The 41,907-nt window shown below is 71.0% G+C and carries 37 protein-coding genes; 13 read left to right on the forward strand and 24 right to left on the reverse strand.

Annotated elements, in window-relative coordinates; genetic code table 11:
• Positions 1-128 precede the first annotated feature (128 nt).
• Positions 129-497, reverse strand: a complete 369-nt coding sequence (locus ABZ656_RS28050) for a GntR family transcriptional regulator (RefSeq protein WP_180362576.1) — start codon at positions 495-497, stop codon at positions 129-131.
• Between the two features lie 71 nt (positions 498-568).
• Between ABZ656_RS28050 and ABZ656_RS28055 the strand changes: the two genes are divergently transcribed.
• Together ABZ656_RS28055 and ABZ656_RS28060 are read left to right on the forward strand one after the other, a co-directional pair.
• Positions 569-1,498 carry a GNAT family N-acetyltransferase gene (locus tag ABZ656_RS28055; RefSeq protein ID WP_101406012.1) on the forward strand — a complete coding sequence of 310 codons (930 nt, stop codon included), beginning with the start codon at positions 569-571 and terminating at the stop codon, positions 1,496-1,498.
• The gene (locus tag ABZ656_RS28060) at positions 1,479-1,979 is read left to right on the forward strand and encodes a DUF402 domain-containing protein (RefSeq protein ID WP_360271227.1); all 501 of its coding nucleotides are present in this window, start codon (positions 1,479-1,481) and stop codon (positions 1,977-1,979) included. The genes ABZ656_RS28055 and ABZ656_RS28060 overlap by 20 nt, the downstream gene beginning before the upstream one ends.
• 226 nt (positions 1,980-2,205) lie before the next feature.
• Here ABZ656_RS28060 and ABZ656_RS28065 read toward each other — a convergent pair whose 3' ends face one another.
• Positions 2,206-2,904 (reverse strand): class I SAM-dependent methyltransferase, encoded by a 699-nt coding sequence (locus tag ABZ656_RS28065; protein ID WP_360271229.1) that lies wholly within the window; start codon positions 2,902-2,904, stop codon positions 2,206-2,208.
• Between the two features lie 137 nt (positions 2,905-3,041).
• Between ABZ656_RS28065 and ABZ656_RS28070 the strand changes: the two genes are divergently transcribed.
• Positions 3,042-3,176 (forward strand): hypothetical protein, encoded by a 135-nt coding sequence (locus ABZ656_RS28070; protein WP_282190303.1) that lies wholly within the window; start codon positions 3,042-3,044, stop codon positions 3,174-3,176.
• Between the two features lie 52 nt (positions 3,177-3,228).
• Here ABZ656_RS28070 and ABZ656_RS28075 read toward each other — a convergent pair whose 3' ends face one another.
• Positions 3,229-3,690 carry a GNAT family N-acetyltransferase gene (locus ABZ656_RS28075; protein ID WP_360271231.1) on the reverse strand — a complete coding sequence of 154 codons (462 nt, stop codon included), beginning with the start codon at positions 3,688-3,690 and terminating at the stop codon, positions 3,229-3,231.
• 170 nt (positions 3,691-3,860) lie between these two features.
• On the opposite strand from ABZ656_RS28075, the gene ABZ656_RS28080 reads away from it, so the two are divergent.
• Positions 3,861-4,904 (forward strand): lytic polysaccharide monooxygenase, encoded by a 1,044-nt coding sequence (locus tag ABZ656_RS28080; RefSeq protein ID WP_101406009.1) that lies wholly within the window; start codon positions 3,861-3,863, stop codon positions 4,902-4,904.
• Positions 4,905-4,965: 61 nt separating this feature from the next.
• Here the strand turns inward: ABZ656_RS28080 and ABZ656_RS28085 are convergent, their stop codons facing one another.
• The gene (locus ABZ656_RS28085; RefSeq protein ID WP_101406008.1) at positions 4,966-5,823 is read right to left on the reverse strand and encodes an alpha/beta fold hydrolase; all 858 of its coding nucleotides are present in this window, start codon (positions 5,821-5,823) and stop codon (positions 4,966-4,968) included.
• Positions 5,824-5,993: 170 nt separating this feature from the next.
• A complete protein-coding gene (locus tag ABZ656_RS28090) occupies positions 5,994-6,440 on the reverse strand; it encodes a MarR family winged helix-turn-helix transcriptional regulator (protein WP_360271234.1) in 447 nt (148 codons plus the stop codon).
• Between the two features lie 97 nt (positions 6,441-6,537).
• On the opposite strand from ABZ656_RS28090, the gene ABZ656_RS28095 reads away from it, so the two are divergent.
• The gene (locus tag ABZ656_RS28095; RefSeq protein WP_101406006.1) at positions 6,538-6,912 is read left to right on the forward strand and encodes a cupin domain-containing protein; all 375 of its coding nucleotides are present in this window, start codon (positions 6,538-6,540) and stop codon (positions 6,910-6,912) included.
• Positions 6,913-6,927: 15 nt separating this feature from the next.
• Here the strand turns inward: ABZ656_RS28095 and ABZ656_RS28100 are convergent, their stop codons facing one another.
• From ABZ656_RS28100 to ABZ656_RS28150, 11 genes are all read right to left on the reverse strand, one after another.
• Entirely contained in the window at positions 6,928-7,902 is a 975-nt protein-coding gene (locus ABZ656_RS28100; RefSeq protein WP_101406005.1) for a hypothetical protein, read from the reverse strand.
• Positions 7,899-11,483, reverse strand: coding sequence for a DNA polymerase III subunit alpha (dnaE, locus tag ABZ656_RS28105; protein ID WP_360271237.1), 3,585 nt, complete (start codon positions 11,481-11,483; stop codon positions 7,899-7,901). The genes ABZ656_RS28100 and dnaE overlap by 4 nt, the downstream gene beginning before the upstream one ends.
• 191 nt (positions 11,484-11,674) lie before the next feature.
• Complete coding sequence (locus tag ABZ656_RS28110; protein WP_101406004.1) at positions 11,675-12,757, reverse strand: alpha-lytic protease prodomain-containing protein; 1,083 nt, start codon at positions 12,755-12,757, stop codon at positions 11,675-11,677.
• Between the two features lie 245 nt (positions 12,758-13,002).
• Positions 13,003-13,893, reverse strand: coding sequence for a slipin family protein (locus tag ABZ656_RS28115; protein WP_101406003.1), 891 nt, complete (start codon positions 13,891-13,893; stop codon positions 13,003-13,005).
• Between the two features lie 187 nt (positions 13,894-14,080).
• On the reverse strand, positions 14,081-14,980 hold the full coding sequence (locus ABZ656_RS28120; protein ID WP_101406002.1) for an alpha-lytic protease prodomain-containing protein: 900 nt from the start codon (positions 14,978-14,980) through the stop codon (positions 14,081-14,083).
• Between the two features lie 303 nt (positions 14,981-15,283).
• Positions 15,284-16,066 (reverse strand): DUF1684 domain-containing protein, encoded by a 783-nt coding sequence (locus tag ABZ656_RS28125; RefSeq protein ID WP_360271239.1) that lies wholly within the window; start codon positions 16,064-16,066, stop codon positions 15,284-15,286.
• Between the two features lie 52 nt (positions 16,067-16,118).
• Positions 16,119-17,417 (reverse strand): NtaA/DmoA family FMN-dependent monooxygenase, encoded by a 1,299-nt coding sequence (locus tag ABZ656_RS28130; RefSeq protein WP_360271241.1) that lies wholly within the window; start codon positions 17,415-17,417, stop codon positions 16,119-16,121.
• Complete coding sequence (locus ABZ656_RS28135) at positions 17,414-18,532, reverse strand: LLM class flavin-dependent oxidoreductase (protein ID WP_101405999.1); 1,119 nt, start codon at positions 18,530-18,532, stop codon at positions 17,414-17,416. The genes ABZ656_RS28130 and ABZ656_RS28135 overlap by 4 nt, the downstream gene beginning before the upstream one ends.
• 51 nt (positions 18,533-18,583) lie before the next feature.
• Entirely contained in the window at positions 18,584-19,345 is a 762-nt protein-coding gene (locus ABZ656_RS28140; protein ID WP_101405998.1) for an amino acid ABC transporter ATP-binding protein, read from the reverse strand.
• Between the two features lie 43 nt (positions 19,346-19,388).
• Entirely contained in the window at positions 19,389-21,161 is a 1,773-nt protein-coding gene (locus tag ABZ656_RS28145) for an FAD/NAD(P)-binding protein (protein ID WP_360271243.1), read from the reverse strand.
• Entirely contained in the window at positions 21,158-22,015 is an 858-nt protein-coding gene (locus tag ABZ656_RS28150; RefSeq protein ID WP_101408242.1) for an amino acid ABC transporter permease, read from the reverse strand. Before ABZ656_RS28150 ends, ABZ656_RS28145 begins: the two co-directional genes overlap by 4 nt.
• Before the next feature lie 453 nt (positions 22,016-22,468).
• Here ABZ656_RS28150 and ABZ656_RS28155 point away from each other — a divergent pair, with 453 nt between their 5' ends.
• On the forward strand, positions 22,469-23,425 hold the full coding sequence (locus ABZ656_RS28155) for an ABC transporter substrate-binding protein (RefSeq protein ID WP_101405996.1): 957 nt from the start codon (positions 22,469-22,471) through the stop codon (positions 23,423-23,425).
• A 475-nt stretch (positions 23,426-23,900) separates the two neighbouring features.
• On the opposite strand, the gene ABZ656_RS28160 is transcribed toward ABZ656_RS28155, so the two are convergent.
• Positions 23,901-25,136, reverse strand: a complete 1,236-nt coding sequence (locus ABZ656_RS28160; RefSeq protein WP_360271246.1) for a DUF5685 family protein — start codon at positions 25,134-25,136, stop codon at positions 23,901-23,903.
• 290 nt (positions 25,137-25,426) lie between these two features.
• Between ABZ656_RS28160 and ABZ656_RS28165 the strand changes: the two genes are divergently transcribed.
• Entirely contained in the window at positions 25,427-25,867 is a 441-nt protein-coding gene (locus tag ABZ656_RS28165; RefSeq protein ID WP_101405995.1) for a cell division protein SepF, read from the forward strand.
• Between the two features lie 39 nt (positions 25,868-25,906).
• On the opposite strand, the gene ABZ656_RS28170 is transcribed toward ABZ656_RS28165, so the two are convergent.
• Together ABZ656_RS28170 and ABZ656_RS28175 are read right to left on the reverse strand one after the other, a co-directional pair.
• Entirely contained in the window at positions 25,907-27,097 is a 1,191-nt protein-coding gene (locus ABZ656_RS28170; protein ID WP_101405994.1) for an acyl-CoA dehydrogenase family protein, read from the reverse strand.
• A 193-nt stretch (positions 27,098-27,290) separates the two neighbouring features.
• The gene (locus tag ABZ656_RS28175; protein WP_101405993.1) at positions 27,291-28,898 is read right to left on the reverse strand and encodes an MFS transporter; all 1,608 of its coding nucleotides are present in this window, start codon (positions 28,896-28,898) and stop codon (positions 27,291-27,293) included.
• Positions 28,899-29,157: 259 nt separating this feature from the next.
• On the opposite strand from ABZ656_RS28175, the gene ABZ656_RS28180 reads away from it, so the two are divergent.
• Positions 29,158-30,327 carry a glycosyltransferase family 39 protein gene (locus ABZ656_RS28180; protein ID WP_360271249.1) on the forward strand — a complete coding sequence of 390 codons (1,170 nt, stop codon included), beginning with the start codon at positions 29,158-29,160 and terminating at the stop codon, positions 30,325-30,327.
• Positions 30,328-30,566: 239 nt separating this feature from the next.
• Positions 30,567-31,607: a phosphatase PAP2 family protein gene (locus ABZ656_RS28185; protein WP_101405991.1), complete on the forward strand. Its 1,041-nt coding sequence runs from the start codon at positions 30,567-30,569 to the stop codon at positions 31,605-31,607.
• Between the two features lie 144 nt (positions 31,608-31,751).
• Here the strand turns inward: ABZ656_RS28185 and ABZ656_RS28190 are convergent, their stop codons facing one another.
• A complete protein-coding gene (locus tag ABZ656_RS28190) occupies positions 31,752-31,967 on the reverse strand; it encodes an I78 family peptidase inhibitor (RefSeq protein WP_099940606.1) in 216 nt (71 codons plus the stop codon).
• A 415-nt stretch (positions 31,968-32,382) separates the two neighbouring features.
• Between ABZ656_RS28190 and ctaD the strand changes: the two genes are divergently transcribed.
• Positions 32,383-34,077: a cytochrome c oxidase subunit I gene (ctaD, locus tag ABZ656_RS28195; protein WP_101405990.1), complete on the forward strand. Its 1,695-nt coding sequence runs from the start codon at positions 32,383-32,385 to the stop codon at positions 34,075-34,077.
• Here ctaD and ABZ656_RS28200 read toward each other — a convergent pair.
• The 4 genes from ABZ656_RS28200 to ABZ656_RS28215 all read right to left on the reverse strand — a co-directional run bounded on the left by ABZ656_RS28200 (position 33,959) and on the right by ABZ656_RS28215 (position 37,860).
• Positions 33,959-34,996, reverse strand: a complete 1,038-nt coding sequence (locus ABZ656_RS28200; RefSeq protein WP_129592317.1) for a YafY family protein — start codon at positions 34,994-34,996, stop codon at positions 33,959-33,961. The genes ctaD and ABZ656_RS28200 overlap by 119 nt on opposite strands.
• Positions 34,997-35,063: 67 nt before the next feature.
• Positions 35,064-35,405, reverse strand: a complete 342-nt coding sequence (locus tag ABZ656_RS28205) for a hypothetical protein (protein WP_360271252.1) — start codon at positions 35,403-35,405, stop codon at positions 35,064-35,066.
• Between the two features lie 601 nt (positions 35,406-36,006).
• Positions 36,007-37,269: an ABC transporter substrate-binding protein gene (locus tag ABZ656_RS28210; protein WP_360271259.1), complete on the reverse strand. Its 1,263-nt coding sequence runs from the start codon at positions 37,267-37,269 to the stop codon at positions 36,007-36,009.
• A 48-nt stretch (positions 37,270-37,317) separates the two neighbouring features.
• Positions 37,318-37,860 (reverse strand): hypothetical protein, encoded by a 543-nt coding sequence (locus ABZ656_RS28215; RefSeq protein ID WP_101405988.1) that lies wholly within the window; start codon positions 37,858-37,860, stop codon positions 37,318-37,320.
• A 131-nt stretch (positions 37,861-37,991) separates the two neighbouring features.
• Here ABZ656_RS28215 and ABZ656_RS28220 point away from each other — a divergent pair, with 131 nt between their 5' ends.
• From ABZ656_RS28220 to ABZ656_RS28230, 3 genes are read left to right on the forward strand one after another with little or no spacing between them, the layout of a single operon-like run.
• Positions 37,992-38,486, forward strand: coding sequence for a hypothetical protein (locus ABZ656_RS28220; RefSeq protein ID WP_101405987.1), 495 nt, complete (start codon positions 37,992-37,994; stop codon positions 38,484-38,486).
• A complete protein-coding gene (locus ABZ656_RS28225) occupies positions 38,486-41,164 on the forward strand; it encodes an ATP-binding cassette domain-containing protein (RefSeq protein WP_360271254.1) in 2,679 nt (892 codons plus the stop codon). Before ABZ656_RS28220 ends, ABZ656_RS28225 begins: the two co-directional genes overlap by 1 nt.
• Positions 41,161-41,817: an ATP-binding cassette domain-containing protein gene (locus tag ABZ656_RS28230; protein WP_360271256.1), complete on the forward strand. Its 657-nt coding sequence runs from the start codon at positions 41,161-41,163 to the stop codon at positions 41,815-41,817. Before ABZ656_RS28225 ends, ABZ656_RS28230 begins: the two co-directional genes overlap by 4 nt.
• Positions 41,818-41,907 lie beyond the last annotated feature (90 nt).

Consider the following 41,907-nt stretch of genomic DNA (forward strand, 5'->3'; position numbering starts at 1 on the left):
CGGCGTCCGGTGCGTGCTCTCGGCGTGCCGGCCGGAAGTCCTCGTACTGGACGTACTTGGGCTTTCGGCCGGTGCGGCGAGAGTGCGTGCCGGGCATCGCGACGGGGCGAACGTTGCCTGTTGCGGCACTAGCTCCCGTAAGCCGCCCGCAGGGCATCCCCTACGGCGTCCAGCGCGGCGGACTCCGAGAGGCCGAGGCGGTGGACGCGCTCGGCGTACGCCTGTGCGGCCGACGCCGCTTCACGCTCCGCCGCCGAGCCCGCGGCGGCGACGAACGTCCCGTTGCGGCCGCGCGTCTCGATCACCCCGTCCGACTCCAGTGCCCGGTAGGCCTTGGCGACCGTGTTGGCGGCGAGGCCGAGCTCCTCGGCCAGCCCCCGCACGGTGGGCAGCTTGTAGCCGACCGGCAGCGCACCGGACCGCGCCTGCTCGGAGACCTGGGCACGCACCTGTTCGTAGGGCGCGGCCCCCTCATCGATGTGGATCTTCAGCGTCACGGAGCGATTGTCCCGTACGGGAAGGAAAATGAGAGGCACTCGAACACACCTCGCGCGTAGCGTCCGACTCCATGACTGTGATCATCAGCGACGTCCGCCCGGACGACCGGCGGCACACCGAGGGTTTCGCCCACGTCCGCAACCGCGCCCTCCCCTTCGTGCTGTACACACCTGACTCCATCGCGTACGACGTCACGCACGCGCACCCCGACGCCCACTACCGTCCGCTGCTCGCGCAGCAGGACGGCGAACCGGTCGGCACGGCCCAGGTCGGCATCGCGCACGACAGCGCGGAGCCGAATCAGGGCTACCTCAACGTGTACGTCGACCCCGGCCGCACCCGCCGGGGCGCGGGCTCGCTCCTGGTGCGCACCGCCGAGGAGCACCTGGCGGCCCTGGGCGCGACCAAGCTCTTCGCCTGGGTCCTGGACGAGCCGGGCAACCGCGCGTTCGCCGAGAAGCACGGCTACCACGCGAGCCGCTCAGCCCACTTCCTCCGCCTCGACCTGGCGGGCGGCACCCTGCCGCCGCTCCAGGACCCGCCGCCGGGCGTCGAGCTGCGCAAGGGCTCGGACTTCGCCGACGACCCGCGCCCCCTGTTCGCCCTGGACGCGGAGACGATGGCGGACGAACCCAGCGACATCCCCCATGAGTTCACGGACTACCAGGCATGGCTCCAGGAGACCTGGCACCACCCCCTGTTCAGTGCCGAGCTGACCACGGTCGCGCTCGTCGACGGCCGCCCGGCGGCGTTCAGCGCGGCCCGCACGGACGGCGGCACCCGCTACGGCACCGTGATGACGGGCACCGCCGCCGCGTTCCGCGGTCGCGGCCTCGCCAAGCTCGCCAAGAACGACTCGCTGCACCGCGCCCGCGCCGCCGGATACGCGGAGGCGTTCACGGGCAACGACGCCGGCAACGAACCGATGATCGCGATCAACAAGTGGTTCGGCTACGAGATCTGCGGGACGGAGGTGCGGTATGTCCGTGAACTCGCTTGACGCACCCCGCACCGTGGAGATCGTCCTCGTCAAGTCCGGCCGTACGAAGATCCGTTACCCCGCCGAGCTGCTCGCCGACGACGGCACCCGCGTCACCGTGCGCGCGCCGTGGGCGGGCGAGGGCGTCCGCGACTTCGGCTTCGTACGGTTCGAGCCGGGCGATGTCTTCACCGAGTACTACTGGCGGGACCGCTGGTACGCGGTCAAGGAGGTCCGGGACGCCGAGGGCGTACGGAAGGGCTGGTACTGCGACATCACCCGCCCGGCCACCCTCTCCGGCGGCGAACTGGTCGTCGAGGACCTCGACCTGGACCTGTGGCGCTCCGCGGACGGCACGGACGTACTGCGCCTGGACGAGGACGAGTTCGCGGCGAGCGGCCTCGCGACCACCGATCCGCGAGCCGCGACCGCCGCGCAGAACGCCCTCGACACGCTCGAACTCCTGGCTCGGGAGGGCGACTTCGAGGCACTGCTCGGCTAGGCCCTGTCGTCAAATTCCCGTCTGCCCCGCGACGCCATGCACGCACTCTCACCGCACCAGGCACAGATCCAAGTACGTCCAGTACGAGGGCCTGTGCCCGGCACGCCGAGAGCACGCACCTGACGCCGCAGGGCCCGCCCTCCGGGCGGACGACGGGAATTTGACGACAGGACCTAGGGCCGGTACCCGGCAGATACCCGCTCGGCGACCGTCGAGTACCCGGTGGTCAGACGTGGGCCACCACCGCGTACCGCTCGTCCGCCACCTCGCGCCCCCACAGCCGCGCGTCGTCGGACAGCCGCTCCACTCGGAGGACCGAGGTCAGGGGCTCCAGCAGGGCGGCCAGCCGGTCCGCGGGTATGCCGGCCGGGCTCAGCGTCCCCCACACACCCTCGACCAGGACGAGCCGCCCTCCGGGGCGCAGCAGCCCGCGCCAGTGCCGCAGGACGCGCTCGGGGGCGGGCAGGGCCCACAGGACGTGCCGGACGAGCACGACGTCGAACCGCTGCTCGCCGACGGGCGGTGCCGTCGCGTCACCGAGGAGGAACACCGCGTCATGTCCGGCGAGCTTGGCGCGGGCCAGGTCGACCATGCGCGGCGCGCGGTCGACCCCGGTGACGTGGTGGCCCCGCTCGGCCGCGAGGAGCGCCAGGCTGCCGGTGCCGCAGCCGAGGTCGAGCACGTCGGAGGGGGTCTCGGGCAGCCAGGCGCCCAGCCGCTCCGCCCAGGCCTCCCGCACGGCGGCGTCGCGCAGCCCGTGGTCCGGCTCGTCGTCGAAGGTGGCGGCCTCGGCGTCCCAGTCCACTCGGTCCGCGTCGGCCACCTCCTCCGCACCCCCGCCCGCGCCGCCGAGCTCCGGCCTGACCTCGCTCGGACAAGGTTTGACGCTGCTCTGACCTGGATTCATTTCGCTGTAACCCGTCATGTGCCCCAGGGTGACACCCACCACTGACAGTCGAATCGTGACAGCCGCCACAGACAGATCCCGACTGATGAGCAACTCTCCCGGAAAGGGTCTACCTCCGTACAACCGCGGATCCCGGTAGGCACAAGGAGGCAGCCATGCGCCGTGTGACCGTGCAGAAGCCCCTGAGGAAGTCGGAGTCCCGCCGAGTGCGGGACGAGGCCGACGAGCGTCCGGCCGAGCGTCCGGAGGTCCGCAAGGACATCCACCGCACGTGGTGGCCGGACGGGTGAGCGGCCCGGGCCGCGCGCGCCGGCACGGAGAAACGCCCCGGCACGGAAACCGTCAGTCGAGCCGCTTGCGGTAGTGGATCCGGTCGTACCGGCCGTCCACGCGGCGTTCCACGACCTCGTACCCGTACTTCGGGTAGATCTTCTGGTTCTCCCACATCATCGCGTTCGTGTAGAGCCTGACCTCGGACAGCCCGAGCGCACGCGCGTGTGCGTCCACGAAAGCCAGCAGCCGTCGCCCGACGCCCTTGCCATGGGCGTCGGGGTGGACGGCGATGCTGTCGAGGAAGAGATGATCCTCGCGCGCCTCGATCACCACGAGGCCCCTCACGGGCTCCCCCGTGACGAACACTTGCCCCGCGGCCACGTTCGCCGCGTGGTCCGCCTCCATGGGCTTCGGCACCACTGCGATGCGCTCGATGTAGTGGTGGTACGCGGCGTCGGTCACCGCCTTCACGGCGGCGACGTCGGCGGCGACGGCCGGGCGGATCTCCGGTTCGTTCGGGGCATCTGTCATGGCCAGAACGGTAGCTACCTGAGCGCAGGCTCAGCACTCCCTTAAGCCGACCATAAGGATCTCCCGCACCCGCCTCCAGCAGGCGATTCCGCGGTTTCTTCGGGCTAGCTTGCTGATCACCCCCCACGGGTCCGCCGTAGACCTGAAGGTCCGCTTCGAGGAGTTCCCCCATGTCCGCTCGCCGCAAGACCGCCGCCGTCGCGGTCGCCGTCGGTGTCGCCCCGGTCGCCCTGACCGCGCTCGCCGCGGCGCCCGCCGCCGCGCACGGCACGATGGGCGACCCGGTCAGCCGGGTCTTCCAGTGCTACGCGGAGAATCCCGAGAGCCCGAGGTCCGGCGCCTGCAAGGCGGCCGTCGCGGCCGGCGGCACCCAGGCGCTGTACGACTGGAACGGCATACGGATCGGCGACGCGAACGGCAGACATCAACAGCTCATTCCCGACGGGAAGCTGTGCGGCGCGGGCAACGACGAGTTCAAGGGCCTGGACCTGGCCCGCGCCGACTGGCCGACGACGAGCGTGAGCGGCGGCGCGTACACCTTCGAGTACCGGGTGACGGCCCCGCACAAGGGCACCTTCAACGTCTACATCACCAAGGCGGGTTACGACCCGTCCAAGCCGTTGGCCTGGGCCGACCTGGACCTGGCGCACCCGGTCGCCACCAAGACCGACCCGGCCGCGACGAACGGCTATTACACCTTCTCCGGCACCCTGCCGCAGCGCTCGGGCAGGCAGCTCCTCTACGCGATCTGGCAGCGCTCGGACAGTCCGGAGGCGTTCTACTCGTGCTCGGACGTCACCTTCGGTGGCGGGGGTTCCGGCAACACCGGTTCCGGCGGCGGCGCGGGCAGCAGCGGTACGGGCAGTACCGGAAGCGGTACCACCCCCGCGCCGACCTCCCCGGCACCCACCGCTTCCGCGCCCTCCGAGCAGCAGATAGCCGACGGTGCCGACAAGTCGACGGTGCGGCACGACCACCACGACGGCACAGCCGCTCCGGCCGCCGGCACGGAGCCCTCCGACGCCGCTACCGGCGGCTCCGACGCGCGGCCCGGGGCGGCGGATGTCTCGGAGCGGCACCTCGCCGAGACCGGCGGTGACTCCTCCAGCGCCTACCTCGCGATCGGCGGGGCGAGCGCGCTGGCGCTGGGCGCGGCGGCGCTGTTCTCCTCGGTCCGCCGTCGCGCGACGACCGGCGGCCGGCGCGACCGCTAGTTCCCGGTGTACTCCGGAGCCTGTCCGGCGGCTCAGGTCGGACAGGCCCCGGCCGGGGCGGTCAGCTGAACACGGAGGCGCAGTTCGTGGGGGTGGCGTGTGCCGGGTCGAGGGCGTTGGCCGCCTCGTGGAAGGCGATCCGGTCGAGGAGGCCGATCGCGGCGTGCTCGGAGAGATCGACCGGGCACAGGTCCTGCAGCAGCACGTTGTGGACGTCGGATCCGGTGAGGTACTGCGAGCGGTACGGCGTGACCACCTCGTCGTACTTGGTGGCGATCACCGTGTAGTGCACGCCCGGGACGGTGTCGCCGCCGGCGTTGAGTTTGGTCAGGAAGGCGGAGCCGACGATCTGGTCGGCGAGCGCGGGTGTGGCCGCGGACAGCAGGTCCTCGGCGCCCGGGAAGTACGGCAGCAGGTTGGTGAGGCCGTCGAGGGTGGTGCCGTGGTTGTCGGGCGCGATGCCGACGAAGGTGTTCACCTTGGCGGCTCCGCCGAGGAACTTGAGGTAGTAGCGGGGCATCAGGCCGCCCTGCGAGTGGCCGACGAGGTCGGCCTTCGCCGCACCGGTCGCGGCGAGCACCTTGTCGACGAATACCTGAAGCTGTTCGGCCGACTTGTCGATGGGGCCGAGGGCGTTGAAGAGGGGAACGCCGGGCAGTTGCCCGTAGTCGAGGGAGAAGACGCAGTACCCGCGGTCCACCAGGTAGGGCGCGAAGGCCAGCCAGTTGTCGGTCGAGTTGGCGAAGGTGCCGTGGACGAGGACGACGGGGCGGGGATGGCCGGCGGAGGGCTTGCAGGAGTAGTCGTTCCAGCCGCTGCTCGGCGCGGCGGCGTGGGCGGTGGCGGCGGGGACCACGGCGACCACGGCGGTCAGCAGTAGTGCGGTGAGGGGTCTGAGCAGGCGCTTCCAGGGCAGCATCGGGTGATCTCCTTGCGGCTCAAGGGAGTTGCGACGACGTACGCCCTGTGATCCGGATCACGAGGATGCTGTTCACTCGTCAAGTTACGGGCGAGTAGCTCAAGTGTGAAGTTACGCGTCAGTAAAAAACTTCCAGTGATGGTCAGAGCGGTGGTCACGGCCGATGCTCGTCACCAGGAGGGCCTGATGGGACCGTAGGGCGCGATGCGCAGCAACCGGTCGCGCAACGCGCGCATTTCACTCTCACCGAGTAGCTCACCCCAGGCCCGCACCGCGTCGGCGGCCGCCTCCTCCGCCGCGCGCGTACAGGCCCAGCCGAGTTCGGTCAGCACGACCAGCCGAGCGCGCGCGTCGACGGGATGCGGCCGCCGCTCCACGTACCCCTTGCGCACCAACTCGTCGACAAGCTGGCTCGCGGCCTGCTTGGTGACCCCGAGGTGCGCGGCGAGGTCGGTGACGGTCGCTCCGTCCGGGGCGAGCCGTGCGAACGCGAAGCCGTGCGCGGGCCGCATCCCCTCGAACCCCCGGGCGACGACGCCCTCGTGAATACGTTGCGTCAGCTCACCGGCGACGGCGAGCAGGGCGGCGGACAGGGCGATGGCCTCGGAGTTGTGCACGCGTGCATTGAAACACCCTTGACGAATTGGTCAAGCAGCTTGACCATGAGACCAGTCATTTAGTCAATCAACTTGACCATCTGCCCTGGAGACACCCATGCCCGTCATCCGACCGTCCGAAGCCGTCGTCCACGAGATCCACGGCGCCCGTTTCGTCTCGTACGCCACCCCCCTCAGCGGGAGCAAGGAACTGTGCGCCTGGCGCGGCGAGATACCCGCGGGACACAAGGCCCCCGTGCACACCGTCAACCGCGAGGAGATCTTCCACCTCCTCACCGGCGAACTGCTGATCACCCTCGCCGGCCGCACCGAGCGGATCACCGCGGGCGACACGGTGATCATCAACCCCGGCGCGACCCTGGGCATCGAGAACCCGACCCAGGAGACCGCCACCGCCTGGGTCACCACATCCATCGGCCTCCGGGCGGAACTGGCCGACGGCTCGGTCCTCACTCCCCCGTGGGCGAACTGATCCCCCGTACCGGATCTACGCCGCCAGCGTCCCCGGCATCACCGCATGCGGGCCGAACTTCGCTCGCGCGCGGTCCGCGACCTCCTCGATGCGGCGGACCTTCTCGTCCACGGGGTCGAAGGTGAGCTGGTGGGAGGCCTGTCCGACGGGGGTGAGGCCCTCGGCGCGCAGGCCGATCGCGCGGACCCGGGCGCGCTGGAGGCCGAGCGTCTCGTACAGGGCGTACGCGGTGGCGGTGAGCGCCGAGGAGTGGGCGGTCGGTTCTTTGAGGGTGCGGCTGCGGGTGGTCGAGGAGCGGTCGGCGTAGCGGACGGTGAGGGTCAGGGTGCGGCAGACCTTCTCCAGGGCGCGCAGCCGGGTGCCCAGTTCCTCGGTGCCGGAGAGCAGCGCGCGGCGGTGCAGGGACGGGTCCAACTCGTCCCGGGAGAAGGGGCGTTCGGTAGCAAGAGAGCGCGAGGTGGCGTTCGGGACGACCCGGCCGCGGTCGATGCCGGACGCCTTCTCGTGCAGTTCGCGGCCGGTCCGGGCACCGGTCAGGCGCTGGAGCGTGGACAGGGGCGCGGCGGCGACCTTGCCGATGGTGTCGAGGCCGTACTCGCACAGGGTGCGGGCGGTGGCGCCGCCGACCCCGGGCAGCGCGGCGACGGGCCGCTCGGCGAGGAACTCCGCGACGGCGTCCGGCTCCCCGGGCACCACCCGGGTCACTCCGGGCACGGCCTCCCGCAGTGCCATCCGCGCGAGCATCGGCCCGGGCCCGGCACCGATCGCGCAGTCGACCCCGTACCGGGCGAGTGCCCGTACCCGGATCAGCGAGGCGAACTCCACGGCGGTCCGCCCGAAGTACCGTTCGGCGCCCCGCAGATCGACCAGCGCGCCGTCGGGCGGCAGCGCCTCGATGACGGGGGTGAACTCCTCCAACAGTCCGAGGAGCCCCGGCAGGGCGGCCTCGTACATCGGAGGCAGCTGGAAACGTACACAGAGGATGGTCATCCCGCACTCCCCGGACTCTGGTGCCACAACTTCTTTCCCCCCGCGGGCCCTTCGCCCGCGGGACGCAGATCGGCCCAGGGGTGCATCTCGTACCCCGTGGGCATCCGGATCTTCCGGCTCTCCTTCGCGCCCTCCCTCTCCGGCAGGGGCTCCGGTACGGGCTCCGCCAGCCGCGCCGCCACCACGTCGAGGCCGCCCTCGGCGCGCAGCTCGACCAGTTCGGCGAGGTTCCAGGCCGCCGCGCCCACCACACTGAGGCTGCGCGGGCCCCGGCGCTGCACCACTCCGCGCACCAGCAGCAGCCAGGAGTGGAAGACGGTGTGGGCGCAGGCGTCGTGGGAGTCGTCGAAGAAGGCGAGGTCGACCAGGCCGGTGCCGTCGTCCAGGGTGGTGAAGATGACGCGTTTGCCGGAGCGGATCGGCGGGGTCTGGGTGGCCGCCTTGGCGCCCGCGACCAGGACCGTCTCTCCGTGCCGCGCCTCCCGCAGCCGGCGTGCCGTCACCACTCCCAGCTCCTCCAGGAACTCCCGGTGGTCGTCCATCAGATTGCGCGAGGCGTCCATCGACAACACGCCCAGTTCGGCGCTGAGCCGCTCGGCCGAGGAGAGGTCCGGCAGCCCGGCGGAGGCGGTCTTCCGCCCACCCGCCAGCGGGAGTTGGCCGCCGCCCGCACCCCGGGATCCCCGGTGCATTTCGGTCAGGTGCAGTTGCAGGTCACGCCGGTTGGCGCCGAACGCGTCCAGCGCGCCGACCTGCGCGAGCCGCTGTGCGAGCGGCCTGCTCGGCCGGGCCCGCTCCCAGAAGTCGAGCAGGGAGGCGTACGGCTGTCCGTCCGCGATCCGTACCGCCTCGGCCTCGCTGATGCCGTGCACGTCGGAGAGGGCAAGGCGGACACCCCAGCGGCCTGCAGAGCCAGCAGATTCAGACACCAGTTCGATACGGTGGGCGACCGCCGACCGGTTCACGTCCAACGGCAGGACCGGCACCCCCCGGCGCCGCGCGTCCGCCAGCAGCAGCCGCTTCGGATACATCCCGGGGTCGTGCGTGAGCAACCCGGCGTAGAAAGCGGCCGGGTGATGGGCCTTCAGCCACGCCGACTGGTACGTCGGCACGGCGAAGGCGACCGCGTGCGCCTTGCAGAAGCCGTACGACCCGAAGGCCTCGACGATCTCCCAGGTCCGCGCGATGGTCTCGGCGTCGTACCCCTTGGCCGCCGCGTTCTGTGCGAACCAGAACCGGATCCGCCCCTGCGCCTTGGGGTCGGACAGCCCGCGCCGCACCCGGTCCGCCTCGTCACGTCCGCAGCCGGTCATGATGTCGACGATGTCGATGATCTGCTCGTGGAAGACCACGACGCCGTACGTCTCCTTCAGCGGTCCCTCCAGGTCCGGGTGCGGATAGCGGATCGGCGCCCGCCCGTGCCGCGCCTCGATGAACGGCCGCACCATGTCGGCGGCGACCGGTCCCGGCCGGAAGAGCGAGATGTCGACGACGAGGTCGTGGAAGGTCGCGGGCTGCAGCCGTCCGACCAGGTCGCGCTGTCCGGGCGACTCGATCTGGAAGCAGCCCAGCGTCTCGGCGGACTGGATGAGCCGATACGTCGCCGGGTCGCCCGGCGCCACCGCGTCGATGTCCGGCCAGTCCCCCGTGGCCCGCTGCACCTCGGCCACCGCGTGCGCCATCGCGGACTGCATCCGCACGCCCAGCACATCGAGCTTGAGCAGCCCGAGGTCCTCGACGTCCTCCTTGTCGAACTGCGACATGGGGAAGCCCTCGCCACTGGTCGGCACGACCGGCGTACGGGCGAGCAGGGAGGCGTCGGAGAGGAGCACCCCGCACGGGTGCATGGCGATGCCGCGCGGGAGGGCGTCGAGGGACTCGACCAGCTCCCACAGCCGCCCGTACTTCTCGCCTTCCCGCTGAACCTCCCTCGCCAGCTCCCGCAGTTCGGGCAGCTCGTCCATCGCCGTGCGGGCGTCGCGGGCGCGGATGTGCGGGAAGGACTTCGCGATCCGGTCGATGTCGGCCGGGTCCATGGAGAGCGCGGCGCCCACATCGCGGACGGCGTGCCGCACCCGGTAGGTCTCGGGCATCGAGACGGTCGCGACCCGCTCGGTGCCGAACCGGTCGATGATCGCGCGGTAGACCTCCAGCCGGCGCGCGGACTCCACGTCGATGTCGATGTCGGGCAGCACCGAGCGGCGTTTGGACAGGAAGCGCTCCATCAGCAGCCCGTGCTCGACCGGATCGGCGTGCGCGATACCGAGGAGGTGGTTGACGAGGGAACCCGCGCCGGAGCCGCGCGCGGCGACCCGGATGCCCATCTTCCTTATGTCGTCCACGACCTGGGCGACCGTCAGGAAGTAGGAGGCGAAGTCGTGGTGGGCGATGATGTCCAGCTCGCGGTGCATCCGCTCCCAGTAGGCCCGCTTGCTGTCGTATCCGCGCAGCACCATGCCCGCCGCCGCCCGGGAGGCCAGGACGCGCTGGGCGGTGCGCCGGCCCGCCCCGACGAGATGCGGCTCGGGGAAGTGGACGGTGCCGATGCCGAGGTCGTCCTCGGGGTCGACGAGACACTCGGCGGCGGTGGCCTGGGTCTGTTCGAGCAGACGGTACGCGGTGTCACGGCGGTAGCCCGCGGCCTCGACGATCCGTTCGGCGGCGCTCAGCATGGCGGCCTCGCCCTTGAGCCAGGCCTCGCCGGAGTCCAGCTCGCGCCGGGGGTCGACGGGGACGAGGCGGCGGGCGGCGTCCAGGACGTCGGCGACCGGACCGAGGCCCGGGTCGGCGTACCGGACCGCGTTGCTGAGCACCGGGCGCACCCGCTGTTCGGCGGCGAAGCCGACGGTGCGGGCGGCGAGCCGCAGGGACCCCGGCCCGGTGCCCTCGCGGCCGTGCCAGACGGCTTCGAGGCGCAGGGCGTCGCCGTAGATCTCCCGCCAGGGCGCGAGCAGCTTCGCGGCGCGGTCGGGGCGTCCCGCGGCGAGTGCGCGGCCGACGTCGGAGGCGGGGCCGAGCAGTACGGTCAGTCCTTCGGCGTGGTTGTCCGGCCGGAGCAGCAGGGGCTGCTGCCCCGGGCCGCTGTCGGGACCGCCGCCCGCATGCGCCGCCGTAACGATTCTGCAGAGGTCGGCCCAGCCGGCCGCGCCGTCCCGGGCGAGGAAGGTCACCCGGGGAGTCGACTCATCGATGAAGGCACCGCCACGGACCGGGGCGCGGCGCCGCTCCCCTCGTACGGGCTCCCCGTTCCCTCGCGCGAGCCCCCCGGCCGCTCGGGCAGAAGCCCTGTCCGTCGGCGCGGAGGCCCCGGCGGTCCGGACGAAGGCACCCGCCGTCCGGGCGGAAGCCCTCGCCTCTCGGACGGGAGCCTCGACCGCGAGGTCCGCCCCGAACAGTGGACGGACACCCGCCTTCGCGCAGGCCTTGGCGAACCGGACCGCGCCCGCGAGGCTGTCCCGGTCGGTGAGCGCGAGGGCGTCCATGCCCCGCTCCGAGGCACGCTCGGCCAGCCGCTCCGGGTGCGAGGCCCCGTACCGCAGGGAGAACCCGGAGACGGTGTGCAGATGCGTGAACCCCGGCACACGCACCTCCCGTACCCGTCCGTATCCATTCGCGTCCGAGGGCCCTCTCACCAGGCTCTCGAACATTAGTTCCCAATGACCTCACCCCCACCATAGACCAATTTCCGAACAAGTGTGCGACATCCGTTCGAGCGCGTCCCACCTGCACAGACACCGGTCCACCCGGCCCTGAGCAGGCAGGACGGATCGCGTCAGCCGATCTGGGCGCCGAAGGCCGACAGCGCCTCGGTGACCGGCTGGAAGAAGGTCTCACCGCCCGAGGTGCAGTCGCCACTACCGCCCGAGGTGAGGCCGATGGCCGTGGAGCCCGAGAAGAGCGAGCCGCCGCTGTCACCGGGCTCGGCGCAGACGTCGGTCTGGATGAGTCCGTCGACGATGTCGCCGTTGCCGTAGTTCACGGTGGCGTCCAGGCCGGTGACCGTGCCGCTGTGCACCTGGGTCGTCGAACCGCTGCGCGTCACCGACTGCCCGACGGTCGCCGCCCCCGCCTGGGTGATGGGCTGCGCGGAGCCGTTGTAGAGATCGACCTCGCTCGGGTGGTCGGCCGTCGAGGTGTACTTGACCAGACCGAAGTCGTTGCCGGGGAAGCTGGACTGCTCGTTCGTGCCGATCTCCTTGCCGCTGGAGTCCGACCAGGTGGAGATCGCCCGGGTGCAGTGCCCGGCGGTGATGAAGTACGGCTGGCCGCCCTTGACCACGTTGAAGCCGAGCGAGCAGCGCCCGCCGGAGCCGGTGATCGCGTCGCCGCCCGCGATGAAGGTCTTGAACTCCCCCTTCGTGCGCTGGAGTTCGGCCTTGGCGCCGAGGCCGCCGACGACCTTGGTCAGCCGGGCGAGGGTCGCGCCCCCGACCGTGCGGTCGGCGGTGACGACGACCTTGTTGGTCCCCGGGTCGGTCGCCCAGGACGTGCCGGGGATGGTCGCGTCCTTCTTGAGGGTGGTACGGGCGCTCGTCAGTTCGGCGAGGGAGTTCTCGACGATTCTGGCCTGGGCGCCGGCCGCCTCGACGACGCGCGCCGCGGCCCGGTCGAGCACGTTGACGACGAGGTGCCCGGCCTTCGCGTCGTAATACGTTCCCGCCGCGTCGGGACCCAGGTCCTTGCCGAGCGTCGAGGCGAGCTTTCCGGCCGCCGTGATCGAGAGCGGCCGGGGCGCCGCGCTCTTCCGTGTCTCGCTCGCGTTCGCAGTCTGGAAGGTGACCCCCGCGGCGACCAGGGCGGCGACACTCGCGCCTGCCACGGCTGCGCGCCGCCCGGATATACGTCGGTGCTTCACTTCGCGTCCTCCTGTGGGGGCGGCCCGGGAGGCCGTGGGGACCTCCGGGGCCGGAAGGCGTACGGAATCGAAAGGCGTACGGGCGCCCACTATTCCGAGACCCACAGGTGGCTCACAAGGTCGACTTCAGGACGCGCGTACAGCAACGGGCGTACGCCCCCGGCACCTTGACCCTGTGTGATCGCGCCCTGTGCGTTCGCAGTGCAAACACCGAGCACGAGTGACGTATGTGCAGCCCGTGAGGTCTAGCCCTGTCTGGTTTTCGACCCTTCAGGGTCCGATCCCAACGGGGGCGCGAGGGAGGACGGTTGCTCCTGCACCGATTGCTCAACGCCCTCCGATGCCCGCACCGGCTGCTCGGGCGCCGGCGCGGCCGGCTGCTGCGCCCGTTCCAGGAACCGCAGCAGTTCCACCGGGAAGGGGAGGACGAGGGTGGAGTTCTTCTCGGCCGCGACCGCCACCACGGTCTGCAGCAGCCGCAGTTGGAGCGCGGCGGGCTGTTCGGACATCACCCCGGCGGCCTCCGCCAGCTTCTTCGACGCCTGGAGCTCCGCGTCCGCGTTGATGACCCGCGCTCGCCGTTCACGGTCGGCCTCGGCCTGCCGGGCCATCGACCGTTTCATCGTCTCCGGCAGTGACACGTCCTTGATCTCGACCCGGTCAATCTGCACACCCCAGCCCATCGCCGGACTGTCGATCATCAACTCCAGGCCCTGGTTGAGCTTCTCCCGGTTGGAGAGCAGATCGTCCAGGTCGCTCTTGCCGATGATCGAGCGCAGTGAGGTCTGCGCCATCTGCGAGACCGCGAACTGGTAGTCCTCGACCTGGATGACCGCGTCCGCCGCGTCGACCACCTTGAAGTAGACGACCGCGTCGACCCGCACCGTCACGTTGTCCCGCGTGATGCCCTCCTGCGCGGGCACCGGCATCGTCACGATCTGCATGTTGACCTTGCGCAGCTTGTCGACGAAGGGCACCACCATGGTGAACCCGGGCCCACGCACGTCCGAGCGCAGCCGGCCGAGTCGCAACACCACACCGCGTTCGTACTGTTTGACGACACGGGCCCCGGCCATCGCGTAGACGATCCCCACGGATACGACGGAGACTCCCGCCGCCACCAGTTCCTCGACCATCACGGCCCCCCAGGGTCCGAAGTGGGCGCATCGGGCAAGTACCGCATCAGGCGCGTACCCGGCGTGTACTTCGACGGTAACTCCGTCACCCGAGCAAGGGCGAGCCCCCGCACGACAGTTGCGTACGGGGGCTCGCCTGCTGCTGGCTGCAGATCCGGTCGTGCGGGTGTTGCGGGGGGGCCGTCGGTCAGCCGACGCTCACGCCGTAGTAGCTCAGTGCCTCGGTGACCGGCTGGAAGAAGGTCGTACCGCCGGAGGTGCAGTCACCACTGCCGCCGGAGGTCAGACCGTAGGCGACGGAACCCGCGTAGAGCGGACCGCCGCTGTCGCCGCCCTCGGCGCAGACCGTGGTCTGGATCATCTGGTAGACCACGTCGCCGCTGCCGTAGTTGACCGTGGCGTTCAGCGCGGTGACCCGGCCGCTGTGCGTGCCGGTGGTCGAGCCGCGACGGTAGACGGTCGTGCCCACGCTGGGCGTGGCGGCGCTGCTGATGGTCTGGCTGCCGACCGCGCTCGGGTGGGCGATCGAGGTGTTGGTGTAGCGCACCAGCGCGAAGTCGTTGGTCGGGAAGCTGTAGCTGACGTTCGTGCCCAGCGTGGTGGTGTGACCGGAGTTGGAGTACCAGGTGGAGGCGACCTCACCGCAGTGGCCGGCGGTCAGGAAGTAGTAGGTGCTCCCGCTGTGCACGTTGAAGCCGAGCGAGCAGCGGTAGGAACCGCCGTAGATGGCGTCGCCGCCGGTGATCAGCTTCTTGAACTTGCCCGGGGTGTGCTTGATCGTGATGGCCGCGGAGTTGCCGCCCGCGTCCTTCTTGATCTTTGCGATCTCGGCCTTGGAGACCGTGCTGTCGACGGTGACGACGACGCGGTTCGTCTTGGCGTCGACCGCCCAGGCGGTTCCCGCGATGTCGGACTTGAGTACCGACTTGTTCACCGTGCTCAGCTGGGTGGCGCTGAACGTATGGACGTCGGATGCGTTCGCGGTGGGGACGGAGAACGCTGCGGCGGCCAGGAGTCCGGTGGTCACGGCGATCAGCCGGGTCCGTCTCGCTATACCGCTGCGGGGGGTGGTGCGCTTGATCCTCACTTGTCGTTCCTCCCGAGGGAAGTAGGGGGCCCGCGTGGGGTCGGGGCCCGTGAGGCGCAGCCGGGAGCCGCCTGACCGGATTCCGGACAAGCCGTGCTCCTGACAAGCGCTGTGGGGGAGTATTCGGCGGCACGGCCGACCGGCGCAAGGGCACCTTTCGGCCGTGCAGCGTTCAACTTACGTACCACCAGCGGGAGTTGATCTTCCCAGACTCGGGTGTGCGGATCGCGTGTGGATCGTCGGGGCACTCGAAGTGCCTGAAGGGCTTGGAGGAGCGAGTGGAGGGCGCGGAGGAGTGAACCGTCAGAGCAGCGTGCGCTCCCCCGCCGGGACGGCCACGCCCAGGGTGTTCCCGGGCGGCGGGAAGGGGCAGATGAAGTGGTCGGCGAACGCGCACGGCGGGAGCACGGCCCGGTTGAAGTCCACCGTCGTACGCCCCTCGGCGTCGGGCGCCGCGGGGCGCAGGAACCGGAAGCGGTAGCTGCTGTCCCCGCTGGTGGTGTCGGCGAACACGGCCCACAGCGAGCCGTCGCTCTCCACCGACACCTGGAGCGTGAGGTCCTCGCCGTCCAGGGTGAAGGCGAGGATGCCGCCGAGCCCCAGACCGCGGGCGACTCCGTCCGCGTTCTCCACATGTACGGTGCGGCTCTCGCCGTACGGCGTGAAGTGCCCCGGCACCGACCAGCGCGGGTCGTACGGCGTCGCCTCGACGCCCTTGAAGGCCGCGCGCCCTTCGGAGGCGGGGTCGAAGTCGCGTACGCCCCAGATCCCTTCGCGTACCAGGACGACGAAACGGCGCTCGCCGCGCCCGACCCGGGCCTCGGCCGCCGACCCGAGGTCGGCGGCGAGCCGGACCTCACCGGTGAAGGGCTTTCCGTCCAGGCTCAGACCGTCCTCGGGGGCGGCCGTCAGCAGGACCCCGTCCTCCTGGTCGGTCCACAGCCCGGGGATGTCCGGAAGTCGCCCGTCCGGATAGTCCTCGAGCCAGTGCGTGCCGGTGAGCGCCAACGGGCCGTAGGGGGCGGACACCGTCTCGACGCGGCGCTCGTGCCAGCGCTCCCAGCCCTCGGTTGCGCCGTCGAACACGTCTGCGGATGTCCCGTCAGATGCGTCTGCGGATGCGTCTTTCGTCATGTGATCAACCCTTCCATACGGGTTCCGGCAACCCGAGATGTGAGCGCAACGTCGTGCCCGTGTATTCCGTGCGGAAGGCGCCCCGCTCCTGGAGCAGCGGGACCACCCGGTCCACGAACTCGTCCAGTCCGCCCGGGGTCAGATGGGGGACGAGGACGAAGCCGTCGGCGGCGTCGGCCGTCACGAACTCGTCGAGTTCGGCGGCGACCGCCTCCGGGGTGCCGATGAAGGACTGCCGCCCGGACGCCTCGATCACGGTCTGCCGGATGGACAGCCCCTTCGCCCGCGACAGGGCCCGCCACTTCTCCGCCACCGCGAGGGGGTCGGCGACGCGCACCCGCCCCTGCGCGAGAGCCGGCTCCGGCTCCGGGTCGATGTCGGGCAGGGGCCCGTCGGGGTCGTACGAGGAGAGGTCGACGCCCCAGATCTGTTCCAGGGCGAGGAGCGCGTTCTGCGGGGAGACCTGCCGGCGGCGGATCTCGGCGGCCCGCTCCCGCGCGTCGGCCGCGGTGTCACCGAGCACGACGGTGACACCGGGCATGATCTTCAGGTCCTCGGGCGACCGCCCGTACGTCGCGAGCCGCCCCTTCACATCGGCGCAGAACTCCCGGCCGGCTTCCAGGGTCCCGTGCCGGGTGAAGACCACGTCCGCCGTGGCCGCGGCGAACTCCCGGCCCTCGTCCGAGTCCCCGGCCTGGATGACGACGGGCTGCCCCTGCGGTGAGCGCGGCAGCCCGAACTCTCCCGCGATGTCGAAGTGCCGCCCCTGGTGCGCGAAGGGGCGCGCGACGCCTTCCGGTGTCCAGGAGTCCCACAGCTCTCGTGCCGTGGCGACGAATTCGGCGGCGCGCGCATACCGGTCGGCGCGGTCGAGGAAGCCGCCGCGGCGGAAGTTCTCCCCGGTGAAGGCGTCGGAGGAGGTGACCACTTTCCAGGCGGCCCGGCCCCCGCTGAGGTGGTCCAGCGTGGCCAGTCTGCGGGCGAGTTCGTACGGCTCGTTGAAGGTCGCGTTGACCGTGGCGGCGAGCCCGAGCCGCTCGGTGACGGCGGCGAGCGCGTTGAGGACGGTGATCGACTCCGGTCGCCCCACGACGTCCAGGTCGTGGATACGTCCCTTGTGTTCACGCAGCCGCAGTCCCTCGGCGAGGAAGAAGAAGTCGAACAGGCCACGTTCGGCGGTGCGCGCGAGGTGCTCGAAGGAGGCGAAGTCGATCTGGGACTTCGAGCGTGGGTCGGTCCAGACGGTGGTGCTGTTGACGCCCGGGAAGTGCGCTGCCAGATGCATGCGCTTGCGTACGGTCATGACGCTCCCCCTGTCATGGCGTACTGGTTGGCGGGCCTGGCCAGCCCCAGGTGCTCCCTGAGCGTGCTGCCCGGATAGAAGGTGCGGAACAGACCTCGGTGCTGGAGCAGCGCCACCGTTCCGTTCACAAGCCGTTCCAGGTCACGGCGCGGCTCGACCGGGGTGAGGTGGAAGCCGTCGACGGCCCCGGACGCGTGCCAGGCGGCGATCAGCTCGGCCAGGTCGACCGGGCCGCCCCGGTACAGCGGCCCCTGCGCGGTCTGCCGGGGACCGCCCCCACCTCCCCCGAGTTCTCGGCTTCGCTCGAACAGGGGGGACCCCCATCCCGGCTCGGCCGCGCGCTCCCCGTCGCCGAGGTCGACGACGAGCGAGCCGAGGACCCGCAGGGTGTCGGGGTTGCGGCCGAACTCCGCTGCCGTCTCCCGGAGTTCGGTCCGCACGGCCCGGGCCCGCGCGGGTCCCACGACCCGGACGAGCGCCACGTCGGCGTACCGGGCGGCGACCCGCCGGGCGGGCCCCTCGGTGGCGTCGACGACCCGCACGGGGTGGCCCTGCGGGGGCCGCGGCACGACCGAGGGGCCCTTCACGAAGAAGGTGGCGCCCTGGAAGTCGACGTGGTGCAGCCTGTCCCGGTCGATGAATCGGCCGGTGGCCTCGTCGCGTATCTCTGCGTCGTCCTCCCAGCTGTCCCAGAGCCGGGCGGCCACCTCGGCGATCTCGCCGGCCTCCCGCCACAGCGCGTCGGTGGGTGCGGCGTGCCGGCGGCCGAAGAGCCGGGCCTCGCCCTCGGTCGTCGACACGTCGAGCTGCCAGCCGGCCCGGCCGCGGCTGACCCAGTCGAGGGTCGCCACGGCCGCCTGGACGTGGAAGGGCTCGGTGTGGGTGGTGGTCACGGTCGGCACCAGACCGATCCGGCGGGTGGCGGGCGCGACACGGGAGAGCACGGCGAGCGCGTCGGGCCCGGGGCGCGCGAAGGTGTCGCCGAGCGTCACGAAGTCGAGCCCGCCACGCTCCGCGAGCTGCGCCGTTCCGACGTACGAGGCGGCGTCGAAGGCCGCCTGTTGACCGAGGGCGGCGGCCAGGTGCAGCAGCCCCCGGCCGTGCGGTGCTGTCATATCGGGTGAAACCTCTCTCCGGTAAACCGGTCAAAGACCCCTGGAGAGGGATCAAAGGACCTTGGACAGGAACGACCGCGTCCGTTCGTGCCGCGGATCGTCGAGTACGTCACCGGGGGCGCCCTGCTCGACGATCCGCCCGTCGTCCATGAAGACGACGGTGTCGGCGACCTCCCGGGCGAACCCGATCTCGTGCGTGACGACGATCATCGTGGTGCCCTGGTGGGCCAGGTCCTTGATGACGTCGAGGACTTCGCCGACCAGCTCGGGGTCGAGCGCCGAGGTCGGCTCGTCGAAGAGCAGCAGCTTCGGCTCCAGGGCGAGCGCGCGGGCGATGGCGACGCGTTGCTGCTGGCCCCCGGAGAGCCGCTTCGGGTAGGCGTCGGCCTTGTCGGCGAGCCCCACCCGGTCGAGCAGCGTCCGCGCCGCCTCGACGGCGTCCTTGCGCGGGCGCTTCAGCGCGGAGACCGGGGCCTCGACGATGTTGTCCAGCACGGTGAGGTGCGGGAAGAGGTTGAAGTTCTGGAAGACGAACCCGATCCGGGTGCGCTGCCTCAGGATCTCGCGCTCACGCAGCTCGTACAGCTTGTCGCCGGAGCGCCGGTAGCCGACCAGCGAGCCGTCGACGCTGATCCGGCCCCGGTCCACCTTCTCCAGGTGGTTGATGGCGCGCAGCAGCGTGGACTTGCCGGAGCCGGACGGGCCGAGGATCACGGTGACCTCGCCGGTGCGCACCGCGAGGTCGATGCCCTTGAGCACTTCCAGTGGGCCGAAGCTCTTGTGGACGGACCTGATGTCGACCATGAAGGTCATCGTGTGAATCCCTTGTGCTGGCAGTGGAGTTGGCGGCCGGGGGTTATGCGGCGGCTCGACAGGCAAGGTCGCGCAGGAACGCCAGCGCGGCCCGCGCGGTGGCGTCGTTCTGCCGGAACGCCGGCCCGCCGGTGCGCGGCCGGGTGAAGGCGCCGGGCGTACGTACGTCGGTGTAGGGCCCCAGCGCGAACCGCCGGGGGTGTGGCTGCCCGGCCCGGTCGAGGATCCGCCCGTCGGTGCGGTCCACCCGCAGCAGCCCCTCCGGGGTCTCGACGGCTCCGTCGTCGTGCAGTTCACGCAGCAGCGGGTCGAGGGCGCGTCCGACGGTGGGCTCGGGCAGCCGGGCCTCGACGAGCGCCCGCGCCTCGACCGTCGCACCCGGCACGGTCGCGCTCGACGCCCGGAACACCCCGTCCTCGGCGACCACGGCCATGTCCGCGCCCACGAACCGCACGACGCCGGCCCGGGAGAGCGCGAGCATCTGCCGCAGCCGGGGTCCGGGCGGTCCTGAGGCGAGGTAGCTGAAGAAGCCGTGCCACCAGGGCCCGACGTCACCGAGCCGGATCAACTGCCCGTAGACGGAGAGCAGTCCGAGGAAGACGGCCAAGTCCGGACTGTTTCCGGGATCATGACGTCGGCTCAGATCACCTTCTATGTACGCCCGGAGTCCCTCCTGGAATTCCTCCTCCGACGCGTACCGCACCCCGTCCAGCGGACGGTCGAGCGCCGCGAGGTCGAGCCGGTCGGCGGGATCGGGCACGGCGGACGCCACGAGAGCCTCGCGCTCCGCCGCCTCCCCCGCCGCGTACTTCTCCTCGAAGTCGGTCCAGGCGATACTCGTCCGCTCGGGGTGCACGCCGAACAGCCGGTGGTAGTGCGCGAACCCCAACTCCTTCTCGATCAACGGCCACACATCGCGCCGGAAGTCGAAACCGTCCGGTCGTGCGAGCACCGCGTCGACCTCGGCGGGCCCGAAGAAGCGGGGCAGCGGCGGCCGTTCACCGGTCCAGTCGTAACCGATCTTCGAGTGGTACGGCACTCCGCGCCGCGACCCGACATGCAGCACCGGCTCCTGCCCCGAGGGCACGTACGTGTCGCCGTCGTACCGCCCGCCCCGCCCCTCCGTGAGCAGCACCATCAGGTCGACGAAGGCGAGCCCGAAGCCGCGCACGAGGACGGGTTCGCCGGGCGCGAGCGAGGACAGGTCGCTGTCGGCGGTGAAGTCGGGCGGCAGGTGGACCAGGCCGTGGGCACGGGCGTACGCCGCCAATTCACGCTGCTCCTGATCGAGTTCGGCGTCCAGATGGCCGAGCGCGAGAACGACGAGGTCGGCAAGGAGGGGACGCGGACGGCCCTCCAGCCACACCTGCTGGCGCCCCTCGCGCGGGCCGCTGACGCGCAGGGCCCTGCACGGGTGATGGTGGACGGTGACGTCCGGCGGCAGGGCAGCCACGGCTTGCTCGTGCACCCAGCTCAGGTAGGCCCCTTGCAGCTGCCGGTCGGCGAAGGTGCGGCCGTCGACGGCCGCCCATTCGTGCAGTGTGGGACCTGGGCGCACGGGCCCGGCCATGGCCACCGTCTCGTCGGTGAACATGGTGACGTCCTCGGCGTGCGAGTTCATCCACAGCAGCGGCGACTGCGCCTCGCGCCAGATGCGTCCGGCACCCGGCGGATGGGGGTCGACAAGGTGGATGTCGAGACCCCCGGCGTCCGAACCGGCGTACAGCTCGGGCGCGTTGGCGGCGATGCGCTCGATGAGACCCGTCCCCCGCGGCCCGGCCCCGACGATCACGAGAGTCGGCTTCGACGTGCTCATCGCGTGCGCTCCGAACCGCGCGCGTAGTGCTTCTCGACGTAGTACTGGCCGAGGCTGAGCACCGAGGTGACGACGGTGTACCAGATGGTGGCGACCATCAGCAGCGGGATGACCTGGTAGGTGCGGTGGTAGACGAGCTGCACGGAGAAGAGCAGGTCCTGGACGGCGATGACGCTGACGATCGAGGTGCCCTTGAGCGTGCCGATCAGCATGTTCCCGGCGGGCGGCACGATGGAGCGCATCGCCTGCGGCAGCACGATCCGCCACCAGCGGCGCCACCGGCTCAGCCCGAGCGCCTGCGCGGCCTCTATCTGCCCGCGGTCGACGGAGAGGATGCCGCCACGGACGACCTCGGCGGCGTAGGCGGCCTCGTGCAGGGTGAGCCCGATGATCGCGACCGCGATCGGTGTGAACAGATTGACCGTCTTCACGCCGAGAAGCTGCGGATACAGCGCCCCGATGTTGAACCACAGCAGCAGCTGCACCAGGATCGGGATCGACCGGAACAGCCACACGTAACCCCAACTGACGCTGCGCAGCACGGGGTTGGCGGACAACCGGGCCGCCGCGAGCAGCGCCCCAAGGACGAAGCCGAGCACCATCACCACGGCCGTCAGCCACAGGGTGAGCCACAGGCCGCGCAGTACGGAGTCCGAGGTGAAGTAGTCGCCGACCACGCCCCACTGGAACGCCTTGTTGCGGACGACGGAGGTGACGGCGAGCCCGAGCAGCACCAGCACGGCGACGGCGGCCGTCCACTGACCGAGACGGCGCTGCGGGACGATCCGCAGGGACTCGGCCTGCTCCGGTATGTCCGGTGCGGCGGAAGTTTTGGCGAGGGTGTCGGAAGACATGCGGAAGACTCCGTGACGTCGGTCGAACACGGGTGCCTTCACACGGAGCGCCTCGCGGCGCCGTACGGCCGAGCCCCTCAGCAGGGCCGTCCACCGAGAGTACGGGCTCGTTTCCCCCCGCTGTCAAGGCTGTCCATACTGTGAGCCGTACGTCTCAAGTCAGTTGACGCACAACCGGATGCCTGTTCCACTTGGCCCATGCATCCACAGCAGTGGCTGGTCAAGCGCTCCCACATCGACTTCGGTCGAGTGTGGTCCTCTTCCTGTTGAGCTGACCCACTGCGCGCCCCGATCACTTGATCCCTTGATCGATCCGACCCCTCGATCGATCGATCCGATCGCTTGGTCCTTTGATCGATCGGGCGCCTTTCGCGTTCTCCCTCCCCTTCGCCTTCACACGCGCACCCCTCCCCTCGGGTTCTGCTCACTCTTGCTCTCAGGAGACCGCACACCATGCGTACGTCCATGCGTACCCGTTATCAGCATTTTGCGCCCTTTGTCACCATCACCTCGACGGCCCTGCTCCTCACGGCATGCGGCTCCGGCTCGGACGACACGACCGGCGGCGCGGCGAATGCGGCGGCGGCCAAGGCCGACAAGATCCCCACCACGGACGTCGTCTCGGACATCACGAAGGACGAGGCCGCGGCCAAACTGCTCCCGTCCGGCGTCACCGGCCTCACCGTGGCGGTCGCCGTCGGCGGTACGCCACCCGGCACGACGTACCTGGACGACGGCAAGACGCTGACGGGCCAGGACGTCGACTTCGCGGACGCCGTGGCCAAGGTGCTCGGCATCCAGCTCAAGACGGAACAGGCCAGTTTCGAGGCGATCCTGCCGGCCCTGGACAGCGGCAAGTACGACTTCGGCGCCAGCAACTTCGGCGTGACCGACGAACGGCGCAAGACGATCGACTTCGTCACCTACATCAACGACGGCCAGGGCTTCGCCACCCGCAAGGACAGCGAACTCGCCAAGATCACCGACCTCAGGCAGCTGTGCGGCCTGAACGTCGCGACCGGCGCGGGCACCACCTTCGAGGCGACGCTGGAGGAGAACAAGAAGGTCTGCACCGACGCCGGCAAGAAGGCGTACAAGGTGCAGACCTACAGCGAGCAGGGCGCGATCTGGTCCTCACTCCAACAGGGCCGCAGCGACATCGTGATGAGCACCATCAACGGCCTGCGCTACGCCGTCGCCCAACAGCAGGGCGTCAAGTTCCTCAACGAGTTCCACCGCCTCGACGTCGGCTTCGCCTTCAAGAAGGACACCAAGCTCGCCCCCGCCTTCCAGGCCGCGGTCAACGACCTGATCGCGAAGGGGACCTACGAGAAGATCCTGAAGAAGTGGGGCACGACGGCTTCGGCGATAGCGAAGTCGGAGATCTCCCCGCCAGAGCTGAAGAACTGAGGGACCTGAGCATTCCCCGCGCCCCGCACGGGAGCGCCCCGAAGGGGCGCGGGGAACTGCGCGCCCAGCCACGTACCACCCGCGGCCAACAGGCGACCGAATTCAGCGAGCCAGCACGGCCGTACGTCGCCGCGGCACCGCCCGCACCCCGATCACCCGGTCCATCAACGCGCCCAGCACCTCCTTCACCGACGCCCGGTCCCGTGCGTCACACTCCAGCTCTTCCCGCCACGGACGCGGCCGCCGGGCACACGCCCGGTCGCCGCTTTCGGTGTGACGTCCACTGAAGTGCCTTATGAAGAGGACGAGTTACTGGCAGGGCGGAAATGGTTCTGCGCCGGACCAACGACCCCTACGGCATCCCGGTCACCCGATCATGTTTTTGTTTTACGCCCCGGAAACAATGACATCCCCGAACGGGCAGGCCCGATCCTTTCGTCGGCGTGATCGCCCACGCCGACGTATACGAGGTCCGTCACAGGCCGCAGTCGCAGCACGAGCAGCATTCACAGCACTCGCAGATCTCACAGGCCTCGCAGCAGCTGCAGTCACAGTCGCAGTTGCCGAGGCAGCCCTCGCGCCTCTTTCGCGACCACGGTCCCTCGAACTCGTCGGCACAGCACACCTTGCAGGTGCAGCACACCCCGATCGCGGCCGCGCACCCGGCCCAGAAGCCTCGCTTGCCGGGTCCGGGCGGCGGGAAGGAGGGACCGCCGCCGAAGGGGTTGCCGCCACCGGCGTAAGGATTCTGCCCGTCGTACGGACCCGGCGGGCTCTGCGGGTTGTAAGGACCACCGTGCTGCGGCGGCCCGAAGGCCCCTCGCACACCGTCCGCGTGGGCCTGGTGCCCGCATCCCGAGGTCCCGAACGCGCGGTCCACCGACCGCCCCAGCTCGTGCGCGAGCAGCAGATGGGCCAGCTTGCCGTCCGTGAACTCCACCTCGCGCAGCGCGAGCCGTATCCGGTGCAGAGCATCATCGGCGAGCCGGCGCGCCTCCACGAGCGGGGTGCCGGTGGCCGTGAGCGGGTTCCACGCCCCCGACGCGGCGTCGGTCTCCCGGTCCTCCACGGCGTCCAGCAGATGCGCGAGCCGCCCGAAGAGCCGGCCGGCCTCGGCGAGCGGCTCGGCGTTGCCCGGCCGCCCGGCCAGGACGGCCGTGTGCGCGAAGGCGGCGGCGGTCGCGGTCTCGGTGGGCTCGGTGACGGCTCGCAGCGGCGTCCCGGGACCGGCGAGCGCCTCGATGCCGATCTGCCGGTCGACGGCGTCGACGAGTACGGCGGTGTCGAAGCCCACGTCGGATCCGGTACGGGCCCCGGCGCGCCCCCAGCTCGCGGCGACCCGGCGGGCGGCGAGCGCCACCGGCCTGCGCGCCAACAGCCCGTCCTTGTCCGCCACGTGGTCGCGCACCTTGGCCGAGGCCAGCACCAGCGAGACGGCGGCGGCGAGGCGAGCTCCCTCACCCTGCGCGACGGACGCGGTCCGCATCCCGCGCAACGGGCACGGCCCCGCCGTACGCCGCCACCCCGTGGTGCGCTCGGCCTGAGCCTCCGTCAAAACCGATATCAGCAGCCCGTCGTAATTGGTGACAATCCGAGCGAACTGTCCGTGGTCTCCGCGCAACGCGAGACAGAGTCCGCACAGATGCGCCATCCACTGCGTTTTGAGCCCCTCACCGAGGCGGTGGCTGCAGGGCCTCACGATTCCGAACATGACACTCCCCCGTGCCTCGTACGACGTTGAGCTGCGGCATCGTACCGACCCCCTCGTTCACCCGTACGCCCTACCCATCACCCGAACGCCGTCGAGAATCATATTTCACTCACAGTCAGCAGCCGTACACGGCAGGACCCTTGGGGCACGCGGGCTCTCGACGAATTCGCTGTGCACCAGTACCGTCACGAAACCCCCGCGCGGCGTCTATCCACTTGGCGCGACATCCGCATCATGGACGACCATGGGGATGCGGAAAGCAAGAAAGACCGCTGTGAGAGGAGGCGTCCATGGGATCGGTGCGCAAGGCGAGTGCCTGGCTTGGCCTCGTCGACGACAACGATGACGAGCGTTACTACGACGACGACAACTACGCCGAAGGACAGGACTCCGGCGATGCCTGGGTCACGGACCCGCGCGTGAAGGTCGCGTCCGAGACGGCGGAAGAGACAGGCCGCCGGATCGGCACGGTCACCCCGGACAGCTTCCGGGACGCACGCGGCATCGGCGAACTCTTCCGGGACGGAGTCCCGGTCATCATCAACCTCACGGCCATGGAGCCCGCCGACGCCAAGCGCGTGGTGGACTTCGCGGCCGGCCTGACCTTCGGCCTGCACGGCACCATCGAGCGGGTCGCCACCCGGGTCTTCCTGCTGACCCCTGCCAACACCGAGATCGTCAGCGGCGAGGCCCCGGGGCGTCAGGCGGACGGCTTCTTCAACCAGAGCTGAGGCAGGGCCGCTCACCGGCCCTGCTCTCCGGTGCTCGACTCACCGAAAGGCGTCGAGTCCGGTGAGCGCCTTGCCCAGCACGAGTTGGTGCATCTCGACGGTGCCCTCGTAGGTGAGCACCGATTCGAGGTTGGTCGCGTGCCGCATCACGGGGTATTCGAGCGAGATCCCGTTGGCGCCGAGGATGGTACGGGCGGTCCGGCAGATCTCGATCGCCTCCCGTACGTTGTTGAGCTTGCCGAAGCTGACCTGCTCGGGACGGAGCCGTCCCGCGTCCATGCGCCGCCCCAGATGGTGGGCGAGCAGAATCCCCTTGTGCAGTTCCACCGCCATGTCGGCGAGCTTGGCCTGGGTGAGCTGGAAGCCGCCGATGGGCCGCCCGAACTGCTCGCGCGTCTTCGCGTACTCGACGGCGGCCTCGAAACTGGCCCGCGCGGCGCCCATCGAGCCCCACACGATCCCGTACCGCGCGTGCGACAGACAGCTGAGCGGGCCCTTGAGCCCGGTCACGTCCGGCAGTACGGCGCCGGCGGGCAGCCGTACGTCGTCGAGTACGAGCTCACTGGTGACGCTCGCCCGCAGGGACCATTTGTGCTTGATCTCGGGAGCGGAGAACCCGGGGGCGTCGGTGGGCACGACGAACCCCCGGATCCCGTCCTCACTCTGCGCCCAGACGACCGCGACGCCGGCCACGGACCCGTTCGTGATCCACATCTTCCGCCCGTTGAGGACCCAGTCGCCGCCGTCGCGCTTGGCATACGTCCGCATGGCGCCCGGGTCGGACCCGTGGTCGGGCTCGGTCAGTCCGAAGCACCCGATGACCTCACCGGCGGCCATGCGCGGCAGCCACGCCTGCTTCTGCTCCTCGCTCCCGAACCGGTGAATGGCGTACATGGCGAGGGAGCCCTGTACGGAGACGAGAGACCGGATGCCCGAGTCGGCGGCCTCCAGCTCCAGACAGGCGAGCCCGTACTGCACGGCGGTCGCCCCCGCGCATCCGTATCCCTCCAACGACATCCCGAGCGCCCCGATCCCGCCCAGCTCGCGCGCCAGCTCCCGGATCCCGGGCAGCTCGCCCTTCTCGTACCACTCGGCGACGTACGGCAGCACCCGGTCCGCGGCCCATGTCCGTACGGTGTCCCGGATCGCCAGGTCCTCCGGGTCCAGGAGGTCGTCGAGGCCGAGGGGGTCGGTGGGGTCGAAGGGCGGGAGCTTCGGGGACGCGGACATGGGGGCAGCCTCCGGCACGCTAAAACTAGCACCGCTAGTTACGGTCTCGCCCCGACGGTACGACCCAGCGTCCCGCACGTCCAGTACCTCTCCCACCCGCGCACCACCCGCGCGGGTCCGCCGGCAGGTGCGGCTCGCCCACCGTCGGCGGCTGCGGGTCAGAGCTCTCCCACCCTGCGTGGGCGGACCTCGGCTACGCCGAGACGCGGGACTCCGCAGCCCCCCGGGGCGCCGGAATCTCCGCCGAGCCCGCCACAGGCACCCCGCACTCCATGACCCGGGGCAACCGCAACGCCATCCCCGCCCCCAGCAACAACAACCCCGCACTGACGAGCAACGTCACATGCAGCCCGTGCACGAAGGAGTCCCGAGCCGCTTGACGCAGGGCCGCACCCCGCACCCCGCCAAGCCGCGCGGCGACGTCGTACGCCTCTCCCAACGAGTGCCCCGCCGCAGCGGAGTCCCCCGGCGAGACCCCCGGTACGGACGACAGTCCGGGCGTGTACGCCGCGTTCATCACACTCCCCAGAAGCGCGATCCCGATCCCCGCCCCCAGCTGGTACGAGGTCTCGCCGATCGCCGCCGCCCCACCCGCCTGCGCCGGCGGCGCCTCACTCAGCATCGACTCGTACGCCCCGAAGAGCGTCGTCTCCAGCCCGAACCCGAGCAGCACGAACCCGAACAGCAGCAGCCCGGTGTTGTCGTCGGCGCCCATCGCGGTGAGCGTGACGACGGCCACCGCCGTGAGGCAGAACCCGAAACAGACCATCGCGCGCGGCCCGAACCGTCGCAGCAGCCGCGCCCCCGCGAGCCCCGCGGCCATCGCCGCGAAAGTGAGCGGCAGCAGCCGCAGCCCGGTCTGCAGGGGCGAGAGCCCGAGGACCAGTTGCAGGTACTGCGCGGCGATCAGCTCAAGGCCGACCAGCGCGAGCATGGCGAGGACGATGCAGCCCACGGACGTACTGAACGCGGGCCGCGAGAACATCCGCAGGTCCACCAGCGGATGCGTACGGCGCCGCTGGCGCCGTACGAAGGCGAACATCAGCGCGCCGCCCACGACCAGCGGCGCCAGCGTGAACGGACCGAACGGCGCTTCACCGCCGCCGAGCCGCTTGACCCCGAGCACGAGCCCGAAAAGCCCGGCGGCGGCCATCAGGGCCCCCACCACGTCCCAGGGACCGTCGCGGTCGCCATAGGACTCGGGCAGCAGCAGCCGTCCGATCGGCAGGCTGATCAGCATCAGCGGGATGTTGACGAGGAAGACCGATCCCCACCAGAAGTGTTCGAGGAGGAACCCGCCGAGCAGCGGCCCGACCGCCGCGCCCACCGCGGCGACCGCGCTCCAGATGCCGATCGCGAGCGCCCGCTCCCGCCGGTCGGGGAAGACCTGGCGCAGGATCGACAGGGTCGCGGGCATGATCATCGCGCCGCCGACGCCGAGCAGGGCGCGCGCGCCGATGAGGACCTGGGCGTTGTCGGCGAGCGCGGCGATCCCGGAGGCGATGCCGAAGAGTCCGTATCCGAGGAGGAGCACACGTCTGCGGCCCACCCGGTCACCCAGCGTGCCGAAAAGGATCAGCAGCGCTGCGCAGACGAGGGGGTAGACGTCGACGATCCAGAGCAGTTCTATCGCGCCGGGCTTGAGGTCCTCGGTGACGGCGGGCACCGCGACGTGCAGCACGGTGGCATCGAGGGCCACGAGGAGCAGGCTGGCGCACAGCACCACGAGGACGACCCAGCGGTTGGCACCGGCTCCGGCCTCCCGACGGCGACGCGCGGCGGCCGTGGTCGTCCCGGACATGTACGTACCTCCCAGATGTTCCCTCGCGTTCGGCGATCCGCTGGGTGGGGACTCCCTGCGGCTGCGGTCCTGGAGGAGCGGGGTCCCGGACGCACGCATCAAAGGCGAGTGAGCGGCCAGCGTACGCGAGTTCCTGTCTCATACACGTGGCAGACCTCTCACGTTCTCCTTGCCGAGCATGTGGCGTACGCCACGCCCCCTCTGGGGCACCACGCCCCGGACGGCCGCCCGGTTCCGCTCGCCGTCGATAATCGAGCCCGTGACCGATCTTGAGACGCCCCTCGCGACGCCGCCCGGCGCGAGCGCGCCACGCCGGGCCGCGCCCGCCCTCCTCGGGTACGCCGCGGTGCGGACCCTGGGCGTCCTCACGCTCGCCCTGTGGAGCGCGGCGAACGGCAAGAGCGCCCACAAACTGCTGACGGCGCGCTGGGACTCGCTCTGGTACACCCGCGTCGCCGATCTCGGCTACGGCTACGAGGTGCGGCTGCCAGGCGGCGACGTCCACTCGAACCTCGCGTTCTTCCCGCTGCTGCCCTGGCTGGAGCGGCTCGTCTCGGCGCTCACCCCTCTGTCGTACGCGGATGCCGGGCTGCTGGTCAGCACGCTGGCCTCGCTCGCCGCGGCCTGGGGGATCTTCGCCGTCGCGGACCACCTGTACGGCCCCCGCGTGGGCGTCTGCGCGGCGCTGGTCTGGGCGGTGCTGCCCGTCGGCATCGTGCAGTCGATGGCGTACAGCGAGTCCCTGTTCACGGCGCTCGCCGCCTGGTCGCTCTACGCGGTGCTGACCGGCCGCTGGGTGACGGCGGGCCTGCTCGCCGCGTTCGCCGGGCTGACCCGCCCGGTGGGGGCCGCGGTGGTTGCGGCCCTGTGGGTGGCGGCCATCGCCTCGTTCGTGCGGGATCGAAGCGCGCGCCCCGCGCACGGCGCAACCGTGCTCCGACGCGCCCTCGGCATGCTTCTCGCGCCGCTCGGCGCGGCCGGGTATGTGCTCTGGGTCGGCCGTCGCACGGGCAAGGGGCCGCTCGGCTATCTCGACGTCCAGGCGGGCTGGCGCAACGGATTCGACGGCGGGTACGCGTTCGCCCGCTTCGTGGGCGACAAGTTCACGTCATTTCCATCGGCTCTGGCCGGCGTCGGACTGATCGCCGGAGTCGCACTGATCGTCTGGCTGTACGTGACGTGCATACGACAGAGCCAGCCGCCTGCTCTGCTGGTGTACGCGGGGATCGTCATCGCGCTCGCCCTGTGCGCGTCGAGTTACTTCGGCTCGAAACCGCGCCTCCTGCTGCCAGCTTTCCCCCTCTTGCTCCCCCTCGCGCCGGCCCTGGCCCGACTGCGTACGTCCAGGTCAGCGCTGATCCTCGGTGGTGCGGCGATGGCCTCCGCGCTCTACGGGGCGTTCTGGCTGAACGGCTCCGGTCCGCCATGATCCACCCCTTGACGCTCGGTGAGCGGCCGGAGAATTCCACCCCAGGATTCGGTGAACGAATTCAAAAGTGGCATAAAACCGAAGCCCGATCTGATCAATGGAATTGAAGGATCAGGGTGTCGATGATTAGAGAATCATTGGAATTGAACATCGCCCTGAGAGGAATCCCACATCACATCGTCATCACAAAGCGAGTGATTCGGCCTGGAACGCAGCTCACTCGCTGTAACGTCGATTGGGTGCGTACCGAACGAAACCTCACCCGTCTGGACCGGGTCTTCGCCCGGTTGGACCGTGAGCCGGAACGGCCGGCGAACATCGATGTGCCGAAGATGAGCAGGCACAGGGTTGTGCTCTTCGGAGCCACCCTGGCCTTCTACGTGGCCATCGTGTGGGCCGTTGCGATCACATCGTGGCTGGTCCGGTTCGACTGGCAGGTCATGTTCTTCCGGCCCTATCAGCAGTGGCCGGAGATCCACGCGTTCCTCGACTACTACGTGGTGCTGGGCCAGCGCGGCCCCACCGCCGTGATGGTCGCCGCGTGGCTCGGCTGGCGCTCCTGGCGGCAGCACACCCTGCGCCCTCTGCTCACGCTGGGCGCCTCACTGCTGCTGCTCAACATCACGGTCGGCGCCGCGAAGCTCGGCATGGGCCGCCTCGGCCCGCACTACGCCATCACGATCGGCTCGAACGAGATGGGACTCGGCGGCGATATATTCCCTTCAGGCCACACCGCGAACGCCGTCGTGACCTGGGGAATCCTGGCCTATCTGGCCTCCACGCCGCGGGCGAGGCGCTGGCTGTCGGCGCTGTCCGCCGTGACCTCGCTCGGCGTCGGGCTCACCACCGTCTACCTCGGTACGCACTGGCTGAGCGATGTGCTGCTGGGCTGGGCCGCCGGTCTGCTGATCCTGCTGGCGCTGCCCTGGTGCGAGCCGCTGATCGCCCGCGCCGAGACCGGCCTGTTCACTCTGCGTGACGTCTGGCGCGCCCGCCGCGGCCGTGCGGTGCCCGTCCCGGCCGAGGCTCCGGTCGGCTCCCCGGTCGGTGCGCCCGTGCTGGTCAAGCAGTCGGTCCCGGTGGACGAGGAGGTTCCGGCGCGCGCGGCGGTGGCCACCGGCCGCCCGCCCCGGGCGCCGGTCTACCTGGCGCCGGGACCGCACACGACCCGCTCGGAGCGCACCCCGGTCACCCCGGTCGGCAGCCGCCGTCCACCGCACTCGGACCGCGCGGCGCGCACCGCCACGACGACGTCCGCCCGGCCGCTGACAGGCGGATGAGGCACAACGGACCGATCATGGAGAACAGCGGGGCCGGTACGCACAACCTCCCCGCACGGCGAAGGCCCCCGGCTCGTGAGCCGGGGGCCTTCGCGCATTCCGTGGATTCGGCCCCCGGCCTCCGTGGATTCGGCCTCCGCGGCCTCAGCCCTTCCAGCAGCGGGTCACGCGGCCGTCGGTGACCTCGAAGTTCAGCCGGCCCGCTCGGTACTCCATGGTGATGATCGCGCCGGGCGGCAGCGAGCGCACCGTGGACCAGCCGTGCTCCCGGGCGCGGTGCTCGGCGTTCCTCGCCTCCAGGCCGACATAGGCCTGCGGACTGTCCTGGGGCTCTGCGGGCGGGGTGGGAATGGGTGCCATGACCGCCACGTTAGGCGGCCGACCTCGGCGGGGGAAGTCCGGGCCGGTGACCATGCGTCACCCGTGCCCCTCCGGTCACGCTTCTGTCACAGGATCACGACACGCGTTTCGGCCGAACTCCGTCACACGTACGAGGGGTTCCGTACGTGTCCCGCACGCCTTCGAACGTAATTCGGGACTACCTTGATGCCGTCCCGAATAACCCAATGGAAAGTACGGAGTCCCCCATCGAGATCCCGTGGGGCGAAGCATTTCCATTCCGATTCCGGGGCATGTCGCGGAAGCTGACACCGCATAGGAAATGCACGGTTCCAGCACAGAACCCCCGCACACCCTCTGCCGGAGCGCGGAGCGACGCGAGCACCACGGCGTGAGCTTCGGTCAGGCCCACGGCGCGACGGCGAAGGGGCGAGCAATGGGCACGGACACCGCGCAGGCGACGGCGCGACCCGTACACGGGAGGCAGCGGCCGGGGCGGCTCGCCGTGGACTGGCTCACCACGACGGACCACAAGAAGATCGGCCACCTCTACCTGATCACGTCCTTCGCCTTCTTCCTCATCGGCGGCCTGATGGCGCTGGTGATGCGCGCCGAACTCGCCCGGCCCGGTCTGCAGATCGTGGACAACAACCAGTACAACCAGTTGTTCACCCTGCACGGCACGATCATGCTGCTGCTGTTCGCCACCCCGACCTTCGCCGGGTTCGCCAACGAGATCATGCCGCTGCAGATCGGTTCCCCGGACGTCGCCTTCCCCCGCCTGAACATGCTGTCGTACTGGTTCTTCCTCTTCGGCGGCCTGATCGTCCTCGGCTCGCTCATGGTGCCGGACGGGCCCGCCTCCTTCGGCTGGTTCGCCTATGCCCCGCTCAACAGTCTGGAGCGCTCGCCGAACATCGGCGCCGACATGTGGATCATGGGCCTGGCGCTGACGGGCTTCGGCACGATCCTCGGCGCGGTGAACTTCATCACGACCATCGTCGGGATGCGGGCCCCCGGCATGACGATGTTCCGGCTGCCGATCTTCACCTGGAACATCCTCTTCACCTCGATCCTCGTCCTCTTCGCGTTCCCGGTGCTCGCGGCGGCGCTGCTGGTCCTGGAGGCGGACCGGCGCTTCGGGTCGGTGGTGTTCGAGGCGGCCAACGGCGGCGCGCTGCTGTGGCAGCACCTGTTCTGGTTCTTCGGGCATCCCGAGGTCTACATCATCGCGTTGCCGTTCTTCGGGATCGTCACGGAGATCCTGCCTGTCTTCAGCAGGAAGCCGGTCTTCGGCTACCTGACGCTGGTCGCCGCGACGATGGCCATCACCGGTCTGTCGATCGTGGTGTGGGCGCACCACATGTTCGCGACGGGCGCGGTGCTGCTGCCGTACTTCTCCTTCATGTCGTTCATGATCGCGGTGCCCACGGGGGTGAAGTTCTTCAACTGGAGCGGGACGATGATCAAGGGCTCGCTCTCCTTCGAAACCCCCATGCTGTGGGCCATCGGCTTCCTGGTGTCGTTCCTGTTCGGCGGTCTGACCGGAGTGATCCTGGCCTCGCCGCCGATGGACTTCGAGGTCACCGACTCGTATTTCGTGGTCGCGCACTTCCACTACGTCGTCTTCGGCACCGTCGTCTTCGCGACCTTCGGCGGCTTCTACTTCTGGTGGCCCAAGTTCACCGGCAAGATGCTCGACGAACGGCTCGGCAAGATCCATTTCTGGACGCTCTTCGTCGGCTTCCACACGACGTTCCTCGTGCAGCACTGGCTGGGCGCCGAGGGCATGCCTCGCCGGTACGCGGACTATCTGGCCGCCGACGGCTTCACGGCGCTCAACACCGTCTCGACGATCGGCGCGTTCCTGCTGGGCATGTCGACGCTGCCGTTCCTCTACAACGTCTGGAAGACGTCCCGGTACGGCACGAAGGTCGAGATGGACGACCCCTGGGGCTTCGGCCGCTCCCTGGAGTGGGCGACCTCGTGTCCGCCGCCCCGGCACAACTTCGTCACGCTGCCCCGGATCCGCTCCGAGAGCCCGGCGTTCGACCTGCACCATCCCCAGTACGGGGCGGTCGCTCAGGAGGCCGCTCCAGCGCCCGGGACAGCCGGTCCCGGGCCGTCCTGATCGCCTCGGTGAGTTCGGCCGGCTCCAGGACCTCGAACTCGAAGCCCATCAGCATCACGTGAATCACCATCACGTCGAGGCTGGCGGCGCCGGTGCGCAGGACGCAGCTGTCCTCCCCGGATTCTTCCAGCGTTCCCGCCGAGGGGGAGATCCGCTCGGCCGCCTCTTCCAGGGGCACGAAGAGCCGGACGACCGCCCGCGAGGCGTACGCGCGTGTGGAGACCCCTCTGGAGACGTACGCCGCCAGATCCTCGGCCGGTGGCGTACGGGGGGTGAAGCGGGGTCCGTGCGGAGGCCTGGGGGTGATGCGGTCGGCCCGGAACGTGCGCCAGTCGCCGCGGTCGACGTCCCAGGCGACCAGGTACCAGCGGTGCTCGGTGCACACCAGGCGGTGCGGTTCGACGGTCCGGCGGGTCGGGGAGCCGCCGTGGTCTCGGTACTCGAAACGCAGCCGCTCACCGTCGCGGCAGGCGTTGGCGAGTTCCGTGAGCACGCCCGGGTCCACGGCGGAGGGCTGGGGGCCGCGCAGCATCGGCACGGTGAAGGCGTTGAGGGCGCTCACGCGGCGGCGCAGTCGGCTCGGCAGTACCTGTTCGAGCTTGGCGAGGGCGCGTACAGAGGTCTCGCCGATGCCCTCGATGCCCTGCCCGGCGGCCGTGCGCAGCCCGACCGCGACGGCCACCGCCTCGTCGTCGTCCAGCAGCAGCGGCGGCAGCTCGGCTCCTGCGCCGAGCTGGTAGCCGCCTCCCGTACCCGGGCTGGCGTTGACGGGATAGCCCAGCTCGCGCAGCCGGTCCACATCGCGGCGGATCGTGCGGGGCGTCACGCCCAGACGGCCCGCCAGATCGGCCCCGGACCATTCGCGGTGGGCCTGGAGCAGCGAGAGCAACCGCAGCAGTCGTGCCGATGTCTCCAACATGGCGTCGAGTCTGCCAGCCCTTGCGGACAACCACTGTCCGCAAGATGCTCCTGGGTGCCGGGCGCGGTCAGCCGGCCGCGGTGACCGTCACGGACAGGTCGTTGTCCCGCGTGAAGTAGGGCCCGGCCTCCACCGGGCCGTACAGGGTCTTCACCGGCACCCTCGGATGGATGAGGAAGTGGCGCTTGTCGGCGATGTCGTCGAGCAGCCGCGCGATCCGTGCCCGGGGCCCGCCCTCCCCCGCCGGGCGCAGCCAGAGGTCCCAGACGCCGGGCCGCAGGGCGCCGTATGCCACCGTGAAGCCGAACTCCGCCTGCTCCACGGCCACTTCCGCGCGGATCAACGGACCCGCCGTGTCCCGGTGGCAGACCTCGGCATGCGCGTCCGGCGCGAGGGGGATGCCGTACACCCGGCCTCGTACGCCCAGTCCCCGCTCTCCTCGGTACAGCTCGACGGCCTCCGCGTGCGGGGCCCGCAGCCAGCCGTCCCCAGTGGGTCAGCGGCAGGCCGGCCGATCCGATTAGCAAACCGTAGTCAAGCCGTGGCACAGTGTAACGCGCACGCCCGGCGCCCAGGCGACGTCGGGCACCCTCCCCGGTCAGGGCGTAAGTGCCTGACCGGCTAGCGTCCGGAGGGACGTGCCACGCGGGCCGACAGCTTTGACCGTTGGCACCAGGGCACGAAGACGATTGGCGTCACGGAGGTGTTCTCCGTGTTGTGATCCTGTGCAACTCGCAGGATCACCGGGCCAATCAGAGACGCTGACCTCCTCGTGGCCTCGCGGCAGCGGAGCACCAGGAGCGCACCGCCCGGCTCGCCGGTCTCGGTGACGTCGAAGGTCAGCCCGCCCGCGGGGACACGGCAGTGTCCTCGTCGGCGTGCTGCTGCGCGGTCTGCGTTACCGCTGACGTCATCAAGCGGGACGCCCTTTGCTTGCGTGGACCCACTGAACCCGGACGTCAGGTTGCCACCCAGGGGCCCATCAGGGTCCGTGGAACAGCCGAGGCACGTCAGGGCTCGTACGACAGTTGCGGCACGTCGAAGCAGTCGCTGTTCATGTCGCCCTGGGAGACCCAGCCCCTGCCGTCCTCCCAGCGGGCCACCGAGACGCAGGTCCGGCGGGTCTTCGGGGGCGTGGGCAGGCGCTCGGAGGAGACGGGGATCAGCAGGCCGTCGGCGGTGTACGGGGCGCCGCGGTCCATGAAGCGGTCGACACACGCGCGTGTGACGCCCGTTTTCGCGCAGGCCTTCGCGGCGTCCGTGAACCACATCGCGGCCGCCCAGCCCTCCAGCTGCCACTGGGAGTGAGTCGGCAGGCCCTTGGTGGCGTCCCGGAACGCGCGGACGGCGGCGTCGGAGGTGTCCTCGTAGTTCCGGCTGGATCCGGTCACCCACAGGGCGTTGCGGCAGCGTGGGGCGTCCTTGTAGTCCTCGGGGACGGTGGAGGTCCAGTTCTGCACGTTGGTGACCTTGGCGATGACCTTGGCGCCGACGTCGTCCATCGCCTTGCACAGCTGGGCGTTGCCGTGCGTGTCGAGGGCGTCGAAGACGAGGTCGGCGCCCTGGTCCTTCAGATCGGCCGCGGCGGCACGGAAGTTGGGCAGCGCGAAGTCGACCTGTTCGGTGACCACCTGGTAGCCCTCGGCCTTCAGACCCCGGGTGACGAGCCGGGCGTACGCGGCCGACGCGGACTGGTTGTAGGAGATCACGGCGGCCGTACGGGCGCCCTGGACGCGCTTGAAGTAGCGGTAGACCTCGGTGCCGCCGTACAGCTTCCCGCCCCAGCCCGGTGTTCCCTCGCGGGGCGCGAGGCTGCCGTAGATCCCGTAGAGGTGCGGATAGGTGTCGTAGGCCGCGCCGATGGGCTGTCCGCCGATGTCGGGCACCCCGGCGGCGGACACACGGGAGGCGCCCGAGTAGTCGAGGGCCGTGGTGGCGACGAGGGCGACGACCTTGTCCTCGTCGATGAGCCGGTGCACGCACTCGTTGTCGCCCACGCCGCTGCCGCCGTCGTCGCAGGTGCGCACCTCGACCGGGCGGCCGCCGATGCCCCCGCGCGCGTTGAGGCGGTCGAAGTAGGCCTTGGCCCCGTCGCGCGGGCCGGTGAAGGCGGAGCCGCCGACGGGGCTGGTGGCGCTGGTGACGATGCCGACCCGGAGCGGGGCGGTGCCCTGCGGGGCGGGCGTGGTCCGGTGCTCGAAGTCGCTCTCGGGCAGACGGCTGCCGCAGGCCGCCGTGCCGAGGACGAGCGCCGTGCCCAGCAGGAGCGGCAGGCCCGCGGCGAGGACTCCTTCGGGAACACCCTTGGGGCGCACGGCGGGTCAGCAGCCGGCCGGGGTCGCGGATCCGTCGCCGCTCAGCGCGACCAGTGCGCAGAGGGTGTTGTCGGAGACCTTCCAGGTGCCGTTCTCGTAGACGGCCGTCCCGGAGGCGTCCGGCAGGGCGGTCGCGCCCTTCAGGGTCAACGCGTACGTCACCTCGGCCTCGGCCGGCGCGGTGAACACGACCTTCTGGACCTGGGCCGCGACCTGCTGACCACGCTTGTCGCCGCTGAAGCCCTGGACGACCGCGGTCATCCTGTCGCCGTTCTCCAGGTAGTTCAGTTTGTCCTTGACGGGGACGGACGGGGAGAAGAACTTCTCCCAGTTCCGCCTGACCTGGTTCTCGGCCGCCGCCGGGTCGTCCGGGCCGGTCGGGCTGGGCGACACGCTGCCGGGCCGCTCCACGGTGGGGGTGGGCGGAGGGGTCGAACTCCCGCCGCCGCTGCTGTCGCCACACGCCGTGAGGGCCCCGGCGAGGGCGAGCACGACCAGCGCCGCCACCCCCCGGCCGTTGTCCCGCCTGAGGTCGCTCCCGAGAACCATGCTGGCTCACCACCGGGTGTCGGTCCGGGCCGACCGCGCCCGGAGCTTTCAGGGTCAGCTTCCAGAAGGCATAGTGCAAGTCCATTGGCGGACTTGGAAGACAGACAGCCACACGACGTCTGGGAGCCAGGATGCGGACACCTCGACTGCGGACCGTGCACCCCGTCCTGTGGGCCGGGTGCGCCGCGCTCGCCGCCGGGGCGGTGCTGTGCGTCATCGGCTGGTACGGCGTCTCGGGCGAGCGGTACGCGGAGCGGCAGTTGCCCTACCTGGCGTCCTGCACGATTCCCGGGGCCGCGCTGATCGTCGCGGGCGCGGTGCTGCTCACACACGGCAGGAACGCCCTGGCGGCGGCGCGCGTCGAGGAGTTGTACGGGCTGCTGGTGGCCGCGGAGCCCGCCGACGCGGAGCGGTCCGAACAGGCAGCCGTGGCGCCCCTCGCCGTCAGCGGGGAACTGCTGATGGTCCCCGGGGGAACGCTGTGGCACCGCGCGGACTGCCCGCTGGTCGCGGGGAAGCCGGCCGCCGTGCCGGTGGACTCGCGGGTGCTGGCGAGCGGGGAGCTGGGCCCGTGCCCGATCTGTGAGCCGCCCGCGGCCGAGCGGTCGCCCGCGCCGGAGCGGTGATGAGCGGCTCCCTGACCTACGACCTCACGCTGGCCGGGCTCTCGGTCGGCGGCGCGGCGGCGCTCACCGGGATCGGGCTGGTCGTCACCCACCGGGCGACCGGGGTGCTGAACTTCGCGCACGGCGCGATCGCGATGGTGTGCGCGTATCTGCTGCGGCAGTTCACGGTGGTGTGGGGCTGGCCGCTCGCGCTCGGTGCCGCGGTGACGCTGCTGCTGGTGGCCCCCGCGATCGGCGTGGCCCTGGAACGGTTCGTCTTCCGCCCCCTGTCCGTCCCCGGCGGCGACCCGGCGCAGACGCTGGTCGCGTCTCTCGGCGTCTTCGTGCTGCTGGTCGGCGGGGCCGCGCTGGTGTGGGGCACCGGGGCGCGCGCGGACGCGCCGACGCTGGTGTCGGCGGACCCGTGGGGGCAGTTGGCAGTCGCCCTCGCACTGGCGGTCGGGGTGGGGGGCGTGACGCGCTGGACGCGCTTCGGCACGGAAGTGCGTGCTGTCGTCGACGACCGCTCGCTCGCCGTGCTCGGCGGCATCGACGCGGACCGGGTGGCCGCCGCGGGCTGGGCGTTCGGGTCCTTCACGGCGGGCCTGACGGGCGTGCTCCTGGCGCCGTACGTACGACTCGATCCGTACGGCATGCCGTTGCTCGTCATGGAGGTGATGGCGGTAGCCGTCGCCGCCCGGATGCGCAGCCTCCCGGTGGCCGTCGTGGTGGCGCTGGGTCTCGGGGTCGCGCAGAGTCAGCTGACGCGGCTGCATCCGGCGGGCTGGGCGGAGCCGCTGCTCCAGGCGGTGGGCGCGAACCTGTTCGTGGTGGCCCTGTTGGTCGCGGCGCTCGTCCTGCCGGGGATCGGCGGCCGGGACGCCCTGCCGCGTACGGCGACGACCCGGGCGGCGACGCCCCCGGGCGCGTGGATCGTCGCGGTCGTCCTGTTCCTCCTGCCGCTCGGCCTCGCGGGCTCGGACCTGCACACGTCGGTGCAGGTGCCCGCACTGGGTGTGGTGCTCCTGTCCCTGGTCGTGGTGACCGGCCGCGGCGGTCAGATCTCCCTCGGGCAGGCGGCGTACGCGGGTCTGGGCGCGCTCTTCACCGCGCTGCTGGCCGCCGGCCGCTTCCCCGGACTGCCCCGTCTGCCCGAACTGGCCGCGCTGGCGGTGGCGGTGGTGCTGGTCGCTCCGCTCGGGGTCCTGACCGGCTGGCCGGCGATCAGCCGCCACGGCCTGGCGCTGGCCCTGGCGACGTTCGCCGTGGGGGTGGGCGTCAGCCGTTTCGTCTTCGCCCAGCCCTACGCGACTTCGGGTCTGTCCCTGGACCGCCCGGCGGGCTTCGACGGCGACCGCGCGTACTACGTGCTCGAACTGGGGCTGCTGGCGGCCGCGTTGCTGGCGACCGGGGCGCTGCGCCGGGGCCGTACGGGCCGCGCCCTGGCCGCGATGCGCGACCACGCGTCGGGCGCCTCGGCGGCGGGCGTACGGGTCCCTTCGCTGAAGCTGACGGCCTTCGTGGCGGGCGCCGCCCTGGCCGCGCTGGGTGGAGGGATGCTCGGCATGGGTCTGCGCGCCTTCGACGCGACGGCGTACGACCCGGTGCGCGGGCTGCTCTGGTTCGCGGCGGTCGTGGTCCTCGGCGCCGACAGCGCCCTCGGCGCGCTGGCCGCGGCGGCGTTGCTGGTGGGGCTAGACGCGGGGGCGAGCGGCGGGGTCGCCGCGGCGCTGATCGGGGTGCTCGCGGTACTCGTCGGCCGGTTCCCCGGTGGCCCGTACGAGGCCCTGCGCACGGCGTCGTCCCGCCTCCGGCCACGCCGCCGGGCGACGCCGACCCCGCTGGGGGAGCGGGTGCGGCGACGACTGCGGTCGGTGGAGACGGGGCCCACCGGCCAACCGCCCGCCGACGAACGGCCGGACGGCACCGGACCGGAACCCGCCATACCCCGGCGGGGCACGGCATCCCGCCGGCCGGACGCCCCGCACGCTCCGCGCACTCCTGCCGTGCCGGCCCCTGGATCTCTGCTCGCCCGAGGCATACGGGTCACCTACGACGGTTTCACCGCGCTCGACGGGGTCGATCTCGAGGTCCGGCCCGGATGGGTCACCGCTGTCGTGGGGCCCAATGGGGCTGGCAAGAGCACCCTGTTCCACTGCCTCGCCGGCACGCTGCGCCCCTCGCAGGGCCGGGTGCTGTTCGGCGAACAGGACATCACCCGGCTCGCCGCGCACGCCCGGACCCGGCTCGGCATCGCTCGGACCTTCCAGCAGCTGGCCGTCTTCCCCTCGTTGACGGTGGCCGAGAACGTGCAGGTGGGGGCGGAGCAGGGCCGGATCGCCGATCCCGCCGCGGCGGAACGTGCGTTGCGGCTGTTCGGGCTCGACGGCCCGGTCCGCGCGCTGCCCGCCGAGGGCCTGCCGACCGGGACGCTCAGACGCGTCGAGCTGGCGCGGGCCCTCGCCGGAAGTCCGCACGTGCTGCTGCTCGACGAGCCCGCCGCGGGCCTGGACACCGCCGAAGTGACCTCGCTGACCCGGATACTGCGGGCACTCGCCGCGGACGGCACGGCCCTGCTGGTCGTCGAGCACGACCTCGATCTGGTCGCCGACCTCGCCGACGTCGTCCATGTCATGACCGCCGGACGCGTCGTCACCTCCGGCCCCGCCCGCCACGTACTGGAGCGGGGGCGCGGATGAACATCTCGCTGCGCCACGCGCGCGTGCGCTACGGCCCCCTGGAGGCCCTGCACGGCGTGACCCTGGTCGCGCCCGGCCCCGGCCTCACCGTGCTGCTCGGCCGCAACGGCTCGGGCCGTACGACCGCCCTGCGCGCCCTCGCGGGAACCGTGCCGCTGTCCGACGGCACGGTCGTCTGGGACGGGGTGGACGTGACCCGGCTGCCCGCCTTCGAACGGGCCCGGCGCGGGTTGTGCCTGGTCCCGGAGCGCCGGGCCGTCTTCGGCTCGCTCACGGTCCGCGAGCACCTGATGCTGGCCGCGCCCGACTTCGCTCCCGCCCTCGACGCGTACCCGCAGTTGGTGCCTCTTCTCCCGCGCCGCGCCGGCACCCTCTCCGGGGGCGAGCAGCGCATGCTCGCCCTCTCCCGCGCCCTGCTGGCACGCGCGCGCGTGGTGCTCGTCGACGAGCCCGCGCAGGGCATGTCACCGGCGGTCGCGGCCCGCACGTACGAACTCCTCGGCGGCCTCGACGCGTGCGTGGTGGTCGCCGAGCAGCGGCTGCCGCCCGGTCTGCGCGAACGGACGGGCCGGACGACCTGCGTCCATGAACTGAGCCGGGGCTCGGTCGCGTTCAGCGGAGAGGCGGCCGAAGTGCGCCGCCGGCAGACCTAGGCCCTGTCGTCAAATTCCCGTCTGCCCCGCGACGCCATGCACGCACTCTCACCGCACCAGGCACAGACCCAAGTACGTCCAGTACGAGGG

Origin of the sequence: Streptomyces sp. NPDC007095 (assembly GCF_040634475.1) — a bacterium.
Lineage (GTDB): Bacteria > Actinomycetota > Actinomycetes > Streptomycetales > Streptomycetaceae > Streptomyces.

Excerpts from the sequence above, each read along its gene's own strand:
- ABZ656_RS28055 (WP_101406012.1), top strand. The coding sequence starts at position 569 with ATGACTGTGATCATCAGCGACGTCCGCCCGGACGACCGGCGGCACACC.
- ABZ656_RS28230 (WP_360271256.1), top strand. The coding sequence starts at position 41,161 with ATGAACATCTCGCTGCGCCACGCGCGCGTGCGCTACGGCCCCCTGGAG.
- ABZ656_RS28095 (WP_101406006.1), top strand. The coding sequence starts at position 6,538 with ATGCCCGTCATCCGACCGTCCGAAGCCGTCGTCCACGAGATCCACGGC.
- ABZ656_RS28160 (WP_360271246.1), bottom strand. The coding sequence starts at position 25,136 with ATGTTCGGAATCGTGAGGCCCTGCAGCCACCGCCTCGGTGAGGGGCTC.
- ctaD (WP_101405990.1), top strand. The coding sequence starts at position 32,383 with ATGGGCACGGACACCGCGCAGGCGACGGCGCGACCCGTACACGGGAGG.
- ABZ656_RS28075 (WP_360271231.1), bottom strand. The coding sequence starts at position 3,690 with ATGACAGATGCCCCGAACGAACCGGAGATCCGCCCGGCCGTCGCCGCC.
- ABZ656_RS28150 (WP_101408242.1), bottom strand. The coding sequence starts at position 22,015 with ATGTCTTCCGACACCCTCGCCAAAACTTCCGCCGCACCGGACATACCG.
- ABZ656_RS28080 (WP_101406009.1), top strand. The coding sequence starts at position 3,861 with ATGTCCGCTCGCCGCAAGACCGCCGCCGTCGCGGTCGCCGTCGGTGTC.
- ABZ656_RS28145 (WP_360271243.1), bottom strand. The coding sequence starts at position 21,161 with ATGAGCACGTCGAAGCCGACTCTCGTGATCGTCGGGGCCGGGCCGCGG.
- ABZ656_RS28165 (WP_101405995.1), top strand. The coding sequence starts at position 25,427 with ATGGGATCGGTGCGCAAGGCGAGTGCCTGGCTTGGCCTCGTCGACGAC.
- ABZ656_RS28060 (WP_360271227.1), top strand. The coding sequence starts at position 1,479 with ATGTCCGTGAACTCGCTTGACGCACCCCGCACCGTGGAGATCGTCCTC.
- ABZ656_RS28135 (WP_101405999.1), bottom strand. The coding sequence starts at position 18,532 with ATGACAGCACCGCACGGCCGGGGGCTGCTGCACCTGGCCGCCGCCCTC.
- ABZ656_RS28220 (WP_101405987.1), top strand. The coding sequence starts at position 37,992 with ATGCGGACACCTCGACTGCGGACCGTGCACCCCGTCCTGTGGGCCGGG.
- ABZ656_RS28130 (WP_360271241.1), bottom strand. The coding sequence starts at position 17,417 with ATGACCGTACGCAAGCGCATGCATCTGGCAGCGCACTTCCCGGGCGTC.
- ABZ656_RS28140 (WP_101405998.1), bottom strand. The coding sequence starts at position 19,345 with ATGACCTTCATGGTCGACATCAGGTCCGTCCACAAGAGCTTCGGCCCA.
- ABZ656_RS28100 (WP_101406005.1), bottom strand. The coding sequence starts at position 7,902 with ATGACCATCCTCTGTGTACGTTTCCAGCTGCCTCCGATGTACGAGGCC.
- ABZ656_RS28065 (WP_360271229.1), bottom strand. The coding sequence starts at position 2,904 with ATGACGGGTTACAGCGAAATGAATCCAGGTCAGAGCAGCGTCAAACCT.
- ABZ656_RS28115 (WP_101406003.1), bottom strand. The coding sequence starts at position 13,893 with ATGGTCGAGGAACTGGTGGCGGCGGGAGTCTCCGTCGTATCCGTGGGG.
- ABZ656_RS28225 (WP_360271254.1), top strand. The coding sequence starts at position 38,486 with ATGAGCGGCTCCCTGACCTACGACCTCACGCTGGCCGGGCTCTCGGTC.
- ABZ656_RS28170 (WP_101405994.1), bottom strand. The coding sequence starts at position 27,097 with ATGTCCGCGTCCCCGAAGCTCCCGCCCTTCGACCCCACCGACCCCCTC.
- ABZ656_RS28070 (WP_282190303.1), top strand. The coding sequence starts at position 3,042 with ATGCGCCGTGTGACCGTGCAGAAGCCCCTGAGGAAGTCGGAGTCCCGC.
- ABZ656_RS28155 (WP_101405996.1), top strand. The coding sequence starts at position 22,469 with ATGCGTACGTCCATGCGTACCCGTTATCAGCATTTTGCGCCCTTTGTC.
- ABZ656_RS28085 (WP_101406008.1), bottom strand. The coding sequence starts at position 5,823 with ATGCTGCCCTGGAAGCGCCTGCTCAGACCCCTCACCGCACTACTGCTG.
- ABZ656_RS28215 (WP_101405988.1), bottom strand. The coding sequence starts at position 37,860 with ATGGTTCTCGGGAGCGACCTCAGGCGGGACAACGGCCGGGGGGTGGCG.
- ABZ656_RS28200 (WP_129592317.1), bottom strand. The coding sequence starts at position 34,996 with ATGTTGGAGACATCGGCACGACTGCTGCGGTTGCTCTCGCTGCTCCAG.
- ABZ656_RS28175 (WP_101405993.1), bottom strand. The coding sequence starts at position 28,898 with ATGTCCGGGACGACCACGGCCGCCGCGCGTCGCCGTCGGGAGGCCGGA.
- ABZ656_RS28190 (WP_099940606.1), bottom strand. The coding sequence starts at position 31,967 with ATGGCACCCATTCCCACCCCGCCCGCAGAGCCCCAGGACAGTCCGCAG.